Genomic DNA, 57,671 nt, shown 5'->3' on the forward strand with positions numbered 1-57,671 from the left:
GCGGCATCGGCGCAGCCGTTCTGGAAGGTCATTACACCGCCTGGAACTACTATCAGACTACCGATACGCCGGAAAACAAAAAGTTTGTCGAAGCATACAAAGCCAAATACGGCAAAGACCGGGTAACGGACGATCCGATCGAGGCGGGCTACACCGCCGTGTACCTCTGGGCCGCAGCGGTCAAAAAGGCCGGGTCCTTCGATGTCGAGAAAGTGAAAGCGGCGGCCAAAGGCATTGAATGGAACTCGCCGGAAGGCAAAGTGACCGTCGACGGAGAGAACCAGCACATTTCCAAAACCGCGCGGATCGGTCAAATTCAGGCGGACGGCCTGATTAAAGAAATATGGAATTCAGGCCAGCCGCTCAGGCCAGACCCGTACCTCAAAACGTATCCTTGGGGCGCAGAAGTGACCAAGAAATGAGTCGAAGCCAGGGCTGCCCAACGGCAGTCCTGTATGTCATCAAAAATGAGGTGATGTCATGAGTCTGCTGCTGCTGCAATTGTTTAACGGCCTTAGTCTCAGCTCGATTCTGCTGCTGATCGCGGTCGGTCTTGCGATTACGTTCGGATTGATGAACGTGATGAATATGGCGCACGGCGAATTTATTATGATCGGCGCCTATATGGCGTACCTCGTCCAGCAATGTTTTCAGCGCTGGCTTCCCGCTTCCGCGTTCGGCTGGTACTTCGTCGTATCGCTGGTCGCCGCCTTTATTATCGCCTTCGCCATCGGCTGGCTGCTCGAAGCGCTTCTCATCCGCTTCCTGTACGGAAGGCCGCTGGACAGTCTGCTCGCCACCTGGGGCGTCAGCCTCGTGCTGCAGCAGCTCGCCCGCACGCTGTTCGGAGCGCCGAACGTGGCCGTCAAAGCTCCGGGCTGGCTGGAAGGAGGCCTGCATGTTACGGCCGATCTCATCCTTCCGTACAAAAGGCTGTTTATCATCGCTTTGGTCGCCTTTTGCATACTTGCCATCTACTTGTATTTGTACCGCTCCGCCGGAGGCAGACGGATGAGAGCCGTCATGCAAAACCGCGAGATGGCGGCCTGCCTGGGCATCTCCACCCGAAGGGTCGACGCCCAGTCGTTCGCGTTCGGTTCGGCTATGGCGGGAATCGCCGGGTGCGCCTTGTCGCTGCTCGGGCCGATCGGCCCGACGATCGGCACCTATTACATCGTCGACGCCTTCATGGTCGTCGTGCTCGGCGGCATCGGCAAGCTGGTCGGCACCGTCTCCAGCGCTCTGGGCATCGGCGTGCTGGGCACGGCACTGGAGTACACGACCAGCGCGACTTTGGGCAAGGTGCTCGTGTTTACGCTCATCATTGCTTTCCTGCAGTGGAAGCCGATGGGGCTAGTAACGATCCGCTCCAGATCTCTAGATTGAAGAAAGGAAGTGGCAACCGCCCATGACGGCTTCCGGAACCGCCAAAGTGAAATTTATCGCGTATGCCGCGTGTTTGCTTTTGATCGCTCTCGCGCCGCTTTTTCTTTCCGAATTCCGCCTGTCGCTGCTCGGCAAATTTCTCGCCTATGCGATAATCGCGATGGGCATCGATCTCATCTGGGGGTATACGGGCATTCTCAGCCTCGGACACGGCGTATACTTCGGGCTCGGCGCCTACTGCATGGCGATGCACCTCAAGCTGGCGTCGAGCCCCGGGCAGCTGCCTGACTTCATGTCATGGAGCGGCGTCGACGAGCTTCCCTGGTTCTGGGTTCCTTTTCATAACCCCGGCTTCGCTTTCCTGATGGCGCTGGTCGTGCCGATGGCCGTCGCCTTCATTCTCGGCTACTTTACGTTCCGCAACCGGATTAAAGGCGCTTTTTTCTCCATTTTGTCGCAAGCGCTGGTCATTATCGCCGTGACCCTGTTCGTCGGTCAGCAGGGCTATACCGGAGGAACGAACGGACTCACGAATTTCGAATCTTTCCTCGGTCTGAATTTGCGTTCGCCATCCACCAAGCTGCTGTTGTTTTACATCACCCTGGCCGTACTGCTGCTTGTGCTCGTACTGTGCAGCTTCCTTGTATCCAGCCGCCTCGGCAGCATACTCACCGCCATCCGCGACGGGGAAAACCGGGTCCGCTTCATCGGCTACAATCCGGTCGTGTATAAAGTGTTCATTTACTGCTTGTCCGCGGGTCTTGCCGGTCTTGCCGGCGTGCTCTTCGTTTTGCAGGAGGGCATCATCTCCCCGGCGCAGATGGGCATTGTCCCGTCCATTGAAATGGTGCTGTGGGTCGCCATCGGCGGGCGCTCCACCATCGGCGGAGCCGTGCTCGGCGCGATCGTGACCAACTCGGCGAAAACAACGTTCAGCGAAGCCTACCCGGAATGGTGGCCGATTATGCTGGGCGCCATGTTCATCATCGCCGTCCTGTTCCTGCCGAAAGGAATCGTAGGCACCATCGCCCACTACATGTCGAATTGGAAAAAAAGCTTGCTTCCAAAACCCGTATCTTCGCAAGAAGCCGGCTGAAAATATGCAAATTTGAAAAGGAGGAGTTTCCAATGCCTGGACAGCTAGCCGCGCAATCCCCGATTCCCGACGGGGAAATTTTGCGCGTGGAACAGCTTGAAGTGAGTTTTGACGGATTCAAGGCGCTTCGCAATCTGAATTTCTCCCTGCAGGCCGGAGAGCTGCGCTTTTTGATCGGCCCGAACGGAGCCGGCAAAACAACGCTGCTGGATGTCATCTGCGGGAAAGTAAAGCCATCCCGCGGCCAAATCGTATTCAAAGGCGCGACCGATCTTTCCAAATACCAGGAGCATCAGATCGCCCGGCTCGGCATCGGCCGCAAATTTCAGGCTCCGTCGGTATTCACGACATTGACCGTTTTCGAAAATCTCGCGCTTTCGATGAAGCAGCAGCGCGGCCTGCTCAGCGCGCTGTGGGCCAAAACGACGAGCGAGCAGCGCGACCGCCTGCTGCACAGGCTGGGCATGATCGGCCTGCAAAACAAGGCCAAGGAAAAAGCCGGCTCGCTGTCGCACGGCGAAAAGCAATGGCTGGAGATCGGCATGCTGCTCATGCAGGAGCCGGACCTGCTGCTGCTCGATGAGCCAGCGGCCGGGATGACGGACAGCGAGACGGAGAAAACAGGCGAGCTGCTGCACGAAATCAGCAGCAGCCAGACGATTATCGTCGTCGAGCACGACATGGAGTTCGTCCGCCGGTTTGCCAAAACCGTCACCGTACTCCATGAAGGAACGCTGCTTCGCGAAGGCACGATGCAGGAAATTCAGGCTGACGACAAGGTGGCGGAAGTGTATCTCGGAAGGAGAGTCGAGCGCGATGCTTAGCCTGGAAAACATCGAAGCCGGATACGGGGACAGCATGGTCATCCGCCGCATCCATATGGCCGTCCGGCCCGGGCAGATCGTCTGCCTCATGGGACGCAACGGGGTTGGCAAGTCCACGCTGATGAAAAGCATCATGGGGCTCGTCCGTCCCCGTTCAGGCGCGATCCGCTACGGGAATCGGGACATAACGGCCGATCCGCCCGACCGCCGGGCGAAAACCGGGATCGGCTACGTGCCGCAGGGACGGGACATTTTCCCCCAGCTGACGGTCGCGGAAAATTTGCTGCTCGGTCTCGAAGCCGCGGCGGACGGCCGCAAGAAGCTGCCCGAGTCGCTCTTCGAGACGTTTCCCGCGCTGCGCGGCATGCTTAGCCGCAAAGGGGGCGACCTTAGCGGCGGACAGCAGCAGCAGCTCGCTATCGCCAGAGCGCTGGCGTCGTCGCCGAAGCTGCTGCTGCTCGATGAGCCGATGGAGGGCATCCAGCCGTCGATTGTGATGGAGATCGAGGCGATCATCGCGTCCATCAAAAAAAACCGGGAAATCGCCGTGCTGCTCGTTGAGCAAAGCCTTGAATTTGCGACGAGCATCGCCGATCACTATTATGTGCTTGACCGGGGAACGATCGTCGCGGAAGGAAGCGCTGAGGACTTAAGCGAAGACCAGGTAAGGAAACATTTGACCGTATGAACGGCAAATCGCCGATCCTCCCAACAGAAGAAGCCGGATGATCTGACCTCTTACCCAGGTTCAGATGCATACCGGCTTCTTTTTTGCGGCAAACTCACCGCCCGTTTGCGGCTGGACGGCATAAAATGGATGCAGTATAGTTAAATGGACAGCTTTTCAGGGTCGAATTTGCGCCGGCATATCGATCACCGAACCTTTTGATCGGAAAGGAGGGATACGTTTATGTCAAAAATTTTAATTGTTGAAGACGATCTGAGTATCGGGGAAATGATCACCATGTATTTGGGGGAAGAGGGCCACGAGGTCCGGCGCGCGGAAAACGGCCGGCAAGCCGAGCAGCTTTTCCGCAGCTTCGCCCCGGATATGATCGTGCTCGATATTATGCTTCCGGATGTCGACGGCATCCAATTATGCGCTTTTTTCCGAAAGTTTTCCACGCTGCCGATTTTGATGCTATCCGCCAAGAGCGAAATCACGGACCGTATCCGCGGCCTGCAAACCGGCGCCGACGATTATTTATGCAAACCGTTCAGCATGCGGGAACTATCCGCACGAATACTGGCTCTGTTGAGACGGTCGCAGTCGCTCCAGTCCCCCGCTGCGCCTTCCGCCATTGCGACAGGACAAGCTCTTCGCCTGGATTTGGAGAAGCGCTGTCTGTTCGTTAACGATCGCGTTGTCGAGACGACATTCTCGGAATTTGAAATCATGACTTTATTTTGGCAAAATCAGGGCCGGGTATACAGCAGGGAAGAGCTGCTTAACCGCGTGCGCGGATTCGATTCCTACGTTACCGAACGCGCCATCGACGTGCACATCGCCAATCTCCGCAAAAAGATCGAGCCCGACCCGAAAGAACCGAGATACATTAAAACCGTGTGGGGAGTCGGCTACAAATTTTTGTTCGACACCCTGCATTGACCGATACTGACGAAACTTCAGCTCCGCGAGGGGCTTTTTTTATTTTCCGAAACAGTCACCAAATAGGCATTCGCACATATGATAATTATGAAAATTGGCTCAGCGGCTTTTGCCGGGGAAAAGCCAATGCATCCGATGCCAGTGCTTCTGGCGAAAACTAGGAGGAATCACGAACATGTTAAATAACTCTTTCAAGGCAGGAATGCAGGCTCCTTACGGCTACAGCCATCCGGCTTATCCGACGCCCGCGGCCGCTCCGACCGCCGCCTCTATGCCTGGTCCCTCAACGTATGTCGGAGGAGCCGCGCAGCCCGGAGGCAACGTTCCCGGCGCGCTGCCTTTGGAACAATCCTTCATCGAAAATATTCTTCGCCTGAATCTCGGCAAAATGGCGACTCTGTACATGACTTATGAAAACAACTCCGAATGGAACGCCAAAATTTTCAGAGGCCGGCTCGAAGCAGCGGGCCGCGACCACATTATTATCAGCGACCCCTCTACAGGCATGCGGTACTTGTTGCTCATGGTCAATCTGGATTACATCACCTTTGAAGAAGAGCTGCAGTACTACTATCCGTACACCGGCGCCACCAGAGCGATCGGAAGATAAATCCCTCATACATGAAAGCCGTGCGTTCCTCCTGCGACCGCGGCTTTTTTATTTCTCCGCCGGCGTGAAATGCCACATGTGCAGCTTGCGGAGTCCGCCCTCCAGCCATCGCTCCCAATCCGCTTCCCCCGAACCCGGCTCCGCCTTATCCGTGCGCTGCCGTTTGAGCTCCCGATACTCCCCGTACTCCACGCCGTTCCAAATTTCCACGAACAGCCCCGGCTGATCCGTGCCCTCCAGAAGCTCCAGCCGCCCTTCCCGTTTGCCCCACTCGCGCATATAGTTAAGATAAGATTCGCGTTCTTCCGCCTTTATAGCATATTCTACAAAAACTTTGCACATTTTTGGTTCTCCTTCTGATTTATTTTTTGCTCCAAAATGGTAAACTAAAATAGAGCGACGCTTATGAACGAACCAAGCATTCGCTCACGATGACAACTTTCCTATGGAAAGTTCTTAGGAGGTACCTACCTTTGGACACAGGCACACATCTTGTTATCGGCTTAGGGCTTGCCGGTCTGGCTCAAATTGATCCGGTTGTAGCGGCAAGCGATGCGGCGACAACCGCTGTATTCATCGGCACTGTCGTCGGCTCGCAAATCCCGGATGTGGACGGGCTGCTGCGTTTCAGGGGAAACGCTTCATACATCCGCAATCACCGTGGCCGATCTCACTCCCTGCCCGCCTTGCTGCTCTGGACACTGCTCATTACCGGCATTTTGGCTCTCTGTTTCCCGGCGCTCCCTTTGCTGCACGTCTGTATGTGGGTCGGCATAGCCGTTTGTTTCCATGTGTTTACAGACTTGTTTAATACTTACGGAACTCAAGCACTGAGGCCTTTTTCGGAAAAATGGGTGTCTTGGAATATTATACACATATTTGACCCTATCATCTTCTCCAGCCATTTGGTAGCGATTTTTATGTGGACATTCCACTTGGCCAGCCCGACGCTTATATTTCCGGTTTTGTACGGAGTTATTGCCATCTATTACATCTGGCGGTCTCTGGATCATTACATTTTGGAAAAAGGGCTTTTCCGCAAAGATCCGACATATCAGCCAGGCGAAAAATATACGTTGATCGCAACGTTCAACCTGTACGTATGGAATGTGGTAAAACGGAGAAACGACGGCAGCTACCAGCTCGGCGAGCTGCGCAATTTCAAATTGAAATGGGTCGACGTCGTCAAGCCTGAATCGCATCCCGCCATCGAAGCTTCCAAAAGCCACGAGAACATCAAGGCGCTGCTGTACTTTTCTACCTACGCCTGCGCGGAAATCAAGGAACACCGCTGGGGCTATGAGGTCAGATGGGCCGACGTCAGATACCGTCACCGCAAGCAGTATCCTTTCGTCGCCGTCCTGCTGATGGATCACAACTACCAAACGCTCGACTCCTACGTCGGCTGGGTGAACGACACACGCCTCGAGAAAAAGCTGCGCGTCGATTTGTATTGAAAAAAGGCTGCCTTGGGCAGCTTTTTTGTATACGAAACCTCCTAGTTCGACTAGGGGTTTAGGAAGATGCGAGCCGGTCTAGCAACCGCTGCTACTTGTGAAGTGTCGTCGGCAATTGCGCCTCGCTCCCGTTCGCTCCGAGCGCTCAGGCCGCCGAAGCGCAGGGCAAGCAAATTGCCGAGTTGGAAATCTGTTCGAAATTTGCGGTGAAAACGGGCAGGTAAAGGATCCCTTTTCAGGGACCTTTCACCTGCCCGTGTTAACGTGGCAACCACGCGGTTGGCAAGCCTTTAGTGCTCCTTAGAGATGCTTGCTTGTAACAGGCCCTTATAAATGGTCTGATGGGAGCCATCGGCTAAACCGGTAGTTATGACTTGTGCCGCTCCAAACATTCCTTTACAGGAATATTCCTTCCTTGTATGATATACATAAATTGTGAAACCTTACATACGGATCATCATCAACCCGGAAAGGAGAAAGGGAATTTTATGAATCAGGATGTAACCCCCACCGGAGGTCGGACACGGTCAGCTTTATGATTGTTCACGCGGCCGGTCTCGAATTCCATTTCTCTGTTCAAGTTTCGCCGCAACAGCCCGCTGCAGATGACAGATAAATATAAAGCTCATCCTGGTCCCCTTCACAACGTGCATATGAACAACATATTAACTGTTCTTGCCGAACCGAACCGCTTGCATATCGTGGAACTGCTGCGCGACGGCCCCTTAACGGTAGGCGAAATCGCCGAGCGGCTCCAACTTAAACAACCTCAAGTCTCCAAGCATTTGAAAGTGCTCACCGAAGGCGGAATCGTCGAAGTGAATCCGGTTGCCAATCGGCGAATATACAAGCTCCGGCCCCAGCCTCTGCAAGAGATGAACGCCTGGCTGCAAACTTTTCGCGGCATCTGGGAAGAAAGATTTGATCGTTTGGACGATTATTTGCGCGAACTGCAACGAGACGACAAGAAACAAAACCCGTAAGCCGCCCCTGACGAAAAGCCAAGCATAACGAGGCGCTCAATCAAAAACCACCGCGAACTTCGAAATTCGCGATGGTTTTTGTATTGTGGTACCATTTATTCAGCCGATATAAATACAAGCCCAGAGGATTCCCCCTGAGCTAATATCGTTACGATAGCTTCCGATTAACGGAATTGTCCTGCGAGCGATTGCTCGGCGATTTGCACCAAGCGACGAGTGATGTGACCACCGATTGCGCCGGTGTCACGAGTAGCCATATAACCATAGTAACCATCTTGAGGAATTTGGATGCCCAGTTCTTGAGCAACCTCATACTTCAATTGCTCCAAAGCTTGATTGGCTTGCGGAACTACCAGCACATTACTGCTACGAGATTGTCCTGTACCCATTAGGATCAGACTCCTTTCAGTCAGCTATAATCTTTGATGTATTTGCAAGCTTGCAATCATAGTATGCGGAGGAAATTAAATTATATGCACAGCGCCCGAAAAAAGTTTAAAATAAGGGTACGCTATTCGAAGAAAGCAGGTGACATCATGAGCAAACCGCTCGCACTTCTTTTTGCAGTCGTAGGCACGCTGCTGCTGGCCTCCATCAGCCTGTTCATCACACTCAGGCAGCCTTGGCTCGTTCTCCTTTGCACAATCGTCGCACTCGGCTTTATCGGTTACGGATTCGCGGTCAAAGCCAAGCTCAGCAAAAGAGACGATCAGAACCGTTGACACGGACTTGACTTGAACGCTATACTTTTCTCACAAGAGTCTGCAAAACAACCTAAAGAAAGTAGTTGTCCATACTACTTTTTTTCATCACCTTTATTACCAAAATGAAAATATTTTATTATCGAAATAAAATTAACAATTTGTAAAGAAATGTGGTGAATTCATGTTAAAAATCGGCATTTCTTGTTATCCGACGCTGGGTGGCTCCGGAGTCGTCGCTACCGAGCTCGGCAAAATGCTGGCGGAAAAAGGACACGAAGTTCATTTTATTACCGACCGGATGCCGTTCAGGCTCGGCCAGTTTCATACTAATATTTTTTACCACGAAGTCGAGGTCAGCGACTACTACGTATTCCGCTACCCGCCCTACGACCTGGCGCTGGCCAATAAGCTCGCGCAGGTCGCCAAGCAGGAGAAGCTCGACATTTTGCACGTACATTATGCCGTCCCTCACGCCATTTGCGCTTATCTCGCCAAGCAAATGGTCGGCGACCATCTGAAAGTTGTGACTACGCTGCACGGCACGGACATTACGATACTCGGCCACGATCCGTCGCTGCGGGACTTGATCCGTCTGGCCATCCATCAGAGCGATGCCGTCACTGCGGTGTCCCAGGACTTGATCAACGAAACGTACGAAGTGCTTTCCATCGAAAAGCCGATCGAGCTCGTCTACAACTTCGTAGACCCGCAGGACTACATTGCTCCGGCGAATCCGCAGCTTCGCGCCCAATTTGCCAAGCCGCACGAAAAAATATTGCTGCATATGTCCAATTTTCGGCCAGTCAAGCGCATTAGCGACGTCATTGATATTTTCGCCGGCATACATAAAAAGGTGCCGTCCCACCTTGTTTTTGTCGGAGAAGGCCCCGAGCTGGCGAAAGCTGTCAGCCGGGTCAAAGAGCTGAAGCTTACGAGCCGGGTTCACTACCTCGGCAAGCAAAACAATGTCGCCGAAGTGATCGGTTTGGCCGATCTGCTGCTGCTGCCGTCGGAAAAGGAGAGCTTCGGCCTGGTCGCCCTGGAAGCGATGGCCGGCGGCGTGCCTACGATAGGCTCGAATACAGGCGGGATTCCGGAAGTCGTCACGCACGGCGTCAACGGTTATCTCGCCCCAGTCGGACACACGGCTGAAATGTCGGAGCACGCCATCAAATTGCTGACCGACTCCGCCTTGTACAGCGATTTTTCTTTGGCAGGCATACAGCGTGCACGCGCTTTCTTTTCCGCCGATGCCATCGTCAAGCAATACGAGCAAATTTATTACAAAGTAACCGCGGCCGGCGATCTCAGCATGTTGGCCTGAGCCGCTGCACACACCGCAGCCTTACGGCGGCATACAAGATACCTCCCGTACATGTCCCGCCGTTTTCCGCCATTGGCCAGGGGCCCGAAAATCCTGCGAATGTGCAGGTTTTTCCTCTTAAATTGGCTTATTTTGACGAAAAGCCTGCAAAAGTGCAGGAATTTTTCGCTGAAAGTGAACCCGAACCCATGTCCCCGCTGAAAAGCCTGCACAATTGCAGGAATTGTTCGTGGCTAGCGGATCGCGGGCAAAAATTCATGTATTTTTGCAGGTTTTCAACAGTCTGAACAATACAGGCATGACCGGTTCGACGGGGTAGACTTTGTTTCCCCCAGACCCATGTTAAAAAAAAGGAGCTCCGACAGCCGATGCGGCGGTCAAAGCTCCTTTTTTCGATTCTTTTACAACACCAGGAAGCCCATTCGTTTCTTCACTTCCGACAAAGTTGCGTCGGCGACTTCCGCTGCGTGCTGCGCGCCTTTTTTCAGCACGTCGTACACTTCGCCCGAACTGCGGATCTCGCGGTAACGCTGTTGAAGCGGCTCCAGGACGGCGACCAGGTGCTCGGCCAAATCCTTTTTGAACGGGCCGTACCCCTGGCCCTCGTATTTCGCTTCGATTTCCGCAACGGTCATGTCGGCAAAATGCGAGTAAATGCCGAGCAGATTGCTGACCTCCGGCTTGTTTTGCGGATCGTACTTCACCTCACGGCCGGAATCCGTTACTGCGCGGCTCAGCTTTTTGCGGATAACGTCCGGCTCATCCAGCAGCGCGATATAGCTGCCTGCGTTCGGATTGCTCTTGCTCATTTTTTTCGACGCATCGTCCAGGGACATGACCCTTGCGCCGATCTCCGGCATATAAGGCTCCGGCATTGCGAAAAAATCGCCGAAACGGTTGTTGAAGCGGTGCGCCAAATCGCGGGTAAGCTCCAAATGCTGCTTCTGGTCGTCGCCTACCGGGATCAGGTCGGCATTGTACAGCAGGATGTCAGCCGCCATCAGCGAAGGATACGTGAACAAGCCGGCGCCGACGGATTCCTTGCCCGCCGATTTGTCTTTGAACTGCGTCATCCGCTCCAGTTCGCCCATGTATGTCAGCGTCGTCAGCATCCATCCCAGCTCGGCATGTGCGTGAACGTGCGATTGCAGGAAAATCACCGCTTTGGCCGGATCGATCCCCGCCGCCAAATAAAGCGCCGCGACGGATTCCGTCTGCTCCTTCAGCGCCGCCGGCTCCTGGGGAACCGTAATCGCGTGCAAATCGACAATCATAAAAAAGCATTGATGCTGATGCTGTAATTTCGTAAAATTGCGGAGCGCCCCAATGTAATTGCCAATGGTCAGCTGTCCGCTCGGCTGAATGCCGGACAATACTCTTTTCATAAACGTAACGCCTCCTTGTATCGATCAACAACAAAAAGGCCTCCCGCCGCAAGGGACGAGGAGACCGTGGTACCACCCTAATTTGCCTTCGTGCGCGCCAGACGTGCGCCAAAAGACCTTCAGGCTCCGTTAACGGGGAGCGGCCGCTCAGCATACTAGCCGGATGCACATTCAGCATTCCGGCCCGGGTTCCGGAAAAGCGCGCATCTGCGTTCAGCGTCAAGCTCAAGGATCCATTCGGCTTGCCGGTTTCACCGGTTCGCACCAACCACCGGCTCTCTGGGAAACTTGAAGTCAAGCTTACTTGTTCCTGTCATCGCATTGATTTTCTATTATTATACACGCTCCCCGGGTAATGTCAACCGCGCATGTTGTCCTATCCGCTTTTCCTCCAACATACAATAAAAGCATATCCAATCGTCTCATAAAGGGGAAATGCGCCTTGTCTACGGCCTTTTACCGGTGGAGCCTTCCGGCTTCCGCCGCGATCTGCATGCTGCTTGCATTTTTAATCGTGACGACCAAAAAACTCCCAGGCATCATCGCTTTTGACGGAAAATTGCAGCTGGTGGCGCACGCGTTCATGGGCATTTTTCTCGATGCGCTCCCGTTTATGCTGCTCGGCATCGTCATGTCAACGATCGTGGAAACTTACGTTCCCGAATCGTTCCTCCGCCGCATGACGCCGCGACACCCGCTCGGCGGCATCCTTTTCGCCTGCTTGCTGGGCGTATTGTTTCCGCTGTGCGAATGCGGCATGATTCCGTTCGTCCGCCGCTTAATGAAAAAAGGCATGCCCGTTTACATAGCGGTCGTATTCATTCTCGTCGGCCCTATTCTCAATCCGGTCGCGTTCGCATCCACGTACATCGCTTTTCGCGGCGAACCGGCGATGGCCTACTCCCGCATGGGGCTGACGTTTGTCGTCGCCCTGGCCGTCGGCCTGCTGCTGACCCGCTTCCTCGTTTATAACCCGCTCCGCCATTCCTTACAGGCAAGCGGCGCGAAAGCGGCAGACCACGACGATTGTCCCGGCGGACCGGCTCACAGCCACGACCATCGCGATCACGGCCACTCCCATCAAGGCGGCGGAGCTGCGGTCATATTCAGCCACGCTTATTCCGAACTGCTCGAAATGAGCAAATACTTGATGCTCGGAGCGCTGATTACCGCGCTAATTCAAGTGTTCGTTCCCAAAGAAAGCTTGGCCGCCCTGGGCCAAGATTCCTTGACCTCGCACATGTTCATGATCGGCTTCGCCTACCTGCTCTCGCTCTGCTCGACGACGGACGCCTTCGTGGCTTCCTCCTTCAGTGATACGTTTTCATCGGGCGCGCTGCTCGGATTTCTCGTCTTCGGCCCCATGATCGATATAAAAAGCACATTCATGCTGCTCTCCGTCTTTAAAGCGCGGTTCGTGCTGCAGCTCGCCCTTATCGTAACAGTGGTCGTATTGGCCGGTTCGCACCTGTTCGAGCAGTTATTTTGGCCATGACCGGGACCCGGACCGGGACGAACATTCAGTTCACCGGTTTCTTTTGAAAATAAAGCAGACCCGACGCGAAAAACAAAACAAAGCTACCCGCCACTCCTTCAGATGAAACGGTTTCCTCAAATAATCGTCGCCAAACTGCAGGCCGTCCAGCTTGTCATCGACGGGGGCCCGGGCGGACAGCATCAGATTCGGAGTATCCGGCGATATCTTCTTCAGCCGCTGTCCCACGGTAGACCATCCAACCCCGGCAGCATCATATCCAAAATGACGAGCTCCGCTTCCTTCACCCTGCTGTTTGCGCCATCAGTAGGTTCCGTCAAGTACAGATATGCAAAAAAAAAGAAAAAGCTCCACCCGCAAGCAGCATAAACCGCTGCTCACAAGCAAAGCTTTTTATCGGTAGATGATCAAATTTTCAGCACGCCGCCTGCGCTTGCGTTAGTGACAAGCTTGGAGTAACGCGCCAAGTAACCGGACTGGATTTTCGGCTCGAAGCCTTTCCAGTTCGCGCGGCGTTTCGCCATTTCCTCGTCGCTGATTTGCAGCTCGATTTTGCGGTTGTTCATGTCCAGCTCGATGATATCGCCGTCTTCTACGAAAGCAAGCGGTCCGCCTTCAGCCGCTTCCGGCGAAATATGGCCGATGCTGATGCCGCGGGAAGCGCCGGAGAAGCGTCCGTCGGTGATCAGACCGACTTTGGCACCGAGGCCCATACCCACGATCTGGGAAGTCGGAGCGAGCATTTCCGGCATGCCCGGTCCGCCCTTCGGCCCTTCGTAACGGATTACGACGACATGGCCTTCTTTGACTTTGCCGTTTGCGATGCCGTGCAGCGCCTCCTCCTGGGAATCGAAGCAGATCGCCGGTCCGACGTGGCGGCCGCCTACGGATTTGTCCACCGCACCGACCTTAATGATGCTGCCTTCAGGCGCCAGGTTGCCGAACAGCACGGCCAGGCCGCCTTTTTCGCTGTGAGGATTGTCCAAAGGACGAATGACGTCTTTGTTCAAAATCTCGCAGCCCGCTACGTTTTCGCGCAGCGTTTTGGCCGTAACGGTGATGCGTTCGCCGTCCAGAGCGCCCGGCTTTTTGAGCAACTCGTTGATGATCGCGCTCACGCCGCCTGCCAAATGCACGTCCTCGATATGATAATCGGAAGCAGGAGCGATTTTCGCCAAATGCGGAACGCGTTCCGCGATTTCGTTAATGCGGGCGATCGGGTATTCGATACCCGCTTCGTGTGCGATAGCGAGCGTGTGCAGAACCGTATTGGTCGAACCGCCCATCGCCATATCCAGAGCAAAAGCGTTGTCGATCGATTCGATCGTTACGATATCGCGCGGCTTGATGTCTTTCTCGATCAATTCCATCAATTGGCGAGCCGATTGCTTCACGAATTCCTTGCGCTCTTCGGCCACGGCAAGAATCGTGCCGTTGCCCGGCATCGCAAGACCGAGCCCTTCGGCCAGGCAGTTCATCGAGTTTGCGGTGAACATGCCGGAGCAGGAACCGCAAGTCGGACAGCCATATTGCTCAAGCTCTTCCAAACCTTTTTCGTCGATTTTGCCCGCTTGGTAAGCGCCTACGCCTTCGAATACGGAAGACAGGGAAATCGATTTGCCGTTCTTGTCTTTACCCGCTTTCATCGGCCCGCCGCTGACCATAATCGTCGGGATGTTGACGCGCAGCGCCCCCATGATCATACCGGGCGTAATTTTGTCGCAGTTCGGGATGCATACCAGACCGTCGAACCAGTGCGCATTGACGACCGTCTCCAGGGAGTCCGCAATAATTTCGCGGCTCGGCAAGGAATAGCGCATGCCGATATGTCCCATCGCGATGCCGTCGTCAACGCCGATCGTGTTGAACTCGAAAGGCACGCCGCCCGCTTCGCGGATCGCTTCCTTGACCAGCTTGCCGAACTCTTGCAAGTGGACGTGGCCCGGAATAATATCTATATAAGAGTTGCACACCGCAATAAACGGTTTGCCGAAATCTTCCTCTTTAACCCCGGCTGCGCGCAGCAAGCTGCGGTGAGGAGCGCGGTCGAATCCTTTTTTAATCATATCGCTTCGCATTTTTTGATTAGCCATCGTTGACCCTCCTGGATTTCATTTCGCAAATCTCGCAAACATTGAATCTATCATATCACACTTTTCTTCTTTTTTCTCGCTTTAGTCATTTCACGCGTCAAAGTCATTTTTTAAATCCCTATAAATTTCATCGGATTTATGTGTTTTTAGCCGGATTTATGTTATAATAATCCTAATCAAATTCAACATTAAAGAGGTGATCGCTTTGAAAGAAGTTCCTCTTCCATACGTCCGCGCCAATCAAGCCTCCATGGTTCTGCTCATCGTGCTTGCCCTGATTTGGCAGCAGTCTTGGCTCATTGCCGCCCTGCTGATTATCGAAGCCGTCGGCCTGTTCTTCGGGCTGCGCGCCAATTTGTTCGTGCTGTTGACCAAACCCTTGCTTCGGACAGCCGCGGCCAAATCGGAAACCGAAGCCGCCGAGCTGCTCCGGTTCAATAATTCGATCGCCGTCATTTTGCTGGCGCTTTCCCTGCTGTTTTTCGCGGCCGGCCTGAATGTGTGGGGCAGCATTTTTGCCGGGCTTGTCGCACTAGCGGCTACCGCAGCTTTGCTCGGCTACTGCATCGGATGTACGCTTTACTACCAATTCAAAAAACTGCGCGCCCGTCGTGCGTAAATTAAAAAGCGCTGGATTTTCCGACAAATTAGCCTCCGGGCCACCTCAAGCCCATCATTGGCCGGCATCGCGCGCAGCTCTAGCGCGCGGTGTTGCGCTGCATGGCGGCGGTCAGTCGATCGACCACATGTGAATTCCTGCACAATCGCAACAGGCCAGGCCCGTTGATAAGGAGGCCACATGCCGGGGCTGATTAGCCACGCGCCAAGGTCGACACCTCACGCCAGAGCTGATTACCCTCTTGCCCGGGCCGACACCTCTCGATAGAGCTGATTACCCTCTTGCCCGGGCCGACACCTCTCGCTAGGGCCGATTACCCTCTTGCCCGGGCCGACACCTCTCGCTAGGGCCGATTACCCTCTTGCCCGGGCCGACACCTCACGCTAGGGCTGATTTACCCTCTTGCCCGGGCCGACACCTCACGCTAGGGCTGATTACCCTCTTGCCCGGGCCGACACCTCACGCTAGGGCTGATTAGCCACAATCTGCCTGACCGCACGAAGAATTCCTGCAAAAATACATGAATTTGCTTCCTTGATCGCTGTACACGAACAATTCCTGCAAAAGTGCAGGCTTTTCACCGAACACTTAGACTCATACTCACTTTCAGCGAAAATTCCTGCACTTTTGCAGGTTTTTCGCCAAAACAAGCCAATTCGAGAGGAAAAACCTGCACTTTCGCAGGTTTTCTCCCTAACAAGCGGCTTCCTGCCCAGTTGTGCAGTTCCACGGCCTGCACCGGGAGAGGATCGCGCCCAGAAAAAGCGGCTGAGCCACACTTGTTCCCCTAGCCCTCACAGAGTATTGCAACTTGCTCGGGCAGCCTGAAAAGTGTAGTTTTTTGCTTGTTAATACCCTGATAACGAAACATTCCTGCAATTGTGCAGGCTTTTCCTTCAAGCCGACCGCTTCCGTCGAAAATGCCTGGCCCCACCCGAGCCCTATCAGCGCTTTTTCCACAGAGGCCAAAATCAAAGTTACCTGCGAGTAGGCAGCAAGCACAAAGAACCCACACCGGTCTGCGAAGATCCGCAAGTGGGTTCTTTTGGGGCGTGTTGCTATGCCTTGCGGCGGTTCAAATGCACATAAGTGATCGCCAGTGCAAACACGAGCACTCCGCCCTTGACGATGTCAAAGCCAAAGTAAGGCACATTCAACATCGTGAGCCCGTTGAGCAGCACGCCGATCAGGACGGCGCCGAAAAACGTGCCGATAACGTTCGGTTTCCCCGCCCCGAGCACCGAATAGCCGACAAATACCGATGCGACCGCCTCCATCAGCACGGGAACGCCGGCATCGATCTGCCCGGAACCTACCCGCGAAGCGTACAAAAGCCCGCCGCATGCGGCGAAAATGCCGGAGAGCACGTAGGCGAACAGCCTGATTTTGTTCACGGAAATGCCCGACAGCCTGGCCGCTTCGCGGTTGCCTCCCGTAATGTACAACTGTCTGCCCCAACGGGTGTATGTCAAAAATATGTGCACGGCAAACACAGCGATAATCATCAAAATGACGGAAACCGGAATGCCGAGCAGCTTGCCTTGTCCGATCCACAAGAAGTCTGGCAGAAATTTCCCCTTTGCCTGGGTGCCGTCCTGAAATCTCATATTGTTGTAAATTGAGAATCCCGAAGTGAACGTTTTTTGCACGCCGCCGATGATGTACATGACCGCAAGGGTCGCCAGCAAATCCGGGATGCGCACCTTAACGATCAAAAATGCATTGAGCAGGCCAATGACGGCCCCGATCACGATGGGCACGACGATGACGACGAGGAGCGGCTGCTCGTACCAAACCATCAGTGCGGCCGAGACGACCGTCGCAAGCGAAACCGTAGAGCCTACGGATAAGTCAAAGCCGTCGACGATTTGAGATAAAGTGACTCCGATCGCCACGAACGTAACGATGGAAATCGAGCGCAAAATATCCGCGATATTGTCATAGGTCATAAAGTTTTCATTAATGAACGAAAATACGACAAATACAAGTGCAATGACCAGCAACGCCCCGTATTTAAAAGAAAACTCCAAGCTTTTTTCCTTCATCTTACTTTGCCTCCCCAGCGCTCGCATAAGTTAGTATCAAATCTTGCGAAGCCTCCGCCCGGGAAAGCTCCTTCACCACGGACCCATAGCTCATAACCAGTATGCGATCGGCGATTCCAACTATTTCATTTAACTCGCAGGATAAGTAAATAATGCCTTTCCCCTGTTCAGCCAGCGAACCGATCAGGCGGAAAATGTCGCTTTTCGCTCCGACGTCGACCCCTTTGGTCGGCTCGTCGAACATGTACACATCGGAAGGCGTCGGCAGCCACTTGCCGACGGCCACCTTTTGCTGGTTGCCGCCGCTCAAGTGCTTCACGGTCCGGTTCGGATCGCGGGGGTTCACGCCAAGCTGCTCCACCATCGACTGCGCATGCGCAGTCTCCTCGCGGCGCTTGACAAAACCGAGCGCGCTCAGCTTGCGCAGAATCGGAAGCGACAGATTGCGCTTCACCGTCTCCTCCACGAGGACGCCCTGCTTGCGGCGCTCCTCGGGCACGAGCACGATGCCGGCACGCACGGCATCCTCCGGCTGGCGCAGCTTGAGCTTGCGCCCGCCAAGCCAGATCTCGCCGCCGTCCGCAGGGTCGGCGCCGAAGAGCAGGCGGCTCAGCTCGGTTTTCCCTGCGCCGACAAGGCCGACGACGCCGAGGATTTCCCCCCGGCGGAGCGTAAAGCTGACGCCGCGCACTTTGGCGCCGCGGCTGAGGTTCTTCACCTCGAGGAGCGTTTCGCCGATGGGCACATCGGCTTTGGGAAACTCCTCGGTGAAGGTTTTGCCCAGCATCGCCTCGATGACTCCGGCGGTGTCCATTTCAGCGGCCGCCTGCGTCAGCACATGGCGGCCGTCGCGCATGACGGTGATCCGGTCGCAGACATGGAACACCTCATTCAAGCGGTGGGAGATAAAAATAAGACCGACTCCCTCCTCTTTCAAGCCGCGCATAATCGCGAACAGGCGCTCCGATTCCTCCAGACTCAGCGGCGCGGTAGGCTCGTCGAAGATGATGATCTTCGCTTTATGGGCGATCGCTCTGGCGATCAGCACAAGCTGCTTCTGCGAAATGCTCAGCTCCTCGATCTTGCGGCGAACCGGGAACACAGCGCCGATTTTCGCCAAAATCGCCTCCGCCTCCCGGTTCAGCTTTCCCCAGTCGACCCAGGCTCCCCCTGAAACCAATCTGTCCATCATGACGTTCTCCGTCACGCTGAGCTCCGGCACGAGAGCCGTGTCAACCTCCTGGTAGACACAGTAAATCCCTTGCGACATCGCGTCTTTGGGCGTTCGAATCTGAATAGGATTCCCGTCAACGATGAGGCTGCCCTCATCGGCGAAATAAGCGCCTGACAAAATTTTCATCAAAGTGCTTTTCCCCGCTCCATTGGCGCCGAGCAAAGCATGAATTTCCCCGCTGTGCAGCTCGAAATGAACGTCCTGTAAAGCCTTTACGCCCGGGAACGTCTTGGAAATTCCCTGCATGCGCAGCAAAGGCGCAGTTACACCACTCTTTGACATGCTCTCCCTCCCCGTAACCAATCTGAAAGTCCCATCGCAAGTAGCCGATGGGACTTAAGCATAACATCGTTATTTATTTTTTCGCCTGTTTTTCGGCTTCTTTCAACCAATCCGTGTAACCTTGCTGACTGCCGCCCCAGCCTTTGACAAACTCGCCAAGCTGTGCAGTGGATACCTGCTTGTCTTTAGGCAGTTGATCTCTGGATACGTACACCGGATCCAGTACGACTTTGTCCGGCGTTTGGTCGCCGTGCAGCTTTTGGTACAGGTAGCGCACTTGAACGCGTCCGATATCTTTCGGATCGACGGCCGCCGATGCGATCCAAGGGCTTTGCGGATCCTGCAGCAACTGCAGGTCTTCGTCGCTCAAGTCGATGCCGTATACTTTAATTTCCGTGCGTCCCGCCTGTTGAATAGCGCGTGCTGCGCCTTTGGCGAACTCGTCCCATGCCGCCCATACGGCCGTAATGTCGCCTTTGTTCGGATACTTTTTCAGGATGGCTTCCATTTGTGCTTGCGTATCCAACGCCGGGTCTTTGGCGGTTCCGAATGAAGCAATTTCTTTAATGTCTTTATACTTGTCCTGGAAAGCTTTGTAAGCAACATCACGGCGCTCCATAGGAGCAAAACCTGCAACCCACACCTTCACGATGTTTCCTTTGCCGCCCGTATCTTTTGCAAGCTGCTCAAGCGTAGCCTCGGCCATTTTTTGGTCGTTTTGCTCCAGCGAAGTCACGCCCGGTACGGACAAAATCGCATCGAACGCGATAACAGGAATTTTTTTCTCCAGCGCTTTCCTCACTCCGGCTTCCAGCGCATCGGCGCTGCCGTGGTCGATCAGAATGCCGTCAAACTTTTGGTTAACAGCCGCATCCAGATTCGAAGCCATTTTGGCGAGATCGTTGTCGGAAGCGAATACCGTCACTTTGCCGCCGAGCTTTTCAACCTGCTCTTTAACGCCTTCTACATATTGTGCGGAAAATGTTCCGGTATTGAACTGCATAATAAGCGCCACTTTTTTACCGGACAGATTAACGGCTTGTCCAGCCGCCGCAGTCGCTTGGGCCGTATCCGCAGTGCTTCCTGCTGCCGGCGACGATGCTGCGCCATTGCTTTGCGGTTTTGCGCAAGCGGCAAGCAAACTTCCTATTAATACGATCATAACGATAAAGCTGAAAAGTCTTGTCTTTCTCATGTTTACCCTCCCCAATCAAATACGCACATCGAATTCCCATTTATTCCCTCGGATTAATATACCAAGTTCTCTACTAGGAATTTAATTCGTATAATAGCATCTAAGCGCTTGCCGCGTCAATCCTTTTTTCGATTCGTTTCTCCAATTTTCAGCAAATCTACTTTCTGCCGAAATCCGCTTTAATCTCTCCCCACTTTCGCGTGTCCCATTTCACGATTTTGTTCGTGTACGTATTCGTTTTCAGCCACTTCAAAGCCCGGTCCACCAGGCTCCAAATTTCTTCCGTCGAGGCGTCTCTGACCAAATTCGTAGACACTTCCTTCTTGCGTATCCAGCTGAGCGCAGTGACGGAGTCCGTGTAGATCGTCTTGTTGCTCCCCTGCTTTTTCAAATAGGCAAGCCCATGCACGATCGCCAAAAACTCCCCCAGATTGTTCGTCCCTTTGGCAATCGGCCCCTGATAAAAAATGATCTCCCCCGTGCGCGTGTCCACGCCCTTGTACTCCACAACCCCGGGATTGCCGGAGCAGCCGACATCGACGGAAATGCTGTCATACTCCACTTCGGGAGGCGTCCCGCCGGCGGACGATGAGCCCGAGCCGCTCGCAGCGCCCGTTTTCCCCGAAAAATCCAGCGACTTTTGCCAGCCCCGCTCATAAGCCTTTTGTGCTTCCGCTTCCGATTCGTAGGACTTGAATTTCGCCTGAGGGTACCCTTTCGTCTGCGCCTGGCAATCCGCCCATGTTCGGTATATGCCCGGCTTGTGGCCGACCCAGACTACATAAAATTTACTTTGCGCCATCTTCCACACTCCGCACTTTCTCTTGTAATTGGCCGACCAATTCGGACACCACTTTAACCGTATCGGCAAAATAGGGTCTGTAATCCAGCCCTTCGATAAACCGCAGGAACGATTCCCCGATCCGCAGCACTTCTTTCCTGTATGCCGCCGTGTCGAGAACGCAGCTTTCCAGCTCGCGGTACGGGCCGTCCTGCCGTTCTTCCACATATGTAAACTCCATATGCTCATGGTCTTGGTGATGCACCTTGAACGAAAATCCCCGGCACTCCGGATCGCCGCAGCCGCATACGAAGAACGGCATCCGCTGCCATTGATCCGCCGGAGCAAACCGGTTCGGCTGCGTGTCGTGCAGCGCGCTATGGAGCATGGCGGGAAGCCCTACATCGACGCACAGAGGCTCTTCGACCAAAATATCATCCTGCACGGTCAGCTTGACGTCGGCATGAATGATTTGCAAATCCTTATCGAACGACCAGCGTTCCGTTACAATTTCAAACATGACTTACCTCCGCACATAAATTAGGAATGCGTTGCCTGAACCTCTATTATAGCAAAGTCGGACGCGCGATGCCGGGACGATTCGATTGGTCGAAATTACCAATTTTCAGCGCGAGTATATTTTTCAAAAGCGAATATAATACCTATTACTGGAGGTGATAACAAATGGGTACAGGACAATCTCGCAGCAGCAACCAGCTAGTTGTTCCTCAAGCCAATCAGGCTCTGGAACAATTGAAGTTTGAGGTAGCCCAGGAACTGGGCATCCAAATTCCTCAAGACGGCTACTACGGCTACATGGCTTCCCGCGATACAGGAGCAATCGGGGGTAACATCACCCGCCGTCTCGTGCAAATCGCCGAGCAGCAGCTTGCAGGCAAATTCGGCGGCAGATAAAGCAACTCCCTATACTTACGCACAAGGGCTTTCCTTTAAGCAGAATTTGCTTAAGGGGACGCCCTTTTTCGAGTTCGGCGGCGCAAATGCAAAAAAAGCCCTCCGTTCACCATGAACCGAGGGGCTGCCTTGTATGTTCTTACGGCTTCACATCGTAGATCTTATACAGATCGTCAAGCATAATATTCGCAGCCTTGACGCCTCCGGCCGTGTTCCATGTCGCATCGTTGACCTTGATCAGCTTGTTTTCCTTGACAGGCTTCAAATTTTGCCAAAGCGGATCGTTCATCCATTCCTGCTCCTGCTTGGTGCCTTTGCCGTCACCGGTATCATAGGTGAAATAGAACACTTTGTCGGCTGTGTCCAGCTCCGTCAGACGTTCTTTCGTAATGTCCTCAAACGACTTTTCGTCGCTTTTCGGATCGTTGCGCTGAATGCCGATTTGCTTGAAAATGACGCCCGTGAACATGTTGCCGTAATAAAACCTCGTTTTGCCCGCCATGAAGCGGACGACTGCGACTTTCTCTTTCAGCTTGTCGCCGGCTTTGCTTTTGAAATCTTCAATTCGTTTATCGAAATCGGCGATCACCTTGTCGCCTTCCGCCTTTTTGTTCAAAGCATCCGCATAAAGCTGAAAATTATTTTTCCACTCGCCGCGGAGCGTTTCGGAAAAGACCGTTGGGGCGATCAGCTTTAATTGATCGTAAACTTTTTCTTGGCGCATTTTGTTGCCGATAATGAGATCCGGCTTCAGCGAGGCAATGACTTCCAGATTCGGCTGGGATTCTCCGCCGACAGTCGTGATCCCCTGCATATCCGCTTTAATATGATCAAACCACGGATTGCCGTAAAAAGACTCGACGGCTCCTACGGGTTTGACGCCGAGCGCAAGCAGCGCTTCCGTGCCTTCGTTCGTCAAAATGACGACCCGCTGCGGATGCGCGGGCACAGACGATTCGCCCATAGCGTGCTTGATCGTCCGCAAGCCTTCCGCCTTCGCCGATTCCGCCGGCGCCTGTGTCGCCGCCGGCTTCTCGCCGCAAGCCGTCAGCCATACGGAAAGCATCAATATAACAAAAAGAAGGGCGGCCCCTTTTGTACGAATCCGTATTTCTTTCCTTACCATTAAACGTACCTCCGTATTATGTAATTTCCTTGGATGCCAATCAGTGATAACGATTATCATTATCCATCATATATTACTGGAAGAACCCAAGGTTTGTCAACGGCAGGGCCGTATTGGAAGGGATGCAGTTGATTGGGGAATGAGGCACCGCCTGCAAAAATATTTTTACAGACCCGCTTCTTTTTGTTTACAAAAAATGAGAGGCTATCACTCAGTCATTTTCATGACTTATGGGACAGCCTCCCTTGAAAAAACTCCTTTGATGTTTATTGCCAATTAAAGACGTTCATTAACATAACCACAACTTCTGCTCTTGTTGCGCTGGAATCCGGCTTAAAAGTTCCGTCGGGATAGCCATTAATCACTTTATTTGATGCTAAAGCCGCAATACTTTCCGATGCCCATGCCGGGAGCGTATCATCGAAGGATTTAAAGTTTTTACCATCAACTTTAAACTTATACGCATTTTGAATTAAAACTGCTAGCTCAGCCCTTGTTATATCGGAATCAGCATTTACATGATACGCTCCGTTAACTAACGAACCGTCAATCAGCCCATGCACATATGCCGCGGCAAGATAAGGCTTGCTCCATTCCGGTACGCTATCCCAATCCGCAAAATGCGATGAGGCTTTATCCAATGCGGATTTATCGCCGATATCCAGCTTCTTGGCTCGGACTAACATGGCTATAGCTTCATTCCTGCGTGTATGACCGTTTGGTTCAAAAGTAGTAGCTGTTCTTCCGTTTACAATACCCAGCTTATAAGCTTTTTCAATGGCTGCTTCTGCCCAAGGAGTTTCCGTATGTACATCATGAAAGACTACATTCATAGATCCGCTACTTTGCGTCGTGTCATCAGTTGGAGTCGGATTCTGAGATGTACCGGATGCGCCGCCGCCTGAATGTCCAGACATAGAAGAACCGGAACTGTTATTGCTTGCGGTTCTTGATATGACAACATCATCTTGCGTAAAATTCCCCGCGGAATCCAATGCAGTTATCGTACTGTAAGCCTGACTTCCACTGCTTAATGTTCCCTTAATTGTGAAAATGCCGTTCTTGTCGGACGTTACCCGATTTGCGAAATTATCCATAACTGTAATATTCGGCAGGGTACTTCCCTGAATCAGATAATTGCCGGTTTCGTCGGTATATACCGTCCCTTTTGCATCCGTATTAATGAACAGTACAGGCGGCAAATCATTAACATTCACCACAAGTTCGCAGTTCGACTTATCGCCGTTTTGATTTTCGGCAACAATGTGAATGACGCTTGAAGGGTTTGTATCGCTTACCGAGACAGGTACTGAAATATGATTCTCGAAATCGCTGCTGCTGTAAAGGGTCCTAAAGTTTGGCATACCCGTTGCATCATCATAGGTTCCATCGCTTTGAGATACGGTAAACTTGCCGCTCATGCTTTGAGCTGTCCCGTCTGCTTGATTGACATGAGTGGAAGAAATACCGAGCTTAAAGTTCCCGTTGACAACCAATACCTGATTATTTTGAGCATTTGTTGTCATCTTTCCTATATCAGATGAAACATGGATGATCGGATAATCAGGAACAGGCACAAACGTAATGTTTGAAACCGTCGGATTCCCATAAATGACAGGTGAATACGTGCCGATTTTTTCAACACTTGCATAAGAAGTTACAGCAAGCTTGTAACTGCTGCCGGCTTGCATGCCTCCAAAATCAAGGGTAAACACACCTTTTACCGCTTGATCTGATGTAATATTATATTCGATAGCTTTGCCTGGATGAGAGATTCGATTGCCCGTTAAGTGTCCTTGATCGTCAATCTCATCCGTATAGGTTAGAGGCGACATGACGGCTTTACCTTGATCATCATACAAGCTAACAACATAACCGTCAGCATTCGGAACCGCATTCCATTTCGCTTCAATGGCTCCGCCGCCGCCCGCCTTCACGGATACGGAACTTACCGAACCCGGCGCAAGAGGATTCGTTACCGTTAACGGCTGCTTCGCGTTCATGCTGGAATATGGAATGGCACTCTCCGTACTGCTCTTAGGTATGGCGATCAAAGTCAGCCTTGGATAATACTCGCCGCTCTGCAAATAAGCCAAATCCTCCGGTTTGAATGTATAGCTGCCGCTTGCTCCACCGCTCACAACAGAAGCCGGGTCAATAGGAACCGTGTTGATTAAAACGCCAGGGCTTGCGTTTAATCTGTCTTCGCCGCTATCTTTTGACAAACGTACTTCAACTTGATAGCTTTCTTTGGCTATATCCAAACCTGTAAGGGCAAAGCTTACCGTATTGGAACCCGCGGCATAGGTCGTACTGTCTATTTCAGGAATCGGATTCACTGCAATAACAGCACTTGCAAAAGGCCGGCTGGACGAAATGCTCCAGTTCCCTGGCTCTCGTCCCAAGTTAATCATGAGGGTACCCGGTTTATCAGCAGCTTGATCCGATACAACCTCAGCATTGGCGTTCGGATCATTATAGAACATGGATCCGTCGGCCAAGGTTCTCGGATAAGTTAATCCGTAAGGATTGCCATTCGGGTCTTGCACAGAGATATCATTCGGGTCTGCTTTTACCAGGATCGCATAATCCTGCGATATACCGTCAGGCATGGTTATGGTATGAACCGTACCGGCATCGTTGGCGCTTATCGTTGGTTGAGCAGAAACCGATAAAGCCGCGACTTCATTCGCTATCGTTCCCGAAGCATTCGGCACACTTGTTGCTACAAGCGAGACATTAGATAAAACCTGATACTTCCCTACATTTTTACCATCTTCATCAACTACTTTTATCGTATTGCGAATTTCATTACGCTTTGCGGATAAAATGGAAACCCCTGCATTACCGCTTTGGTAGTTGTAGTGAGCCCCCAAACCGTGACCTAAAATACGAAATGAACCGTAAGCATCCGTTTTGCTCATTCCTACATCTATATTGGCGAGCGTTTTAGGTCCGATCGTAAGGTCGCCTAACGGGGAACTTACAACGTTAATTTCAGGAATCTGAATGGCAGCATCTAAATGACCGTTGACATTGTAGGAAGAATCCGAATTTAACGTAACATTTGCACGCCCACTTCCCTTTATGACTTGAAAGTTTTTAAGAAATGCGGCATCTGCAGCTACGTCAAAGGAAACGGACGACGGTTTCAGATAAATACCCGCTTGAAATTTTTGAAACACATCTACGCCCAGAAGCACAGGGTTGCCTGACAGCTGAATTTGTGAAGGACCAACCGAAAGCTCCATATCTTCAAAGCTCAGCAGTGTCTTTTTTCCGACATTGCCGACAACCATTTCGCCATTCAGTAGAAGCCTAATAGGAGGTATAGCGTCATAATTTCCTGATATCGTGTCCGCCAAGCCTGAAAAACCACCGCCGATTTTTGTAATATGACCAACTGGCGTAGCAGGCGTAACCGGAATCCCGGGTTCTTTCAATCCCATAATAATCTTGACCGTATCCGGAATGAAAGTGCCGCCACTGTTCTGCTTTAAAAGCATACTTGAGGAAAAGGATCCTATTTTTGCATCCAGATCAAATCCCAATCCGTATTCTTTCTCGTAAGTATTCACGGATGCATCAATTTTTGCGTTGACAGCTTCACTTTGTTTAAATCCCGGAATGATATTGGCGAACCCTTCTGGAGGGCTGATAGTGGCCTCGGCCTCTGCGCCTTTAAACACGATATTGCCTTTTAGGTCCTTACCGAATTCAAGCCTTTTGGCTTCCACAAAAAAACCAATTTGGCCTCCGCCCGGCTTCGTCACCCCCATATTCACTTTGCCTTCAAACATGATGGAATCCTTAAGCAAAAATGCGCCGTCTATTCTAGCGCCTAAACCGGAGCCAAGCGCTATCACACCAACGGTATACTTAATTTTCAATTCAATATTTTGTTGACTAGAATCCAACAAATCACCGGTTTCCGGGTCTTTTGCATAGGTGTCGATGTATTCTATGCCGTTCTCAAGGGAGATCGCTACATCCGCATTCGTCACAAAGGTCGTTCCGCCCGCAAGCATCTTGACATTATGAGCATCGACTGTAACATCGCCAACTCTTGAAACCGTGACAGTCATTGAACTGGTGCTGTCAGTCAAATAGCTGGTTACCATCGAGTTGATCATGGACGTCCCGGTAATCGTATACTTGTTGGTATTAGAATCATAGGCAACATGACCTGTAATGGTAAGGATCTTCGTTTTATTGCCCAGCATCTGATTCAACTCTGTATCATTAGCCGCGAGAATAACGGATTTGTTGTTAGATCCATCCGATACAACAACGAGTTCTCCAAAAGTTTTGTGCGATAATGTCTCTTTGGAATAAATGGTTATGGCTCTCTGCGCGCCGTTTATAGATATATAATAGGTCACGTCGTTGTTGCCCCGCGGCAGCATGTTTTGCGGTACACTGACAACCAAAGAGCTTGACGTTGCATTGGATACCGCAGCGCGCTGTGTCGGATTAGGCGCTGTGCCAATGTACACCTCGCCGGTTTGATCTATATTCCTCCCGCTTACGATGATGGAATTGAATAAGCTCGCCAATTGTGAATTTGGACTAATCGAAGTCATGACTTTGCTTTTTGGATCCTTAATCCCATTGACCACTACAGTAATGCTTTTAGGACGTCCTGAAGCATAAATATCCGAATTAACGCTGTATATGCTAATGTCCGAATTCTTTGGGTCTTGACCCTCGAAGGTACAATTAAAAGTAGTTTTTACGTCCGCCTTGTCGGTAACAATCACTTGTGCCGTATAGGAATCAAATACGTCACTCGGTGTGTTAACCGAAAATGTAAATGGTTGACCCATCAATACTACAGACGGAGATGCTGCAAATGTAACACCGGAATTACTGTTCGTATCGACTGGGATTCCAGGATCATACCTAAACTCGGCTACAACGGTTATTTCATCGTCTGCGTTTAAAATCGTTGATGCAGGAATAACTACTTTGCTTAAGTTAATTGTTGAGTTGTAATTATCACTGTCTTTACCAAGCGTTACCGTTTGAGTAAAATGATCCGAGTTTCGAATAAACAGTACGTCCTTCAAAGGGAAGCGAGGATTTCTATTTGTGATTGTAACGCTTAGTGTATCTCCGGGGAAATACTTCTTCACATTACTTACCACTGTGGCTCCGAGGTTAAATTTCGTCTGGGTGCTTATTGCATATCCCGGTATTGCTTCCACATTAATGGTAACGATGACATCGTTATACGGCATGGTAAAGTTGTACATTAAAGCAGCCTCTTTAGTAACTGGCAGGCTTTCATTTGTAAACGCCGACTTTACGCTGATACCTGTAATTTTATAAAATTTGGAACCGTTCTGGTCCGCAAATTTACTTAGATCAACGGTTACCTTATCCCCTACATAATCCGTAGCCGGCAAACCTCCAGCCGAGTTTACGAACCTTGTTCCCCCTGACAGAATCGGAACTACAACATTGTCTATCGTCGTTTTTACATGGATGTTGTGCGCCGAATTTGGATCGGTAGTTGATTTTACAACCAGTTTTACAGGCTCATTAGGCATTGTAAATGTATACTGAAATTTATTTATCGTCGTGTCCATGGATGTCGTCGTCAAATCAACCGCTTTGGATGTTTGGGTCCCGATGAATTGGACGCCGCCAGGAACAATTCCGTTGGAGGAAAGACTTAAGGTTAATTGATCTCCGGCGGCAAAATACTTCGTGCTGTTGTACTGGTTCGGATATCCATTTCTTGAGCTGTCCACATAATCGATTGTGCTTGTGAAATTGCTTGCTGAGCTTGTGTCGATCCCATGAGCGGTGCTGGTTGACACCGTTATCGTTACCGTTCTGTCTGTTTGGCCATGATCCCCTTTGATGTTAAGATTCAAGCCCCAAGCACTGTTGCTGTTATTTGGCGTTACACTTAACAGCACATTGCGTCCCCGATCGTCAATAGCCTGAATGCTTTTAACCAACGCAGGATTTAATTGTAAGGGGGGGACCGCAGCATCAGCAGAAGTGTTCACCAATTCGATGCTGAAATCATTTTCGCCTGGAATATTTACCCCCTGAGCGGGAATGTCGGTGCCGTTATAATTTGCTTTAATGAAAGTTGAGAAGGCAGCGTTATCCAAATTTACGATTACCAAATTTTGATATGTCTCCGACCACGTGACGATGATGGTAAGCGTATCGTTGGAGGAAGCATTCGTTGATACTGTCGCCGTAAACGTGCCCATGCCTAAATTTGTAATTTGACTTGACAGGTCCTTCGCTTTGCCTTTCTCGTACACGCGCGCTGTCGGGTCAAAGGCATAACCTGCATCCGCTGTAAGCACATACTTGGTCATATATACTGTACCAAGCGCAAATGTGCCGTTTGCCGGTGCATAAGACCCTCCACTCTTGGCCCATGTTACGGCCGCTGTCGCATGATTGTATGTATTGGTTCCGTCAGCGTTAGCTGCTCCTGTGACAGGGGCAACTGTTCGGATCGATAGATCGGTTGGAGCTATTGTTGCCTGTGGCGTTGCATTCGCTTCGTTGGAGTAATCGCTGTTGCCCCCGGCGTTACTTGCTTGTACGACGAAATAATACCTCGTTCCGTTCGTTAGACCCGTTGCCGTGTAGCTGTTGGTTCCCCCGCTTACAGTCGCAACCGGAGTAGAACCATAGTTGCCCGCTACCGCCCCCTGGTAAATACTGTATGTATTTGTACCCGAAACACCGCTCCAGCTTAACGTCACTTGTCCGTTGCCAGCTGTCGCTGTCAGACCCGCCGGTACAACTGGCATTCTCTCTACTGTCACCGTATACGTTTGGGTCGTACCGCCCTGCGCCGTCACCACGACTGCAATCAGGTTGCTCCCAGCGTTCAAGGTGATGGCTCCCGATGCCGAGCCGCTCAATACGGTATTGCCGCCCACCGTCACCGTGGAGGCGCCGTCACTCACGGTCGGCGTTACTCGAATGCTGCTCACGCTGCTTGCCACACTTGCCGTGTAGCTTGTCGTGCCGGGCGCAAAGGCCGGACTCAGGCTGCCGACGGACAACGTCAAACCGCTCAAGCTCGCGTTGCTGCTCGATCCTCGCGTTACTGTCACAGTGTACGTTTTCGTCGTGCCATCCTGCGCCGTTACCACAACCGTAATCGGGTTGCTCCCCACGTTCAGGCTGATTGCACCAGATGCCGAGCCGTTCGTCACGGGAGCGCCATTGACCGTCACGACGGCGTTGCTGTCGCTCACTGTCGGTGTGACCGTGATGTTGTACACACTGTTCGCTACGCTTGCCGTGTAGCTTGTCGTGCCCGACGCAAACGCCGGACTCAGGCTGCCGACGGACAACGTCAAGCCGCTCAAGTCCGCATTCGCTTCGCTGACCGACGCTCGCGTCACCGTCACCGTATACGTTCGGGTCGTCGCACCATCCTGCGCCGTTACCACGACCGTAATCGGGTTGCTCCCCACGTTCAGGCTGATTGCACCAGATGCCGAACCGCTCGGCGCAAGCGTGCCGTTGACTGTCACCGTGGCGTTGCCGTCGCTCACTATGGGTGTGACCGTGATACTGTACACACTGTTCGCCACACTTGCCGTGTAGCTTGTCGCGCCCGGCGCAAACGCCGGACTCAAGCTGCCAACGGACAACGTCAAGCTGCTCAAGTTCGCATCCGTACTGCTGCCCGATGCCCGCGTCACCGCCACCGTGTACGTTTGCGTCGTCGTACCGTCCTGCGCCGTCACCGCGATCGTAATCGGGGCGTTGCTCCCTTCGTTCAGGCTGATTGCACCAGATGCAGAGCCGCTCGTCACGGACGTGCCGTTGACTGTCACCGTGGCGTTACCGTCGCTCGCTGTCGGTGTTACCGTAATGCTGCTCGCGCTGTTCGGCACACTTGCCGTATAGCTTGTCACGCCGGGCGCAAACGCCGGACTTAAGCTGCCGACGGACAACGCCAAGCTGCTCAAGCTCGCGTTGCTGCTCGATGCACGTGTCACCGTCACCGTATACGTTTGGGTCGTTGCACCATCCTCGGACGTCGCCACGACAGTAATCGTGTTGCTCCCCGCGTTCAGGCTGATTGCTCCCGAGGCCGAACCGCTCGGCACGGCCGTACCATTGACTGTCACCGTGGCGTTACCGTCGCTCGCTGTCGGTGTTACCGTGATGCTGCTCGCACTGTTCGGCACACTGGCCGTGTAGCTTGTCGTATCCGGCGCAAAGGCCGGACTTAAGCTGCCGACGGACAACGTCAGGCTACTCAAGCTCACTGCCCGCGTCACCGTCACCGTATATGTACGCGTCGCCGCCCCATCCTGCGACGTTACCACGACAGCGATCGTGCTGCTCCCCGCGCTCAGGCTGATCGCTCCCGAGGCCGACCCGCTCGGCACGGCCGTACCATTGACCTTCACTGTGGCAGTGCTGTCGCTCACTGTCGGTGTTACCGTGATGCTGCTGACGCTGCTCGCCACGCTGGCCGTGTAGCTTGTCGTGCCCGGCGCAAAGGCCGGACTTAGGCTGCCGCTCGACAAGGTCAGGCCGCTCAGGTTCACATCGTTGGATAGGCCGACTTTCCGAATTCTGTGGTTTCCCGTATCTGCGATATACAGATTCCCCTTGCTGTCAAAAGCAACGCCAAGCGGGAGTTGCAATCGAGCTCCTGCAGCAGCCGAGCCGTCTCCAGCATAGCCGGCAACCCCATTGCCCGCCACCGTAGTAATGGCGCCTGTCGCTTTGTCGACTTTCCGAATACTGCTGTTAGCATAATCCACTATATATAGATTGTCACTGCTATCAAAAGCTAATCCGGACGGGGTATCCAATGCGGCATTTATCGCCGGTCCTCCATCGCCATAATAGTCCGCATCCCCAGTACCCGCTACCTTCGTTGCGGTGCCTGACGGTACGACTTTTAGAATCTGACACATGTCTGCATCGGCTATATACAAATTATTGCTGCTGTCTACCGCTATCCCATACGGTCTGCCTATGGAGATCGACGTCCCGGTGCCCGCCACCGTGCTGATGTTCCCTGACGAATCCATTTTCAGAATCCTGGTGTTACCCGTATCCGCGATATACAGATCGCCGCTGCTGTCAAATGCTATTGCATACGGGGTTTTTATCCCGCTATCTGCTACCGTGCTCACGTTCCCCGACGAATCCATTTTCAGAATTCTGTTGTTGCCCGTATCCGCGATATACAGATCGCCGCTGCTGCCAATCGCTAAGCCTTTCGGGCCGTTCAATCCGGTCGCCACCGTGCTGATGGTCCCTGACGAATCCGTTTTCCGAATCTTGTTGTTACTCGTATCTGCTATATACATGTTGCCGCTGCTGTCAAAAGCTACTGCATCAGGGGAATTCAATTGGGCCGATGTCGCCTGTCCTCCGTCTCCCGAATAACCGGCAGATCCAATGCCCGCCACCGTGCTGATGATGGGGCCGCCGGCAGCATAAGCTGTTCCTTCGGACAGTGCTGGCAGTTGTGTCGACACCAACAGAAAAGTCAGCACACAGGCCATAATCTGCTTTACCTTTTTACACATTTTAGCTCCTCCTTATGAAACTATGCCGAGATCAAGTCTCTAGGGCGTGTCTGAATACTCCGAGGGCAGCAGATTTTGCCGAATTTCCGTTCCATGCAAGGAACTTTTGTGAAGGCGTACCGGGGGTACGTCAAGCAAAAGTGACGAAGCAGGGGGCGAAAAGGCGGTGAAAGATGCCCCTGAGCGGGTTTTCAGACACGCCCTAATTCAATTGCCCAAGATCAAGGTTGAGGCATACATTTAACATTCGAAGAATCATCGTTGCCGCCTGCTCGCGAGTAGCATAGGAGTTCGGGTAAAACTTGCCGTCATCCCCGCCTCTAACGATATCTGCGCCAGCCAATTGTTCGATATACGGACGAGCCCAACTGCTCGATATATCTGAGAAATGAATGTTTCCGACCGCCTGACCGAAAATGATCGCACGCGCCAGGACGGCCGAAATCTCAGCGCGGGAAATCAGCCGTTCTGGCTGGAACAGCCCCCCGCCTACACCGTCAATCACACCGGCTGCCTTCAGCGTGTCAATAGCCGGTTCGGCCCAGTGCCCCTCCGTATCGGAGAATGCTGCACGCGAGCCTCTCTTCGTGTCCAGATGCAGAGCTTTCACCATCATCGTAACGAACTCGGCGCGAGTAACCTGATCGCTTCCGTGAAAGCTGCCGTCAGGTCTTCCGTCAACGATGCCCAGTTGCTGAGCGAGTTGAATCGCTTCGAAGCTCCAACTGTTAGCGGGGACATCCGGGAACGGCTTGGGCGCAGTCAAATGCAGCGCAGCTTGAGCCGTTTCTGCAACCTTCCGAACATCCGTGATTTTGCCGTTGAGAACCGGTCTATTCGATACAACCGGTACTCCATGATCGCTTCCATTGCCGTCGCCGCCCGGCAACGTCGAGCCGCCCTGGTCCGCATTGCCACCATTGCTGTCACTACCGCCGCCATCAGTTGGAGCTGCCCTCGAAACCTTCACCGTATACGCTTGTGTCGTCGTACCGTCCTGCGCCGTCACCTCGACCGCAATCGGGTTGCTCCCCACGTTCAGGCTGATCGCTCCCGAGGCCGAACCGCTTGACACGGGCACGCCGCCCACCTTCACCGTCGCGCTGCTGTCGCTTACTGTCGGCGTTACCGTGATGCTGTACACACTGTTCGACACGCTGGCCGTGTAGCTCGTCGTGCCCGGCACAAATGCCGGACTTAAGCTGCCGCTCGACAACGTCAAGCCGCTCAAGTTCGCGTTGCTGCTTGACGCTCGCGTCACCGTCACCGTATATGCTTGTGTCGTCGTACCGTCCTGCGCCGTCACCTCGACCGCAATCGGGTTGCTCCCCACGTTCAGGCTGATCGCTCCCGAGGCCGTGCCGCTCGGCACGGTCACGCCGCCCACCTTCACCGTCGCGGTGCTGTCACTCACGGTCGGCGTTACCGTGATGCTGTACACGCTGTTCGACACGCTGGCCGTGTAGCTCGTCGTGCCGGACGCAAACGCCGGGCTTAAGCTGCCGCTCGACAGCGTCAAGCTGCTCAAGTTCGCGTTACCACTCGACGCTCGCATCACCGTCACCGTATACGCCCGTGTCGTCGTACCGTCCTGCGCCGTCACCTCGACCGCAATCGGGTTGCTCCCCACGTTCAAGCTGATCGCTCCCAAGGCCGTGCCGCTCGGAACAAGCGTGCCGTCCACCTTCACCGTCGCGCTGCTGTCGCTCACTGTCGGCGTTATCGTGATGCTGTACACACTGTTCGCCACGCTGGCCGTGTAGCTTGTCGTGCCCGATGCAAACGCCGGGCTTAAGCTGCCGCTCGACAACGTCAAGCCGCTCAAGTTCGCATCGTGGGAAAAGCTGACTTTCCGAATCCGGTTGTTATAGGCATCCGCTATATAAAGATTCCCGCTGTTGTCAACAGCTACTCCACCTGGATTGTTCAATTGGGCCGACGTCGCCGATCCTCCGTCTCCTGAATAGCCGGCATTCCCAGTCCCCGCCACCGTGGTGATGATGCCCGACGTATCTACTTTCCGAATCCGATCAGATCCGTTTTCCACAATATACAGATCCCCGCTGCTGTTAACCGCTACTCCGATCGGGGCGCTCAATTGGGCTGACGTCGCCGGTCCTCCATCTCCCGAATAGCCGGCAATCCCAGTTCCCGCCACCGTGGTGATGATGCCCGACGCATCCACTTTTCGAATCCGGTTGTTACTCGAATCCGCTATATACAGATTCCCGCTGCTGTCAAAAGCTATTCCATAAGGGTTGTCCAATTGAGCCGACATCGCCGGTCCTCCGTCTCCCGAATAACCATCACTCGCCCCCGTTCCCGCCACCGTGGTGATGATGCCCGATGCATCCACTTTCCGAATTCTGGCGTACTCCGATAAATATACATTCCCGCTGCTATCAACCGCCACTCCATGCAGGTTGAATATTCCGGACGATATCGCGGGTCCTCCGTCTAATGAATAGGAAATAGACCCATCGCCCGCCACTCTAGTGATGATGCCCGACGTATCCACTTTCCGAACCACACCGTTACCTACGTCCGCTATATACATATCCCCGCTGCTGTCGAAAGCTAATGCGGATGATTGGGGCGTCATGACCATGAGGACCAGTTTGGCCGATGTTGCGAGCCCTCCGTCCCCCGAATAGCCGGGCGCCCCTGTGCCCGCCACTGTGCTGATCGTCCCTGTCGCCTTATCCACTTTCCGAATCGTATTGTTATAACTATCCACGATATACAGATTGCCGCTGCTATCAACCGCTACTCCACCTGGATAGTACAATTGGGCCGATGTCGCGGGTCCTCCATCTCCCGAATAGCTGTGCGTCCCCGTGCCCGCCACCGTGGTGATGATGCCACTGCCAGCAGCGTAGGCTTTTCCCCCGGACAGTCCCTGCAGTTGTGCCGCCATCAACAGCAAAGCCAGTACGCAGGCCATAATCTGCTTTACCTTTTTACACATTCTAGCTCCTCCTTATGAAACTATGCCGAGATGAAGTCTCTAGTTCAATCGTTGAAGATCAAGGTTGAGGCATACGTTTAACATTCGAAGGATCATCGTTACCGCCTGCTCTCGAGTAGCATAGGAGTTCGGGTAAAACTTGCCGTCATCCCCGCCTCTAACGATATCTGCGCCAGCCAATTGTTCGATATACGGACGAGCCCAACTGCTCGATATATCTGAGAAATGAATGTTTCCAGTTGCCTGACCGAAAATGATCGCACGCGCCAGGACGGCCGAAATCTCAGCGCGGGAAATCGGCCGGTCCGGTTGGAACAACCCGCCGCCCACACCGTCGATCACGCCAGCGGCCTTCAACGTGGCAATGGCCGGTTCAGCCCAGTGACCCTCCGTATCGGAGAATGCTGCACTCGAACCTCCCTTCGAGTCCAGATGCAGAGCTTTCGCCATCATCGCAACGAATTCGGCGCGGGTAACCTGATCGCTTCCGTGAAAGCTGCCGTCAGGTCTTCCGTCAACGATGCCCAACTGCTGGGCGAATTGAATCGCTTCGGAACTCCAGCTATTAGCGGGGACATCCGGAAACGGCTTGGGCGCAGTCAAATGCAGCGCAGCTTGAGCCGTTTCTGCAACCTTCCGAACATCCGTGATTTTGCCGTTGAGAACCGGTCTATTCGATACAGGCGGGACTCCATGATCGTTTCCATTGTTATCGCCGCTTGGCAACGTCGAGCCGCCCTGGTCCGTGTTGCCACTGCTGCCGCTTCCGCCGCCATCCGTTGGAGCTGCCCTCGAAACCTTCACTGTATACGCTTGTGTCGTCGTGCCGTCCTGCGCCGTCACCTCGACCGCAATCGGGTTGCTCCCCACGTTCAGGCTGATCGCTCCCGAGGCCGATCCGCTCGACACGGGCACGCCGCCCACCTTCACCGTCGCGCTGCTGTCGCTCACTGTCGGCGTTACCGTGATGCTGTACACACTGTTCGCCACACTGGCCTTGTAGCTCGTCGTGCCGGGCGCAAATGCCGGGCTTAAGCTGCCCTTCGATAGCGACAAGCCACTCAGACCTGCGTCGCTGCTCAACGCTCGCGTCACCGTCACCGTATACGCCCGTGTCGTCGTGCCATCCTGCGCCGTCACCTCGACCGCAATCGGGTTGCTCCCCACGTTCAGGCTGATCGCTCCCGAGGCCGAACCGCTCGACACGGGCACGCCGCCCACCTTCACCGTCGCGCTGCTGTCGCTCACTGTCGGCGTTACCGTGATGCTGTACACACTGTTCGCCACGCTGGCCGTGTAGCTCGTCGTGCCGGGCGCAAACGCCGGGCTCAAGCTGCCGCTCGATATCGTCAAGCTGCTCAAGTTCGCATCATTACTGCTTGACGCTCGCGTCACCGTCACCGTATACGTTTGTGTCGTCGTGCCGTCCTCCGCCGTCACCTCGACCGTAATCGGGGCATTGCTCCCTACGCTCAGACTAATTGCACTCGATGCCGAACCGCTCGGCACGGGCGTGCCATTTACTATCACTGTTGCTTGGCTGTCGCTCACTGTCGGCGTTACCGTGATGTTGTACACACTGTTCGCCACGCTGGCCGTGTAGCTTGTCGTGCCCGGTGCAAATGCCGGACTTAAGCTGCCGACGGGCAACGTCAAGCTGCTCAAGTTCGCATCGTTGGAAGGGCCAATTCTCCGAAGCCTGCTGTTATTCGTATCCGCTATATACAGATACCCGTTGCTGTCAACAGCTACTCTCCATGGCCAATCCAATTTAGCCCCCGTCGCAGCAAAGCCGTCTCTCGAATAGCCCTTGCCCCCGTTGCCTGCCACCGTGGTGATGATGCCCGACGTATCTACTTTCCGAATCCTGTTGTTCCCCGAGTCCGCTATATACAGATTCCCGCTGCTGTCAATAGCTACTCCAATAGAATCATACAACTGAGCCGACGTAGCCAATCCTCCGTCTCCCGAATAACCACTACTTCCATTGCCAGCTACCGTGGTGATGATGCCCGACGTATCTACTTTCCGTATCTTGTTTCCACCGGCTAAATACAGATTCCCGCTGCTGTCAATGGCTATTCCAGTTGCGCCTATCGTGCCTGCTACCGTGGTAATGATGCCCGATTTATCTACTTTCCGAATTCTGCTGTTACCAGAGTCTGCTATATACAGATTCCCGTCGCTATCAACGGCTGCTTCAGAAGGGGTATCCAATTGGGCCGACGTCGCCGATCCTCCGTCTCCCGAATAGCCAGTAGTCCCATTACCTGCCACCGTGCTGATGATGCCCGACGTATCTACTTTCCGTATCGTGTTGTTCATCGCGTCCGCTATATACAGATTCCCGCTGCTGTCAATAGTTACTCCAAAAGGGACACCCAATTGGGCCGACGTAGCCAATCCTCCGTCTCCCGAATAGCCACTATACCCATTACCCGCTACCGTGCTGATGATGCCCGTCGATTTATCCACTTTCCGAATCCTGCAGCTAAACGTGTCCGCTATATACAGATTCCCGTTGCTGTCAATAGCTACTCCTCTCGGGTTAGATATTTGGGCCGACGTCGCCGCGCCCCCGTCTCCCGAATCGCCAGCAGACCCCGTGCCCGCCACTGTGGTAATGATCCCCCTACTAGTAACAGCATACGCTTTTCCCCCGGACAGCCCCGGCAATTGTATCGCCATCAACAGGAAAGCCAGAACACAAGCCATAAACGGTTTTACGTTATTACGCATTCTTGTTTTTCCTCCTTATTAAACTATGCCAAATTCAAAATTATACGAAAAGCGATAAAAGCACATCTATAGAAAGTTATAGACTCGACAAAAAACTCTCTTTTTTTCAAAAAAAGCCGTTGTTTTCCCGGTAAAAAAGAACCAGGCTGTTACCGATTTCCTAATGAAATCAGCAGCAGCCTGGTGTTCGTGAGACCGATTGATGAAATTAGTTCAATAGTTGAAGTTCCCTCGCCTTTTTGATTGCCTGCACTCTTTTATTGACTTTCAGCTTTCCATAGATGTTATTTGCGTGGCTTTTTACGGTTCCTTCCGTAATGTCCAAATGCAACGCAATTTGTTTGTTGGACAATCCTTCAGCCATGAGACGAACAATCTCCAGTTCGCGACTCGTTAGCAATTCGACCAGAGTCTCGTCTGCTTGATCTGCGTTCATAATGGAATTCCCATGGTGCTTTAATTGCCATAGCCTTAGATACACCATTCGCGAAAATATCATTTCCAGCACAACTAATCGATCTGCCGTAAAAGCATCGGAAATTAAATTATTTTCCAAATACAAGACCCCGTCCCGGTGGTCCAAGTATCGAACAGGCAAACACAGAATCGATCTGGGCCGCTTCTCTTGGATGTGAGGATCCGTTGCAAACAAACTATCACTTGCTTCACCAAGAATAACAAACTCCCTCGTTTTCATGACGAATTGAACGACCGAAGCCGCATAATCGCTCCTGCTATCCATGAAGGCCTTCCGCTCGCGGTTGATCTCTTGCTGAGCCTCTATGACCAATTTCCCCTGATTGCTGAGTAGGACCAGTCCTCTCTCGGCACCGGCATTACGGATAGCCAACTGCAGGAAGGTCTCCAGCAACTCCGTTTCTGCCAGATCCCCAGATTGGATTTTACTGGCTTGCCGAAGTATCTCCATATCCAGTTCTCTTCCCAGTTCAGCATGGAAATTGCCGTTCCCCTGCTGCATCTCCATCGCTGTACTTCTATCGGAAACTTCAGTCTCGTCCCACTCATGGAATGAAAGTGCTGCAAGTGCCGGAAAGCGCTTCTGTAAGCTATTCAACTTCCCGGTTGCCCCCCACTTGAAGTAAGCCTTGCAGGCATTCCGCAGATACGCTTCCGCCAATGGATGATTGTTCAATGCCAGGTGAAAGTTAGCTGCCAGTTCCGCGGCAATCGCTTCATCTCGTGGATAGCCGCTTTCATGAGCCCATTGAATGGCTTGATCATACAGCTTCGCTGCCTTCGCATGATCGCGATTGAGACGTGCCCATTCCGCCAGCATCAGCTTATATTTGGACAAGGTGCTTTCCGGAACGACCTTTGTCCATACCTTCATCCGAGCCAGCAATTTATTTAAAACTTTACGATAGCTGCTTTTCACAGGATCCGAAGCGTCGGGATATTCAGCCATGATTGCCAATGCATGATAGAAACAGTGTCTCTGATTGAAAGACAGCACGCTTTGCGTCTCGAATTTTACGGATGCTTCAGCAAGAGCCACAGCTTCTGAATAATTGGCATATAAATAATTAACCTCAAGCTTGCAAGTGTAATACAAATAGAGATTTGATTTGTACGTTTCGTTAACGATTTCTTCACGCAGCAGCTCGTCCTCATCGAAATGCTCACTGTTGAAAGTCATTTTCGAATCGGTGGCGCTTTGTAACATGTATACGTATTGCTTGGTTAGGTAAAGCACCCTTTGGGTCATTACGTCTAGCGATCGAATCGCTTTTTCCTCGTATACATGACATAGATGATTCAAGTGCCGCAGATCTTCGCTGCCCGTAATCAATTGTGAAGATATCGCGTAACCTGCATAAACCATATCTCCGCCTTCCAAGCTTAACTGTCCCGCTTGCTCAAAATAGCTGTCCGACTGTTGAGGCCGTAAAAATTGCAACATCAGTCCCATGATACAATGCATTTTTCCTTTTAATAACACACTATCTATTTTCTCCGCATGATGAAAAGCAACCTCGGCTAAACGCAATGCCGGTTTGTAGAGTTTTAATCCGAAGCACAAAGCGATCGCATAAGAACCGAGCGCAATGGAAAAAGCCTCCGAATTGCCATGCTTTAAAGACATTCGTACATATTTGGCAAACACAATGAAAGACAATTCCTTATTGACAATATACAGAATGGGCGATGAGGCCATGACAATATCCGCAAGTGCTTGCTGCCTGGGATTGCGGCTCATCGGCAAGTCCTTTAAAAGCCCCCGTTTTATCGAAAGCCGTAATTGCGTCTTCGTAATCTCAGCCAGGATGGAGAGACTCGTAGATTTCGAAGGGATATGCAAACCAAATTCCGCCATCGCTTTTAGGGCAATTTGACAGGCTTCACCCTCTCTTTTGCGAAAAGCATACATCGCAATCTGGATGACATAGATTTTGGCCCGATCCGCCGGATTTCTCGCATGCAGCAGCAATTGATCCAGAACAGCCTCCGCTTGCTCAAAATAACCGCAATAATATTGGCATTCCGAGCTTTCAAGCAAGAGATTAAAATACAGTGCATCCTGCCGGGACCCCCCCTCGCCCTCAACCAATCGTGCCCCCTTGTTCAATAGTTCCAATGCTTGGCTATATGCGGCGGAAGCTTTCGCCCTCTTTCCCGCTTGCAGGTTAAGATGAGCCAATTGGTTCACTTCCGCTGGCTCCGTCATGTACTCGCTGCCCGCATTCAAATGATGGACGAGCTCGAACAAACGGTCGCCGGCGTTGTCCGGATGAAGAGACTGCAGCATAGAACGACCGATTTTTAAGTGAACCCGCTTTTTTTCGCCATCCGACAGCAGATCGCAAGCAGCTTCCTGTACTTGATCATGCAGGAACCTATATCCGTGTTCTTCGGCCACTATCAATCCTTCGCTTACCGCCGGCAGTAAGTCTTGTTCCGTGCGCAGGTTGGATTCCCCATACAGAGCTGAAAGCATCCTAAGATCAAAAGAGCTGCCCAAACAGCCCGCCAACCCCAGAATTTGACGAGTTTCCTCCGGAAGCGTTTCAAATCTTTTCATAATCAGATCAGTGACATCATGAAATCCTTCCAGTTGCCTGATCCCCTCAAGATTCCAATCCCAACAAAGCTCATCGGAGTTAAAAAAGAGGAGCCTTTGATTATAGTACGTTTGCAGCATTTGTGTGAAATAAAAGGGATTCCCCGCTGTTTGCCGATAAAGGACCTCCGCCAGCCGTTTTACTTCGCTTGCATCGTTATGCAGCATATCCGCGACATATCGGACAACGTCCGAATGCCCAAGTGCACGGATATTCATAAAATGATCACCGGTATTCAAGGAATCGGAAGATTCGAGAAATAACGTTCTGAAAACGTGACTCTCGTCAAGTTCGTCATCCCGATACGTCCCGATAATCAACACATGCTTCAGCGAGCCATGGTTCCATAAATCCCGAATCAGCTGAAGCGAGGCCGAATCCGCCCACTGCAAATCCTCTAGCCCGATCACGAGTGGATGCAGCTCGTCTGCAAAGGCCTTGATCAGATTGCCAAAAAGCACCCGGAACCGGTTCGTCGCTTCCAATGGAGACAAATTCTCGACCGGCCGCTGCTCTCCGATCATCCAGGTTAACTCGGGAATCACCTGAGTAAGCACGCTCCCGCTTTGCCCAAAAGCTTTTAACAACTTCGTTTTCCAGCGCGCTTGCTGTTCCTCCCCGCCCGCCAAAATCTGCCGAATCAGACCTGATAAAGCCGTAATGAGCGCGGCGTAAGGTTTGGATTCCTGATGCCATTCATATTTGCCGAGGGCCACATAGCCCTTATTTTGCATCACGTGCGTTTGAAGGGCTTTGACGAGCTTGGATTTTCCGCTCCCAGCATGACCGCCTATAAACAATAGCTCTTTGGAGCCTGAGCAGGCGCGTTCATACGCACCTATGAGCTGCTGCAACTCCAAGTCCCGGCAATAAAGCCGATCAGGCAACCGAAATCGGCCGCGTTCATCCACTTCTCCCAATAGAAAGGGATCGATTGTTCCTTTCTCTATCCATTGATCCGCGCATTTGTTCAGATCGTCAAGAAGACCGTTCACGCTTTGATAACGATCTTCGACTGATTTGGAAAGCAGCTTCATGACAAGGTCATTCAACACTTGCGGAATATCAGGGTTAACCGTCCGCGGAGGAACTGGCAGCATGGCCATGTGGGCATGTATCCAATCGCTGGCCGAATTTGCCTTCAGCGGAAGCTCTCCCGTTAGCAGCTCATAAAAAATAATGCCTGCTACATACAAATTACTGCGTAGATCAACTTTCCTCTTTATACGGCCTGTACGCTCCGGAGAAATGTAGGCAAGCTCTTCATTAGAAGCGCTTTGCCGGAGCGACCGCCTAAGCGTCAATTGCCCGTCTTCGAAGCGTACAAATAAATCTTCCGTGGTAATTGGGAGAAAGCCAACGTCGTTTTGATGCCACTCTCGAAGCATCTCCACGACTTGCAACGCTATGGAAAAAAATTGTTCGACAGTAATCGTATTGGTCTTTATAAACGATCTTAGCGTCAGTTCATATGCCGCATTCAAACCTTTAAATCCCCCATGTCCATAGTGCCAAGTGCGTTTTGCTAATAACTCTATTCTATCTCTTTTGGTCATAAAGCGCATCTTTCATCTTTTTGCAAGAACAGAAGAAGAGGCTATCCCATAAGTCACGGAAATGACTGAGGGATAGCCTCTCATTTTTTGTTGGCGTGATTGCCACAAAAATTAAATCGATTTGTAAACGTTTGCCATATTATAATTGCTTTCGAACTGGATACTGGCTGCCAGCAAATTGTTTCGAATCGTAAAATCGAAAAATATTTCTCCGTGCGTCCAGTTTTTCTTGTACTTCAGCGACTCGATCGCCATTTGACGAAACGTGTGATACTGCGAATCGCTTAACCCCTTGTTGCTTACGATAAGTTCACCACCCTTGCCTTCAAGCGGCAAGTGCCTGATGCCAAACTTTCCGATCACGTTATTCCGAATTTGAATAAATACGGTACCGGAAGAAAGATAGATTAATTCTTCTCTGATTTCCCTAAAAACCAAATCAATCTGTCTGGCTAAGGACATCTGTTCCAGGCTCATCATTCCCCTCCTTCACTTTATCATTTCTTCAAATATATGTAATTTCTGAGGCTGTAGACCTATTATACCTATTGCTCTCACAAATTTCAACACATTTTTACAATATTTTAACAATCGTTTAACATAACCATGAAAAAAGACCCATCTACAGCTCCATGCAACATAGGTCTACGAGGGGTCATCAAAATGACGAAACGATTCTTTTCACTTTACATACACCTTCGCGAACTTTCCGGTACAGTTCTGCCTGCTTCTGCCGGCACGCATTGTATTAATGTTCCTGGTCATATAGATACAAATTCCCCCATGTTTGGCGGTCATTTAGCACTATATGCACCCTCCGCAATTAAGACTTACCTGTTCTGATTGTAGTATGCTCATCCTCAACGGGCCCATTGTTTTCTGTAAAATTATGATTTTATTTGTCGTAATGTTATAGAATCTTTCCCGAGACAGTGCTATAATTTCAAACATACATCCTGAAATTTCCTACATACCCATTTACTCATTTCGCAGAGGAGTCGGTAAAATGAACCAATTATCTTCACTGTCCTTCAGGAAAAAACTGCAGATCGGCTGTTACTCGCTAATCGGTTTGAATGTGATTTTCGTCCTGACTCTTTTGCTTTTCCCGGATTGGAACCGCTTACTCGGCACCATTTTCCTAGTCCTTTTGGTCGTAGGCAGTTACCCTTTCATCTCTGTTTTCGAAAAGCAGCTTACCGAGCCTGTCGCCGAGCTGTCACGCATCGCGCTTCAAATCTCGAAAGGCGATTTCTCGCAAAAAGTAACCGTCTCCTCCGACGACACACTGGGCCAGCTCGGGCAATCTTTTAATAAAATGATTGACAAGCTGAGGGATATTTTGCAAGAAACCGGAACCATCACCAAGCAGGTGTTCAACACAAGCAGAGACATTTACGTGAAAAACGAAAACTTCCGCCTGGTGCTCGAACAAGTCAGCGTATCCGCCCACGAGCTCGCCTCGGGAGCGGGACAAATATCGGAGGAAGTATCCGGCGCCTCCATTACATCCAAAGAAATCGAAACGAAGATCGAAGTCTACGCCGCTTCGGCCGATGAGATGAAACAGCATTCAGATCAGATGATGAGCCTCGTGGAAAAAGGCCGCACTTCCGTCGAGAGCCAGGGCATAGGCATGAAACGGAACGTGGAAGTTACGCAACAAGTTTCCGAAACGATCGACTTGCTGGCAAAGCAGGCCGCCGGGATCGGCAATGTCACCCGCTCGATATCCGATATCGCCGAGCAGACGAACCTGCTCTCCCTCAACGCTTCCATTGAAGCGGCGCGGGCGGGCGAGCACGGAAAAGGCTTCGCGGTAGTCGCCCAGCAGGTGCGGAAGCTGGCTGAAGAGTCCACCTCGCTGACCCGCGAAGTGTTCGGTTTTGTCAAAAGCATCGAGCAGGGCATCCAGGAAGCGATCCGCAGCATCCAGATCAATGAGGACGTCGTCAACAAGCAAACCGTCTTGATCGATCAGACGGAAAAAGTTTTTGCCGAGATTGTGGACAGCGTCGGATTTATTTCCGAAGGAATTACCCGCTTCGCGAATGAAACCGCTATCATGCTCTCCAATTCGGAGCAAATTGCCGCTTCCATGGAGAACATATCGGCGATTACCGAACAATCCGCCGCCGGCACGCAAGAAGTGTCCGCATCGATGAACGAGCAGATCGGCACTGTGCAGGATATCGTCAAGCAAACGGAAGAGATGACGCGCATCGTCACCCAGCTCCAGCAAACGATCCAGATTTTCAAGCTGTAGCCGTTGCTGCGGAGGTAGCGATACTCGCTTTGCGCGGCTACGCCCCGGACGATGCGGCTGCCTTTTTCTCGGGCAGCATGCCCTTTTACCCGATCCATGGGGCTTTTGAGAAATTTGCCTTCTAGAGCCGGCGATTCACTGGCTTCACGTGCAAAAACCTGCGAAAGTGCAGGCTTTTTCCTTAGAAATGGTTCGTTTTGGCGAAAAGCCTGCGATTGTGCAGGAATTTTCGATAAAAACGAGTCTGAGCCCATGTTCACGGCGAAAAGCCTGCACATTTGCAGGAATTTGTCGTAGCCGGCGTATCCATCGAGCAAAAACTGTATTTTTGCAGGTTTTCTTCGCGCGACCCGGCAGATGGTGCGACCGGCTCTAGCGCGTGGGTTTCTCCACCGCCTGACTTTCGCAGGTTTTACCGCGCTCCGGCCGCCGGGCGATCGTTCACAGGTTTTGCCGCGCTCCGGCCGCCCGCGGCGAGCATTCGCAGGCTTTGCCGCGCTCCGGTCGCCCGACGAGCGTTCGCAGGTTGTGCCGTCGTCGTTGGCGGCCAAGCGAAGCCCGTTGCTTTCGTCCGGCTCCCCCAAAACTTAAAACGAACCCGACTCCACCTCTCCGGGTGTGCCAGGTTCGTACGGTCATACTTATACTTTGTCCGCCGTCAGCTCCATAAACTGCCGAACGTCGGCAATCGCCATGTCCACTGCGCTTTGCCAGAAGTCGGGTTCCGTCAGGTCGAGGCCCAGATGCTTTTGCGCCAGCTCTTCGACATTCATGCTGCCCGTATCCCTGAGCAGGGCCACGTATTTGTCTTCAAAAGCAGGCCCCTCTTCCGCGGCTCTTGCATAAATGCCTGCACTGAACAAGTACCCGAACGTGTACGGAAAGTTGTAGAACGGAACGTCAGTCGCATAAAAATGCAGCTTCGCCGCCCAAAAATGCGGATGGTAGCTGCTCAGCGCATCTTTGTAAGCCGCTTTTTGCGCGCTGACCATCAGTTCGTTCAAGCGGTCGGCGCTGACCAGCCCCTGGCGGCGCTCTTCGTAGAAATTCGTTTCGAAAATGAAGCGCGCATGGATGTTCATGAAAAATGCGATCGAACGCTGAATTTTATCTTCCAGCAGGATGATTCGCTCTTCGTCGGAAGCGGCTCCCTTCACTGCGGCATCTGCGACGATCATCTCGGCGAACGTAGAAGCGGTCTCCGCAACATTCATCGCATACTGCTGAGCCAGAACCGGCATGTCTTTCATCACATGCTGGTGATAGCCGTGGCCGAGCTCGTGAGCCAACGTCGAGACGTTGTTGGCCGTGCCGCCGTAAGTCATGAAAATGCGCGTCTCTCCGGCCACCGGAAAGGATGTGCAGAAGCCTCCGGGGCGCTTGCCCGGGCGGTCCTCCGCCTCGATCCAGCGGTTGTTAAACGCCTGCGCGGAAAAAGCCGCCATCTTCGGGCTGAACCGCTCGAACTGGTCGATGATCAGCCGGGCGCCTTCGTCGTAGCTGATTTTTTTGGCCGCGTCGCCGAGCGGCGCATCGACATCGACCCAGGCGAGCTTGTCGACGCCGAGCAAGCGGGCCTTGCGGTGCAAGTAGTCCACAAACACCTGCTTGTTGCGGTCGATAACGTCCCACATGACTTGGAGCGTTTTATCCTGCATGCGGTTAATATCCAGCGGTTCCTTATGTACGTCTTTCCAGCCTCTGTATTTGTAAACTTGCAGGCGGAATCCGGCCAGATGATTCAGCGCTTCGGCGCAGTAATCCGCTTTGTCGGCCCACGCGTTCTCCCATTGCTCGAACAACTTCAGCCGCTCTTCGCGGTTTTCCGTGTGCAGTTTGTTAAAAGCTTGCCCCGCCGAAAGTTCGGTCGTCTTGCCATTTTCTTCCACGGTCATGCGGAACTGGCTTACCGTCGTGTTGTACAGGTCGCCCCAGCCGTGATAGCCGTCCACCGCCAGATCGTTGATGAGTGCCTCCTGCTCCGGCGGCAGCTTCTCCTTGGCGAGCGTGCGGCGCTCGTTCAGCGGGAAAGCGATGGCCTTGAACGGCTCTTTGGCCAGCAGCGCCTGCCAAACGGACTCCGGAATGCCGGTTAGAACTTGGTCGAACAGCGTCAGCGAAGACAAATATTCGGCATAAAGACTTTTGACCTGTCCGCCAAGAATGGCCGCTTTTTTATCGGCCTGGTTGTCGGCGAGCAAACATCCTACGAATGAATCCGCTTCGCTGAGATTGCCAAGCATTTGCTGCAATAGCTGCACAAGCCCTGTCAGCCATGCGGTGTCATCCGCGCTTTGCGGAGCGGCGGCTGCGCGCACAAGATTTTGAAATTCCGATATGGAAGCCTGCAGCTCCTTTAAAAAAGCCGAGAATTCGGCAGACTCGCTGCCTCCGGGAAAAAAGGAATCCAGATCCCAGGTTTGACTTAAAGGCGTATGAAGCAAAATAATCACCTATCCTTTCATTTCCTATTAAAACATACTCCGGGTGGAACTCCAAGTCGCCAAACTGATCATTGCTTCCGGGTACAAAGTATGATATCAATTAAAGTAATGGTTGCAGCATTTTTGAAAACGGAAGGTGGACCAATGATATGAAACCGTTGCAAATATCACCCGAAACAGCACAAAAGCTGGCCGAACAGCTGAAAGTGCCGTTAGAGCATCTCATGCACATGCCTCAGCATATTTTGCTTCAAAAACTTGCCGAGTTGGCCAAAGATCTTCCGTCTCCGAACAGCGGCGACAAGAAACCGGAGTAGTTCTTTGATACCATTCGCTAATACATGGCCGTATGAAATTATTATGAAAGATGTGTATGTGACGGAATGCCCGTTCTGCCATAGCCCCAATGTGCTGCTGCCGCTCAAAATCCATGAACTGGAATCCATTCGCGAAGGAAAGAAAAAGCTGCTTGTGTTCCCCTGCTGTCATAACAAGCTGACGGTCATCGATACGGACCGCGATTATTTATTGGCCGACCGCCGTCTGCGTTAGGCCTTAATCGCAGCTTCCGGGCTTAAGGAGTAAATTGGCCCTTATGAATGAATACCTCGCCCCGCTTACTAACGCTTGCCTACTAGTCACTCTCAACTATATCGCCCTGAAAATACGCGGCAAAATGATTATCGAACCTTACGAAGGGCTGCTCGCTCCCCTGCTGACAGGAATCGCCAGTATGCTTATGATGCTGGAGCCGCTGCCTGAGGCACTCGGGCTGATCGATTTGCGGTCGCTGCCCATTTTTATGGCCGGCCTGCAGTACGGACTTCCCGGAGCTCTGCTCTCCACCCTTGTGCCTGCCGGTTTCGGTCTATTCCGGCAGGAAGACAACGGGATTTCGGTTATCGTACAGGAACTCGTCATTCCCGCTTTGTTAAGCGCTTTTTTTCATAATAAAGAATACCGCCGCGGTTTTCTGGACATCCCGGTGCGTCATGGCGTGCAAATCAGCCTCCTCGTCTTTGTCGCGAGGCTGCTGATACATGTTTTCAGCGAACCTGTCTTATCCTGGGATTATGCGGCGAATCAGATTTTTATGCTCCTTATCGCATCGGCGGCTTTCATTGTGCTGATTGTGATGTTCAATGACGAGAACACAAGCTGGCGGCTCCAGCGGCAGCTTGAAATACAGGCGAACCAGGACGGCTTGACCCGGCTTCCGAATTTGCGCAGCTTCACCGCCATAGCCGAAAACGTAATGAAAAAGCGCAAAATATCAATTTTCATGATCGACATCGATAATTTCAAACATTTTAACGACCAGTTCGGCCATCTGGAAGGTGATCAGCTGCTGCGCGATATCGGCGCTTTGCTCAGAAATTCCATCCAGGAGCAGGATTATGCGGCACGCTACGGCGGGGAAGAATTTATATTGCTGAGCACGGAGACCGATCCCGACCGGGTTGTCCGGTACGCTGACCGGCTTTGCCGGACGGTAGCGCACCATTTTCGCGAGAGCCGCCCGGATTCAACCATGCCGATAACGGTATCGATCGGAATCTCGACGGCGCGGTCGGTCCAGGATGAGCTGCAGCGCATCGTTTCCGAGGCGGATCAAGCCTTGTATGCGTCCAAGCATTCCGGCAAAAACCGCGTCACCCTGTTTGACGGCCCGACAGACCTGACAAGCCAGACTGGCCATGAAGCAAAAATGAACGCTTACTGATTCCGGGAGCTTCCAGTCCCTTCAGAATCGATAAGCGTTCATTTTGTTATTGCAGGCAGATCCGCCTCAAGCATGCTTCATTTCTTCCGGCAGTTCCAATCTGGAGGCGAGCATGTCCTCACGGGTGGCGACCCACTGCTCGCGGCTGGCGCGAATCATCGCGGCATCCATAATTTTGCGGTCGTTGATAACCCGTGAAAACCATTTGACCGCTTCATTATAGCTGCTCAACCGCCGGTTCAGTTCGCCCAGCAAAAACATCAATCTGGCGTTGTTCAGATCCATTCCTTCGCTTTCGAACACGTTTACGTAGGCGTCCAGCGCATAGGCCAGGAAGCGTTTCTCCTGCTCTTTATCTTCCTTGGAACGATAAAGCCAGGCGATATGATGCAGAAGTCCTGCCACCACCCGCGGCTTCTCCTCCTTGATCTGCGCGCAGAGCAGCGCCAGCTTGTAGCTTCGCAGCGCCTCTTCCCAAGTGCGCTCCCCGCCGAAATCGCGCATCGACCAATTTTTCACCACTCTGTCATGGAATTGTTCTTTATGCACGGGCTTCCAACTGCCGGAGAAGTTCTCGGTATGCGCGTATCCGCAAAAAGGACAGATCCGGACTACATAATAATCGGGATTCGTACCGTTATAATGCACGCAGAAATCCGTATCGGTTTGCTTCGCTTTTTTGAAGCTGGGACGCACTTTGGAAGTTTTGAACGTATTGTCGCAGTATGTGCATCGCACATTGATTTCGTAAAGTGGTTCGACCATGGGGGCCACGCCTTTCTATTCCGATTCGGGCGTATTGACAAAGTGATAAGCAGATCCTTTCAAACGTTCCAGCAAAAAGCTTCTAAGGTCCTGCGGCAAACCGATTTCCTCCATAGCCTCGGACATGCAGCCCAGCCACGCATCCGCCCGCTCGACCGTAATCGGGAACGGCATGTGCCTGCCCCTCATCATCGGGTGCCCGTATTGATCGGAGTACAAGGAAGGCCCTCCGAAAAACTGGGTGAGGAACAAATACTGCTTCTCCATCACAGGTATAATATCTGCGGGGAACAGAGGCGCAAGCAGCGGGTGCTGCTGTACTTTCGGATAAAAGGCCTCCACGAGCTTGCGGATCGTCTCCGCTCCCCCCATCGCTTCATAAATCGTATCGCGTTCCTTATCTGTCATTTGTTTCAAACCTCTCTAACCGGTAGCAGTCTAGTAATTCTCCCAATCTTCATCCGCTGCGTTCATTAACATTTCTCTGATGACGAACACAAAAGCACATACGAGAAGTCCGGCGATGACACTTGTCATATGAATCACTCCCGCGGCCCAAGATATAAGACTTTATTCAATACGCTACTTAGTTCTATTTTACCATAAAAACCGATAGAAAACAGTCCAAAGTCCAATTTTTCAGAGCGGAATGTATGTCCACCCCCACTCATATATTTGATGTGTAAGCTTATGTTCAGCTTTTAGGAGGCGCTGTCCCATGCAAAATCGGAATGTTACCTCGGCTTTTCTTACCGCCTTTGTCGTCATGGCGATCGGCACATGCCTGTTTTTTTTCCCGAAGGAAGGGCTGGAAGCCGCTTTGCGCGGGGTATCCATTTGGTGGGACGTGCTCTTCCCGGCGCTGTTCCCGTTCTTTGTCATATCGGAGATTATGCTCGGCTTCGGCATCGTCCATTTTTTCGGGGCGCTGCTCGATCCGATGATGCGGCCGGTCTTTCGCATTCCCGGCATCGGCGGCTTCGTCATGGCGATGGGCTTTGCCGCCGGCTACCCGGTCGGCGCCCGCTTGACTTCCCAGCTTTGGGAACAAAAGCTGGTGAACCGCGAGGAAGGCGAGCGGCTGGTCGCCTTCACCACGAGCTCGGACCCGATCTTCCTGATCGGAGCCGTGTCCGTCGGTTTTTTCCATGATGCCGGCCTCGCCGTCATTTTGGCCGCCGCGCATTACGGCGGCTCCGTGCTCATCGGCATCATGATGCGGTTCCACGGCCGGAAGAGCGAGCCGTCGCCGCAAGCCCCCAGAACCGTAGGAAACATCTGGGGCCGGGCGTTCCGGTCGATGCACCGGGCCAGGCTCGCTGACGGACGGCCGATCGGCGCATTGATGAGCCAGGCTATTTTGCAATCGCTCAACCTGATTTTCGTTGTCGGCGGTCTCGTCGTCTTTTTTTCCGTCGTGCTGGAAGTGCTGACAACCGCTCATGTCATGAACGCCATGTACGTGCTGATTCGGACTCTGCTTACGGCTTTCGGCCTGCCGAGCGAGCTTTCGCAAGCGGTGATGAACGGCTTGTTCGAAGTTACCCTCGGGGCCAAAGCCGCCGGTGCCGCTGCAACCAGCCTCGCACTCTCGAGCAAGGTCGCGATCGCCGCTTTTATTTTGTCCTGGGCCGGGCTGTCCGTTCATGCCCAAATCGTCAGTCTGCTGAGCCATACGAATATGCGGTATTTGCCCTTTTTCACCGCCAGGCTGGCGCACGGCTTGCTGTCCGCCGCACTTGTACTTGTCATTTGGGAGCCTATGCAGCAATTTCGCGCGCAGACATCCGTATTTTTACCCGATTTCGATACGGCATCCCCCCTTTCCAGTTTTGCCAAACAAGTGCTGCCCGCAAGCGGAACGGTATTCATTGCCGCTCTTGCAGTCATCGTGCTGCTGTTTGCCGCATACTCCTTTCTTAGACTGATGTATGAAAAGGTTGGTGGAACAAGATAATATGGGTAATCATGAAAATTCAAACAAAGGAAGAGGACAGCAAAATATGCAAGCTGCGTTTACTTCAGGTGCAAGAACACTTCCGCCGGCCATCCAGCGCCTTTCGGACATTGCATATAATCTTTGGTTCAGTTGGAACCATGAGGCGCTGCAGCTCTTTGAACGCATAGACGCCGCCAAATGGGAGCAATCCGGGCACAATCCGGTCCGCCTGCTGGAGGAGCTGGACGGTTCGCAGTTGGAAAGCCTCGGCCGGGATGCCGATTTCCTGGAAGCCTACGGCCGCGTAACCGCACAGTTGGATGCATACTTGAATGGCAGCACCTGGTTTCAGGAGAGCTACGGGGATAAAGGCTTCGTGCAAATCGCCTACTTTTCCGCGGAGTTCGGCTTTCACGAGTCGCTGCCGATTTATTCCGGCGGGCTCGGCATTTTGGCCGGGGATCATTGCAAGTCGGCCAGCGATCTCGGCCTTCCTTTGACCGGCGTCGGGCTGTTGTACAAAAAAGGCTATTTTACGCAAAGGCTCGATGCTTCCGGCGGCCAGCAAGCGGAATTATTTTATTATGATTTTGCCAAGCTCCCCGTTCGCCCTGCGCTTATAGACGGGCAGGAGCTGATCGTGTACGTCGATATGCCCGGTCGCTCGGTCGCCTTGAAGGTATGGAACGTGCAGGTCGGAAGAAACTCGGTATATTTGCTGGATGCCGATCACGGCGCCAATAGCGCTGCCGATAAGGAGCTGACCTCCCAACTGTACGGAGGCAATCAGGACACGCGTATTTCCCAAGAAATATTGCTCGGAATCGGCGGAGTCAAAGCGCTTCGCGCGCTCGGCATCTATCCGAACGTCTATCACATCAACGAAGGCCACGCGGCTTTCCTGGCCCTTGAACGGCTGAGAGAGCTGCTGAAACAGGGCCTGGCTTTTCATGTCGCCGTGGAAACGGTTCGCGCTGCAACCGTCTTTACGACGCATACGCCGGTTCCCGCCGGGCATGACGCTTTTCCTGTCGGGATGGTGGAGCATCATCTGGGGCCACTTTTCACCGAGCTCGCCGTTAACAAGAGAGAGATCGTCGAGCTTGGGCTCGATAAGCGCACAGGGCTGTTCAACATGACCCATCTCGCCTTGAATACGTCCGCGCTGCGCAACGGCGTCAGCAAGCTGCACGGGCAAGTTTCCCGCGAAATGTTCCGCGAATTTCACGGCAACATCGAGCCGGGCGAAGTGCCGATCGATGCGATTACGAACGGCGTTCACCTCGATACGTGGATGGCTCCCGAATGGAAGGAGCTGCTGGACCGTTTTCTTCCCGGCTCGTGGAAAATCCGCCAATCGAGCCCGCAGCAGTGGGAAGGGATCGCCATCATTCCGGACGAATCCATCTGGAAGGTGCACCAGCAGCTCAAAATGAATATGATCCGGTTCGCGCGCCGCAATTTGATGGAACAGCGGAAGCGCAACAGCGAAGCGGCCGAGCGGATCGACGAGGTGCGGCAGTACTTGAATCCGAAAGCGCTGACGATCGGCTTCGCCAGACGGTTTGCCACCTACAAGCGGGCGAATCTTGTTTTTAACGATTTGTACCGGCTGAAAAAGCTGCTGAACGACCCCGACCGGCCGGTTCAGTTCATCTTTGCCGGCAAAGCGCATCCGGCCGACCATCCCGGCCAGGAGCTCATCCGCGAAATTTATCGCGTGTCGCAAATGAAAGAGTTTGCCGGAAAAATCGTCATGCTCGAAAATTACGACATCAACATGGCCCGCTACCTCGTCCAAGGAGTCGACGTATGGCTGAACAATCCGCGGCGCCCGCTTGAAGCGAGCGGAACGAGCGGCCAAAAAGCGGCGATGAACGGAGCGATCAATTTCAGCGTCCTCGACGGCTGGTGGGAGGAAGGCTACAACGGTTCGAACGGGTGGGCGATCGGTTCGGCGGGCGAAGCGGATTGGGCCGCTCAGGAAAGAGAAAACACGGCCGCTATTTATCGCATCCTGGAGCAGGAGATCGTCCCGCTTTATTACAATCAGGGGGATGTGCCCCACCAGTGGATCAGCCGCATGAAGCGTTCGATGGAAACGCTCAGCCCGGCCTACAACACGCATCGGATGGTACAGAACTACGCGGAGCTCACTTACCTGCCGACATCCGACCGCGCCAAACGCTTCGCCCGGGACGGATACGACCTTGCGGTCAAAGTCGCCGATTACAAGCGTTTTATCAAAAACAACTGGCATCACGTAAAAATACTCGCGGTTGACGACCGCTCCGCCAAAAGATCGACAGAGCTGCCTCTTGGGCAAGAGGGCCAGCCGGCCATGAAAGAGATTTCAGCGGACGTCTTTTACGGTCCCGTATGGCCGCCGGACACGGTCGTGGAAATTGTTTACTACGAAGAAAAAGGCGGCGCGTGGGAGCAGGTCATCGTCGCTATGGAGCCTTCGGAGCCCCTCCTGCAGGAGACGCAGCGGTATAAAGCGGTGATACCCGAGCATCTTTTGCACGGGCCCCATTTCTCGGTCCGCGTCCGGCCCATCAGCCCGAACTTCGCCCACTCCTACGAGCTTCCTCTGGTGACGAGCACCTTGCACAGATGATGCCTGTTATGCGCGCCTGGCGAGCGGGAACCGGCGGCGCGGCAGGGTTCCTTCGCCACGGGTTCAATCCTGCTGATGATGCACATTCTGAGCACTTGGCAAGCGTGACCGGCGGGCTGAAGTGCTTCTTCGCCACGAGCTCACTTTCGCTGATGAATGCCTAGGGAGTGTAGCCGGCCGAGGTAGCTACCAGCGGTGCGTATCTTCTGCGAGAGTTCCAATCTTCGTAATTTCTTCGCTCGAACGAGGCCATTCGGATACGTTCCGGATGGCCTCGTTTGCTTGGAACGTGCATCCGCAATCGTTTTTTTCGCGGCACCTCATCTTTTATTTGCGGACTGGCGCTCAAACGGTTCTGACAAGCAAAGTTTGTCTTCTTAAGCCATGGTTATTCGATGCCGGTTTTATTTGCTGTTTGCTCGCTGGAATGCCTCGTTCCTGTGCCGTCAAAGTTGGCCCTGACAGTTGCGAAGTTTTTGGCTCGGCCTACAAATACAGTAGCTTGGCTCAACCTGCGATACAGCTGCTTGCCCCGGACCAAAAACCTGCAAAAGTGCAGGCTTTTGGGGCGGCGGAGGCTCGTTTGGCAGAAATACCTGCAATTGTGCAGGAATATTCGCTCAAAGTGGCTCTGGGCCTGAATTTCGGCGAAAAAAACTGCATTTTTGCAGGAATTATCCCGAGCCACGGTATCTGGGAGCAAAAAGATGTACTTTTGCAGGTTTTCTGCGCATAGCCTGCTCAGTTCTTGGCCCGGCCTGCAAATACAGCTGCTTGGCTCAACCTGCAGTACAACTGCTTGCCCCGGACCAAGAACCTGCAAAAGTGCAGGCTTTTGGGGCGGCGGATGCTCATTTGGCAGAAATACCTGCAATTGTGCAGGAATTTTCGCTCAAAGTGGCTTTGGGCCTGAATTTCGGCGAAAAAAACTGCATTTTTGCAGGAATTATCCCGAGCCACAGCATCTGGGAGCAAAAAGATGTACTTTTGCAGGTTTTCTGCGAATGGCCTGCACGCTCGCACGGCCTACTGCAACGATGCAAAACAGCTTTGCAAGCGGGGGCGCGGCCCTCACACTCTGCTGCACGGACGGTTTTCATCGTTCCATGCAGAGATGGGTGCTTTGCGGGCACGCGCGCCGCGCCCTCACACCGTGCCGCACGGATGATTTTCATCATTCCGTGCCAATCCCCGGCCCGCCGCAGAGCCCTTCTCTGCAGCCGCCGGCGGCTTTCGTATTCAGCCCCTTTCCTTATTTCATTTAATTGATTATTATGAAAGTAGTTGTCACGTTATGTTCGTGCCGATGATGTATGTAAATCTGCCTGCTTGGTGATGCTATGGACTGGAATAAGCTGCTAGAATTGGGGCTCTTGAAACCGAACGCCGAATGCCGGCTCATCATCGTCGGCGAAGCGAAGGATGGACAGCCCTTTTGCTATGAGGAGAGCTTTACCGTAGAGAAAATCAGCGAGTCTTCTTTTACCGTTTTGTTGGAACTGCCCGGACTTTATCCATTCGAAAAGCTTGAACATGTCACATTCATCGAGTTTTCCCTCCGGGACCGGAGCCTCCTGTATGCGGGTTCTGTCGATCTGATCCAGCTGGACAACAAAAAAACGTGCTGCATTCTGACGCTCTCGATACCCGATGACATTCATATTCATCAGAGCCGCCGGCACAGCCGCATCAAGTTGTCCGTCAGGACGCCGATTACGCTTCAGGTCGTCGGCATACGCGGAATATCCGCCCGCAAAGGGGTCGCCTTTACCGGCCAATTGCTTGATATCAGCGCAGGCGGCCTGTCGTTCATTACGACGAACCGGCTGTTTTATCCGTTGTTTTTGGAGGTAAGCTTCTTTTTGCCCCAGCATCCGCAGCCGATCTCGGCATTTTGCGAAATTGTCCGCGTAACGAGTTTTAGCCATGATTCTTACCGGGTCGCGGCCGAATTTAGAAATACATCCGAATCCATACTTGGGCAAATCGAAAGCTACTGTTTGGAATGTTAAGGAGGAAAAATTTTGAAATACAATGTGATTGACCGGGGCGATGAAATTTCTCAGGAGTTGGCGGAACGTTTTCATTTTATTGCATCTCACCATGGAATGCCAAGAGACGAGGAAAATCCCGACATCGTCCTTTCGATCGGCGGAGACGGCACGATGCTTCAGGCGTTCCATCAATATGTCGGGAAGCTGGACAGCATCGCTTTCGTCGGCATCCATACGGGGCACCTGGGCTTTTTTGCCGATTGGAAGCCGTATGAGATGGATCATTTGGCGGCGCTTATGCTCAACACTGCAGGCCCCGACGGGCTGAGCATCGTTCAATATCCGGTGGTCGAAATCGAAATTACGACAGCGGCAGGCGTCGAAACTCACCTGGCGCTGAACGAGTTTACGCTGAGAGGCATCGAAGTTTCCCTGGTGGCCCGGCTGGACATTAACGACGAGATGTTCGAAATGTTCCGCGGAGACGGCATTTGCATCTCTTCGCCGGCCGGCAGCACGGCCTATAACAAAAGCTTGGGCGGCGCGATGGTTCACCCTTCGCTCGAAGCGATGCAAATCGCGGAGATCGCCTCCATCAACAACCGCGTGTACCGCACGCTCGGATCGCCGATTATTTTGCCCAAGCATCACCACTGCGACATTTATCCGAAGGCGAACCAGAACATGCTCTTATCCCTCGATCATCTTTATATGCAGCGCAACGACGTCATATCGATCCGCTGCCGCGTAGCCGCCGACGTCAAGGTCAAGTTCGCCCGCTTCCGCCCGTTTCCTTTTTGGAACAGGGTCCGCGAGGCGTTTATCGGCTTCGATGTCAAATAGCCGCGCTCAAAGCCCGGCAGCGC

43 protein-coding genes, 1 pseudogene and 1 other annotated feature (1 of these 45 cut by a window edge) are annotated in these 57,671 nt (G+C 52.7%); of the genes and pseudogenes, 24 read left to right on the forward strand and 20 right to left on the reverse strand.

The window, feature by feature from the left end; genetic code table 11:
- The 7 genes from urtA to gerQ form a co-directional block, all read left to right on the forward strand.
- Window positions 1-422: the 3' end of an urea ABC transporter substrate-binding protein gene (urtA, locus tag AC3G2T_RS09115; RefSeq protein ID WP_488435229.1), read on the forward strand. It extends 856 nt beyond the left edge of the window; only the last 422 of its 1,278 coding nucleotides appear in the window; its start codon lies off the left edge, out of view; its stop codon occupies window positions 420-422.
- A 58-nt stretch (window positions 423-480) separates the two neighbouring features.
- A complete protein-coding gene (gene urtB, locus AC3G2T_RS09120) occupies window positions 481-1,386 on the forward strand; it encodes an urea ABC transporter permease subunit UrtB (RefSeq protein WP_474680064.1) in 906 nt (301 codons plus the stop codon).
- 22 nt (window positions 1,387-1,408) lie between these two features.
- The gene (gene urtC / locus AC3G2T_RS09125; protein WP_488435230.1) at window positions 1,409-2,482 is read left to right on the forward strand and encodes an urea ABC transporter permease subunit UrtC; all 1,074 of its coding nucleotides are present in this window, start codon (window positions 1,409-1,411) and stop codon (window positions 2,480-2,482) included.
- A gap of 32 nt (window positions 2,483-2,514) precedes the next feature.
- Complete coding sequence (gene urtD, locus AC3G2T_RS09130) at window positions 2,515-3,306, forward strand: urea ABC transporter ATP-binding protein UrtD (RefSeq protein WP_488435231.1); 792 nt, start codon at window positions 2,515-2,517, stop codon at window positions 3,304-3,306.
- Window positions 3,299-3,994 (forward strand): urea ABC transporter ATP-binding subunit UrtE, encoded by a 696-nt coding sequence (urtE, locus tag AC3G2T_RS09135; RefSeq protein WP_488435232.1) that lies wholly within the window; start codon window positions 3,299-3,301, stop codon window positions 3,992-3,994. Before urtD ends, urtE begins: the two co-directional genes overlap by 8 nt.
- Window positions 3,995-4,216: 222 nt before the next feature.
- The gene (locus tag AC3G2T_RS09140) at window positions 4,217-4,915 is read left to right on the forward strand and encodes a response regulator transcription factor (protein WP_474680060.1); all 699 of its coding nucleotides are present in this window, start codon (window positions 4,217-4,219) and stop codon (window positions 4,913-4,915) included.
- A gap of 175 nt (window positions 4,916-5,090) precedes the next feature.
- Window positions 5,091-5,525 (forward strand): spore coat protein GerQ, encoded by a 435-nt coding sequence (gene gerQ / locus AC3G2T_RS09145; protein WP_474680059.1) that lies wholly within the window; start codon window positions 5,091-5,093, stop codon window positions 5,523-5,525.
- 48 nt (window positions 5,526-5,573) lie between these two features.
- On the opposite strand, the gene AC3G2T_RS09150 is transcribed toward gerQ, so the two are convergent.
- A complete protein-coding gene (locus AC3G2T_RS09150) occupies window positions 5,574-5,867 on the reverse strand; it encodes a hypothetical protein (RefSeq protein ID WP_488435233.1) in 294 nt (97 codons plus the stop codon).
- A gap of 131 nt (window positions 5,868-5,998) precedes the next feature.
- Between AC3G2T_RS09150 and AC3G2T_RS09155 the strand changes: the two genes are divergently transcribed.
- Window positions 5,999-6,982 carry a metal-dependent hydrolase gene (locus tag AC3G2T_RS09155; RefSeq protein ID WP_488435234.1) on the forward strand — a complete coding sequence of 328 codons (984 nt, stop codon included), beginning with the start codon at window positions 5,999-6,001 and terminating at the stop codon, window positions 6,980-6,982.
- 605 nt (window positions 6,983-7,587) lie between these two features.
- Window positions 7,588-7,965: an ArsR/SmtB family transcription factor gene (locus AC3G2T_RS09160; protein ID WP_488435235.1), complete on the forward strand. Its 378-nt coding sequence runs from the start codon at window positions 7,588-7,590 to the stop codon at window positions 7,963-7,965.
- A gap of 164 nt (window positions 7,966-8,129) precedes the next feature.
- Here AC3G2T_RS09160 and AC3G2T_RS09165 read toward each other — a convergent pair whose 3' ends face one another.
- The gene (locus tag AC3G2T_RS09165) at window positions 8,130-8,354 is read right to left on the reverse strand and encodes an alpha/beta-type small acid-soluble spore protein (protein WP_474680055.1); all 225 of its coding nucleotides are present in this window, start codon (window positions 8,352-8,354) and stop codon (window positions 8,130-8,132) included.
- 147 nt (window positions 8,355-8,501) lie between these two features.
- Between AC3G2T_RS09165 and AC3G2T_RS09170 the strand changes: the two genes are divergently transcribed.
- Complete coding sequence (locus AC3G2T_RS09170) at window positions 8,502-8,687, forward strand: DUF5325 family protein (protein WP_488435236.1); 186 nt, start codon at window positions 8,502-8,504, stop codon at window positions 8,685-8,687.
- A 163-nt stretch (window positions 8,688-8,850) separates the two neighbouring features.
- Window positions 8,851-9,993, forward strand: coding sequence for an N-acetyl-alpha-D-glucosaminyl L-malate synthase BshA (bshA, locus tag AC3G2T_RS09175; protein ID WP_474680053.1), 1,143 nt, complete (start codon window positions 8,851-8,853; stop codon window positions 9,991-9,993).
- A gap of 401 nt (window positions 9,994-10,394) precedes the next feature.
- Here bshA and trpS read toward each other — a convergent pair whose 3' ends face one another.
- Window positions 10,395-11,378, reverse strand: a complete 984-nt coding sequence (gene trpS / locus AC3G2T_RS09180; RefSeq protein ID WP_488435237.1) for a tryptophan--tRNA ligase — start codon at window positions 11,376-11,378, stop codon at window positions 10,395-10,397.
- A gap of 48 nt (window positions 11,379-11,426) precedes the next feature.
- Window positions 11,427-11,704 (reverse strand) — a binding site (T-box leader).
- Between the two features lie 116 nt (window positions 11,705-11,820).
- Here trpS and AC3G2T_RS09185 point away from each other — a divergent pair.
- Window positions 11,821-12,873, forward strand: coding sequence for a permease (locus AC3G2T_RS09185; RefSeq protein WP_488435238.1), 1,053 nt, complete (start codon window positions 11,821-11,823; stop codon window positions 12,871-12,873).
- A 30-nt stretch (window positions 12,874-12,903) separates the two neighbouring features.
- Here the strand turns inward: AC3G2T_RS09185 and AC3G2T_RS09190 are convergent, their stop codons facing one another.
- Window positions 12,904-13,101: a response regulator gene (locus tag AC3G2T_RS09190; RefSeq protein WP_488435239.1), complete on the reverse strand. Its 198-nt coding sequence runs from the start codon at window positions 13,099-13,101 to the stop codon at window positions 12,904-12,906.
- 179 nt (window positions 13,102-13,280) lie between these two features.
- Entirely contained in the window at window positions 13,281-14,966 is a 1,686-nt protein-coding gene (gene ilvD / locus AC3G2T_RS09195) for a dihydroxy-acid dehydratase (RefSeq protein WP_474680049.1), read from the reverse strand.
- A gap of 205 nt (window positions 14,967-15,171) precedes the next feature.
- Between ilvD and AC3G2T_RS09200 the strand changes: the two genes are divergently transcribed.
- Window positions 15,172-15,585 carry a DUF4395 domain-containing protein gene (locus AC3G2T_RS09200; protein ID WP_488435240.1) on the forward strand — a complete coding sequence of 138 codons (414 nt, stop codon included), beginning with the start codon at window positions 15,172-15,174 and terminating at the stop codon, window positions 15,583-15,585.
- A 1,058-nt stretch (window positions 15,586-16,643) separates the two neighbouring features.
- Here the strand turns inward: AC3G2T_RS09200 and AC3G2T_RS09205 are convergent.
- The 5 genes from AC3G2T_RS09205 to AC3G2T_RS09225 all read right to left on the reverse strand — a co-directional run bounded on the left by AC3G2T_RS09205 (window position 16,644) and on the right by AC3G2T_RS09225 (window position 21,642).
- Window positions 16,644-17,630, reverse strand: coding sequence for an ABC transporter permease (locus tag AC3G2T_RS09205; RefSeq protein WP_488435241.1), 987 nt, complete (start codon window positions 17,628-17,630; stop codon window positions 16,644-16,646).
- 1 nt (window position 17,631) lies between these two features.
- The gene (locus AC3G2T_RS09210; protein WP_488435242.1) at window positions 17,632-19,146 is read right to left on the reverse strand and encodes a sugar ABC transporter ATP-binding protein; all 1,515 of its coding nucleotides are present in this window, start codon (window positions 19,144-19,146) and stop codon (window positions 17,632-17,634) included.
- A gap of 73 nt (window positions 19,147-19,219) precedes the next feature.
- Window positions 19,220-20,341 (reverse strand): sugar ABC transporter substrate-binding protein, encoded by a 1,122-nt coding sequence (locus AC3G2T_RS09215; RefSeq protein WP_474680045.1) that lies wholly within the window; start codon window positions 20,339-20,341, stop codon window positions 19,220-19,222.
- 157 nt (window positions 20,342-20,498) lie between these two features.
- Entirely contained in the window at window positions 20,499-21,143 is a 645-nt protein-coding gene (gene rnhA, locus AC3G2T_RS09220) for a ribonuclease H (protein ID WP_474680044.1), read from the reverse strand.
- Entirely contained in the window at window positions 21,130-21,642 is a 513-nt protein-coding gene (locus tag AC3G2T_RS09225; RefSeq protein ID WP_474680043.1) for a hypothetical protein, read from the reverse strand. Before AC3G2T_RS09225 ends, rnhA begins: the two co-directional genes overlap by 14 nt.
- Before the next feature lie 164 nt (window positions 21,643-21,806).
- Here AC3G2T_RS09225 and AC3G2T_RS09230 point away from each other — a divergent pair, with 164 nt between their 5' ends.
- Window positions 21,807-22,037, forward strand: a complete 231-nt coding sequence (locus AC3G2T_RS09230) for an alpha/beta-type small acid-soluble spore protein (protein WP_474680042.1) — start codon at window positions 21,807-21,809, stop codon at window positions 22,035-22,037.
- Between the two features lie 139 nt (window positions 22,038-22,176).
- Here AC3G2T_RS09230 and AC3G2T_RS09235 read toward each other — a convergent pair whose 3' ends face one another.
- Entirely contained in the window at window positions 22,177-23,163 is a 987-nt protein-coding gene (locus AC3G2T_RS09235; RefSeq protein WP_488435243.1) for an ABC transporter substrate-binding protein, read from the reverse strand.
- Between the two features lie 43 nt (window positions 23,164-23,206).
- On the opposite strand from AC3G2T_RS09235, the gene AC3G2T_RS09240 reads away from it, so the two are divergent.
- Window positions 23,207-23,443 carry a hypothetical protein gene (locus AC3G2T_RS09240; RefSeq protein WP_474680040.1) on the forward strand — a complete coding sequence of 79 codons (237 nt, stop codon included), beginning with the start codon at window positions 23,207-23,209 and terminating at the stop codon, window positions 23,441-23,443.
- Here AC3G2T_RS09240 and AC3G2T_RS09245 read toward each other — a convergent pair.
- The 6 genes and pseudogenes from AC3G2T_RS09245 to AC3G2T_RS09270 form a co-directional block, all read right to left on the reverse strand.
- Window positions 23,430-32,711: a cadherin-like beta sandwich domain-containing protein gene (locus tag AC3G2T_RS09245; protein WP_488435244.1), complete on the reverse strand. Its 9,282-nt coding sequence runs from the start codon at window positions 32,709-32,711 to the stop codon at window positions 23,430-23,432. The two genes, AC3G2T_RS09240 and AC3G2T_RS09245, sit on opposite strands and share 14 nt — an antisense overlap.
- A gap of 202 nt (window positions 32,712-32,913) precedes the next feature.
- On the reverse strand, window positions 32,914-35,679 hold the full coding sequence (locus tag AC3G2T_RS09250; protein WP_474680038.1) for a cadherin-like beta sandwich domain-containing protein: 2,766 nt from the start codon (window positions 35,677-35,679) through the stop codon (window positions 32,914-32,916).
- A 39-nt stretch (window positions 35,680-35,718) separates the two neighbouring features.
- Window positions 35,719-38,418, reverse strand: a complete 2,700-nt coding sequence (locus AC3G2T_RS09255) for a cadherin-like beta sandwich domain-containing protein (RefSeq protein WP_488435245.1) — start codon at window positions 38,416-38,418, stop codon at window positions 35,719-35,721.
- 208 nt (window positions 38,419-38,626) lie between these two features.
- Complete coding sequence (locus AC3G2T_RS09260) at window positions 38,627-41,737, reverse strand: LuxR C-terminal-related transcriptional regulator (RefSeq protein ID WP_474680258.1); 3,111 nt, start codon at window positions 41,735-41,737, stop codon at window positions 38,627-38,629.
- Between the two features lie 84 nt (window positions 41,738-41,821).
- Window positions 41,822-43,063 (reverse strand): annotated as a pseudogene (locus tag AC3G2T_RS09265) (ATP-binding protein); the annotation flags it as partial.
- Window positions 43,064-43,165: 102 nt separating this feature from the next.
- Window positions 43,166-43,531, reverse strand: a complete 366-nt coding sequence (locus AC3G2T_RS09270; protein WP_488435359.1) for an O-methyltransferase — start codon at window positions 43,529-43,531, stop codon at window positions 43,166-43,168.
- Window positions 43,532-44,060: 529 nt separating this feature from the next.
- Here AC3G2T_RS09270 and AC3G2T_RS09275 point away from each other — a divergent pair.
- Window positions 44,061-45,320, forward strand: coding sequence for a methyl-accepting chemotaxis protein (locus AC3G2T_RS09275; protein WP_488435246.1), 1,260 nt, complete (start codon window positions 44,061-44,063; stop codon window positions 45,318-45,320).
- A 641-nt stretch (window positions 45,321-45,961) separates the two neighbouring features.
- Here the strand turns inward: AC3G2T_RS09275 and AC3G2T_RS09280 are convergent.
- Window positions 45,962-47,773, reverse strand: a complete 1,812-nt coding sequence (locus AC3G2T_RS09280) for a M3 family oligoendopeptidase (RefSeq protein WP_488435247.1) — start codon at window positions 47,771-47,773, stop codon at window positions 45,962-45,964.
- 140 nt (window positions 47,774-47,913) lie between these two features.
- Between AC3G2T_RS09280 and AC3G2T_RS09285 the strand changes: the two genes are divergently transcribed.
- From AC3G2T_RS09285 to AC3G2T_RS09295, 3 genes are read left to right on the forward strand one after another with little or no spacing between them, the layout of a single operon-like run.
- Entirely contained in the window at window positions 47,914-48,081 is a 168-nt protein-coding gene (locus tag AC3G2T_RS09285) for a YycC family protein (RefSeq protein WP_474680034.1), read from the forward strand.
- Between the two features lie 4 nt (window positions 48,082-48,085).
- Window positions 48,086-48,316 (forward strand): hypothetical protein, encoded by a 231-nt coding sequence (locus AC3G2T_RS09290; RefSeq protein WP_474680033.1) that lies wholly within the window; start codon window positions 48,086-48,088, stop codon window positions 48,314-48,316.
- A gap of 43 nt (window positions 48,317-48,359) precedes the next feature.
- Complete coding sequence (locus AC3G2T_RS09295) at window positions 48,360-49,487, forward strand: GGDEF domain-containing protein (protein WP_488435248.1); 1,128 nt, start codon at window positions 48,360-48,362, stop codon at window positions 49,485-49,487.
- A 66-nt stretch (window positions 49,488-49,553) separates the two neighbouring features.
- On the opposite strand, the gene AC3G2T_RS09300 is transcribed toward AC3G2T_RS09295, so the two are convergent.
- Both AC3G2T_RS09300 and AC3G2T_RS09305 read right to left on the reverse strand, forming a co-directional pair.
- A complete protein-coding gene (locus AC3G2T_RS09300) occupies window positions 49,554-50,252 on the reverse strand; it encodes a DUF2225 domain-containing protein (protein ID WP_474680031.1) in 699 nt (232 codons plus the stop codon).
- Between the two features lie 15 nt (window positions 50,253-50,267).
- Window positions 50,268-50,660 carry a globin domain-containing protein gene (locus AC3G2T_RS09305; RefSeq protein ID WP_488435249.1) on the reverse strand — a complete coding sequence of 131 codons (393 nt, stop codon included), beginning with the start codon at window positions 50,658-50,660 and terminating at the stop codon, window positions 50,268-50,270.
- A gap of 310 nt (window positions 50,661-50,970) precedes the next feature.
- Between AC3G2T_RS09305 and ylbJ the strand changes: the two genes are divergently transcribed.
- The 5 genes from ylbJ (at window position 50,971) to AC3G2T_RS09330 (ending at window position 57,648) form a co-directional block, all read left to right on the forward strand.
- On the forward strand, window positions 50,971-52,209 hold the full coding sequence (gene ylbJ, locus AC3G2T_RS09310; protein ID WP_488435250.1) for a sporulation integral membrane protein YlbJ: 1,239 nt from the start codon (window positions 50,971-50,973) through the stop codon (window positions 52,207-52,209).
- Between the two features lie 46 nt (window positions 52,210-52,255).
- Window positions 52,256-54,811, forward strand: a complete 2,556-nt coding sequence (gene glgP / locus AC3G2T_RS09315) for an alpha-glucan family phosphorylase (protein WP_488435251.1) — start codon at window positions 52,256-52,258, stop codon at window positions 54,809-54,811.
- A gap of 268 nt (window positions 54,812-55,079) precedes the next feature.
- A complete protein-coding gene (locus tag AC3G2T_RS09320) occupies window positions 55,080-55,547 on the forward strand; it encodes a hypothetical protein (RefSeq protein ID WP_488435252.1) in 468 nt (155 codons plus the stop codon).
- Between the two features lie 604 nt (window positions 55,548-56,151).
- Window positions 56,152-56,823, forward strand: coding sequence for a PilZ domain-containing protein (locus AC3G2T_RS09325; protein ID WP_488435253.1), 672 nt, complete (start codon window positions 56,152-56,154; stop codon window positions 56,821-56,823).
- A 12-nt stretch (window positions 56,824-56,835) separates the two neighbouring features.
- On the forward strand, window positions 56,836-57,648 hold the full coding sequence (locus AC3G2T_RS09330) for an NAD kinase (protein ID WP_474680025.1): 813 nt from the start codon (window positions 56,836-56,838) through the stop codon (window positions 57,646-57,648).
- Window positions 57,649-57,671: the final 23 nt, after the last annotated feature.

The sequence above is a fragment of the Paenibacillus sp. sgz302191 genome (genome assembly GCF_057749925.1).

What these genes read in the sequence shown, in the direction of transcription:
- urtB (WP_474680064.1), top strand. Translation starts at nt 481, where the DNA reads ATGAGTCTGCTGCTGCTGCAATTGTTTAACGGCCTTAGTCTCAGCTCG.
- urtC (WP_488435230.1), top strand. Translation starts at nt 1,409, where the DNA reads ATGACGGCTTCCGGAACCGCCAAAGTGAAATTTATCGCGTATGCCGCG.
- urtD (WP_488435231.1), top strand. Translation starts at nt 2,515, where the DNA reads ATGCCTGGACAGCTAGCCGCGCAATCCCCGATTCCCGACGGGGAAATT.
- urtE (WP_488435232.1), top strand. Translation starts at nt 3,299, where the DNA reads ATGCTTAGCCTGGAAAACATCGAAGCCGGATACGGGGACAGCATGGTC.
- AC3G2T_RS09140 (WP_474680060.1), top strand. Translation starts at nt 4,217, where the DNA reads ATGTCAAAAATTTTAATTGTTGAAGACGATCTGAGTATCGGGGAAATG.
- gerQ (WP_474680059.1), top strand. Translation starts at nt 5,091, where the DNA reads ATGTTAAATAACTCTTTCAAGGCAGGAATGCAGGCTCCTTACGGCTAC.
- AC3G2T_RS09150 (WP_488435233.1), bottom strand. Translation starts at nt 5,867, where the DNA reads ATGTGCAAAGTTTTTGTAGAATATGCTATAAAGGCGGAAGAACGCGAA.
- AC3G2T_RS09160 (WP_488435235.1), top strand. Translation starts at nt 7,588, where the DNA reads ATGACAGATAAATATAAAGCTCATCCTGGTCCCCTTCACAACGTGCAT.
- AC3G2T_RS09165 (WP_474680055.1), bottom strand. Translation starts at nt 8,354, where the DNA reads ATGGGTACAGGACAATCTCGTAGCAGTAATGTGCTGGTAGTTCCGCAA.
- AC3G2T_RS09170 (WP_488435236.1), top strand. Translation starts at nt 8,502, where the DNA reads ATGAGCAAACCGCTCGCACTTCTTTTTGCAGTCGTAGGCACGCTGCTG.
- bshA (WP_474680053.1), top strand. Translation starts at nt 8,851, where the DNA reads ATGTTAAAAATCGGCATTTCTTGTTATCCGACGCTGGGTGGCTCCGGA.
- trpS (WP_488435237.1), bottom strand. Translation starts at nt 11,378, where the DNA reads ATGAAAAGAGTATTGTCCGGCATTCAGCCGAGCGGACAGCTGACCATT.
- ilvD (WP_474680049.1), bottom strand. Translation starts at nt 14,966, where the DNA reads ATGGCTAATCAAAAAATGCGAAGCGATATGATTAAAAAAGGATTCGAC.
- AC3G2T_RS09205 (WP_488435241.1), bottom strand. Translation starts at nt 17,630, where the DNA reads ATGAAGGAAAAAAGCTTGGAGTTTTCTTTTAAATACGGGGCGTTGCTG.
- AC3G2T_RS09210 (WP_488435242.1), bottom strand. Translation starts at nt 19,146, where the DNA reads ATGTCAAAGAGTGGTGTAACTGCGCCTTTGCTGCGCATGCAGGGAATT.
- AC3G2T_RS09215 (WP_474680045.1), bottom strand. Translation starts at nt 20,341, where the DNA reads ATGAGAAAGACAAGACTTTTCAGCTTTATCGTTATGATCGTATTAATA.
- rnhA (WP_474680044.1), bottom strand. Translation starts at nt 21,143, where the DNA reads ATGGCGCAAAGTAAATTTTATGTAGTCTGGGTCGGCCACAAGCCGGGC.
- AC3G2T_RS09225 (WP_474680043.1), bottom strand. Translation starts at nt 21,642, where the DNA reads ATGTTTGAAATTGTAACGGAACGCTGGTCGTTCGATAAGGATTTGCAA.
- AC3G2T_RS09230 (WP_474680042.1), top strand. Translation starts at nt 21,807, where the DNA reads ATGGGTACAGGACAATCTCGCAGCAGCAACCAGCTAGTTGTTCCTCAA.
- AC3G2T_RS09235 (WP_488435243.1), bottom strand. Translation starts at nt 23,163, where the DNA reads ATGGTAAGGAAAGAAATACGGATTCGTACAAAAGGGGCCGCCCTTCTT.
- AC3G2T_RS09245 (WP_488435244.1), bottom strand. Translation starts at nt 32,711, where the DNA reads ATGTGTAAAAAGGTAAAGCAGATTATGGCCTGTGTGCTGACTTTTCTG.
- AC3G2T_RS09250 (WP_474680038.1), bottom strand. Translation starts at nt 35,679, where the DNA reads ATGTGTAAAAAGGTAAAGCAGATTATGGCCTGCGTACTGGCTTTGCTG.
- AC3G2T_RS09255 (WP_488435245.1), bottom strand. Translation starts at nt 38,418, where the DNA reads ATGCGTAATAACGTAAAACCGTTTATGGCTTGTGTTCTGGCTTTCCTG.
- AC3G2T_RS09270 (WP_488435359.1), bottom strand. Translation starts at nt 43,531, where the DNA reads ATGAGCCTGGAACAGATGTCCTTAGCCAGACAGATTGATTTGGTTTTT.
- AC3G2T_RS09275 (WP_488435246.1), top strand. Translation starts at nt 44,061, where the DNA reads ATGAACCAATTATCTTCACTGTCCTTCAGGAAAAAACTGCAGATCGGC.
- AC3G2T_RS09285 (WP_474680034.1), top strand. Translation starts at nt 47,914, where the DNA reads ATGAAACCGTTGCAAATATCACCCGAAACAGCACAAAAGCTGGCCGAA.
- AC3G2T_RS09295 (WP_488435248.1), top strand. Translation starts at nt 48,360, where the DNA reads ATGAATGAATACCTCGCCCCGCTTACTAACGCTTGCCTACTAGTCACT.
- AC3G2T_RS09300 (WP_474680031.1), bottom strand. Translation starts at nt 50,252, where the DNA reads ATGGTCGAACCACTTTACGAAATCAATGTGCGATGCACATACTGCGAC.
- AC3G2T_RS09305 (WP_488435249.1), bottom strand. Translation starts at nt 50,660, where the DNA reads ATGACAGATAAGGAACGCGATACGATTTATGAAGCGATGGGGGGAGCG.
- ylbJ (WP_488435250.1), top strand. Translation starts at nt 50,971, where the DNA reads ATGCAAAATCGGAATGTTACCTCGGCTTTTCTTACCGCCTTTGTCGTC.
- glgP (WP_488435251.1), top strand. Translation starts at nt 52,256, where the DNA reads ATGCAAGCTGCGTTTACTTCAGGTGCAAGAACACTTCCGCCGGCCATC.
- AC3G2T_RS09320 (WP_488435252.1), top strand. Translation starts at nt 55,080, where the DNA reads ATGGCCTCGTTTGCTTGGAACGTGCATCCGCAATCGTTTTTTTCGCGG.
- AC3G2T_RS09325 (WP_488435253.1), top strand. Translation starts at nt 56,152, where the DNA reads ATGGACTGGAATAAGCTGCTAGAATTGGGGCTCTTGAAACCGAACGCC.